General features: G+C 74.8%; 56 protein-coding genes (2 of these 56 cut by a window edge). 5 read left to right on the forward strand and 51 right to left on the reverse strand.

All coding sequences use genetic code 11. The annotated features are described in order from the left end of the window. From flgK to KIT14_24835, 27 genes are all read right to left on the reverse strand, one after another. Nucleotides 1–92, reverse strand: the 5' end (the start) of a protein-coding gene (gene flgK, locus KIT14_24705) for a flagellar hook-associated protein FlgK (GenBank protein MCW5893727.1). 1,315 nt of this gene lie to the left of the window's left edge; only the first 92 of its 1,407 coding nucleotides appear in the window; it begins with the start codon at nucleotides 90–92; the stop codon falls past the left edge of the window. 2 nt (nucleotides 93–94) lie between these two features. Next, nucleotides 95–589: a flagellar export chaperone FlgN gene (gene flgN, locus KIT14_24710; GenBank protein MCW5893728.1), complete on the reverse strand. Its 495-nt coding sequence runs from the start codon at nucleotides 587–589 to the stop codon at nucleotides 95–97. A 17-nt stretch (nucleotides 590–606) separates the two neighbouring features. Further along, nucleotides 607–912: a flagellar biosynthesis anti-sigma factor FlgM gene (gene flgM, locus KIT14_24715; GenBank protein ID MCW5893729.1), complete on the reverse strand. Its 306-nt coding sequence runs from the start codon at nucleotides 910–912 to the stop codon at nucleotides 607–609. Next, nucleotides 909–1,283, reverse strand: a complete 375-nt coding sequence (locus tag KIT14_24720; protein ID MCW5893730.1) for a rod-binding protein — start codon at nucleotides 1,281–1,283, stop codon at nucleotides 909–911. The genes flgM and KIT14_24720 overlap by 4 nt, the downstream gene beginning before the upstream one ends. Continuing rightward, entirely contained in the window at nucleotides 1,280–2,389 is a 1,110-nt protein-coding gene (locus KIT14_24725) for a flagellar basal body P-ring protein FlgI (GenBank protein ID MCW5893731.1), read from the reverse strand. Before KIT14_24725 ends, KIT14_24720 begins: the two co-directional genes overlap by 4 nt. Further along, nucleotides 2,377–3,066 carry a flagellar basal body L-ring protein FlgH gene (locus KIT14_24730; GenBank protein ID MCW5893732.1) on the reverse strand — a complete coding sequence of 230 codons (690 nt, stop codon included), beginning with the start codon at nucleotides 3,064–3,066 and terminating at the stop codon, nucleotides 2,377–2,379. Before KIT14_24730 ends, KIT14_24725 begins: the two co-directional genes overlap by 13 nt. A 2-nt stretch (nucleotides 3,067–3,068) precedes the next feature. After that, nucleotides 3,069–4,022 carry a flagellar basal body P-ring formation protein FlgA gene (gene flgA / locus KIT14_24735; protein MCW5893733.1) on the reverse strand — a complete coding sequence of 318 codons (954 nt, stop codon included), beginning with the start codon at nucleotides 4,020–4,022 and terminating at the stop codon, nucleotides 3,069–3,071. Nucleotides 4,023–4,029: 7 nt separating this feature from the next. Next, nucleotides 4,030–4,818: a flagellar basal-body rod protein FlgG gene (gene flgG, locus KIT14_24740; protein ID MCW5893734.1), complete on the reverse strand. Its 789-nt coding sequence runs from the start codon at nucleotides 4,816–4,818 to the stop codon at nucleotides 4,030–4,032. After that, nucleotides 4,815–5,573 (reverse strand): flagellar hook-basal body protein, encoded by a 759-nt coding sequence (locus tag KIT14_24745; GenBank protein MCW5893735.1) that lies wholly within the window; start codon nucleotides 5,571–5,573, stop codon nucleotides 4,815–4,817. The genes flgG and KIT14_24745 overlap by 4 nt, the downstream gene beginning before the upstream one ends. 84 nt (nucleotides 5,574–5,657) lie before the next feature. Beyond that, on the reverse strand, nucleotides 5,658–6,077 hold the full coding sequence (locus tag KIT14_24750) for a hypothetical protein (protein MCW5893736.1): 420 nt from the start codon (nucleotides 6,075–6,077) through the stop codon (nucleotides 5,658–5,660). Nucleotides 6,078–6,108: 31 nt separating this feature from the next. Next, on the reverse strand, nucleotides 6,109–6,288 hold the full coding sequence (locus tag KIT14_24755) for a hypothetical protein (protein MCW5893737.1): 180 nt from the start codon (nucleotides 6,286–6,288) through the stop codon (nucleotides 6,109–6,111). Next, on the reverse strand, nucleotides 6,288–7,091 hold the full coding sequence (locus KIT14_24760; GenBank protein MCW5893738.1) for a FliA/WhiG family RNA polymerase sigma factor: 804 nt from the start codon (nucleotides 7,089–7,091) through the stop codon (nucleotides 6,288–6,290). Before KIT14_24760 ends, KIT14_24755 begins: the two co-directional genes overlap by 1 nt. 2 nt (nucleotides 7,092–7,093) lie before the next feature. Next, a complete protein-coding gene (locus KIT14_24765; protein MCW5893739.1) occupies nucleotides 7,094–7,957 on the reverse strand; it encodes a MinD/ParA family protein in 864 nt (287 codons plus the stop codon). Then, the gene (locus tag KIT14_24770; GenBank protein ID MCW5893740.1) at nucleotides 7,945–8,964 is read right to left on the reverse strand and encodes a hypothetical protein; all 1,020 of its coding nucleotides are present in this window, start codon (nucleotides 8,962–8,964) and stop codon (nucleotides 7,945–7,947) included. Before KIT14_24770 ends, KIT14_24765 begins: the two co-directional genes overlap by 13 nt. Further along, nucleotides 8,961–11,078: a flagellar biosynthesis protein FlhA gene (gene flhA / locus KIT14_24775; GenBank protein ID MCW5893741.1), complete on the reverse strand. Its 2,118-nt coding sequence runs from the start codon at nucleotides 11,076–11,078 to the stop codon at nucleotides 8,961–8,963. Before flhA ends, KIT14_24770 begins: the two co-directional genes overlap by 4 nt. 3 nt (nucleotides 11,079–11,081) lie before the next feature. Beyond that, entirely contained in the window at nucleotides 11,082–12,158 is a 1,077-nt protein-coding gene (locus tag KIT14_24780) for an EscU/YscU/HrcU family type III secretion system export apparatus switch protein (GenBank protein ID MCW5893742.1), read from the reverse strand. Beyond that, nucleotides 12,151–12,918, reverse strand: coding sequence for a flagellar biosynthetic protein FliR (gene fliR / locus KIT14_24785; GenBank protein ID MCW5893743.1), 768 nt, complete (start codon nucleotides 12,916–12,918; stop codon nucleotides 12,151–12,153). The genes KIT14_24780 and fliR overlap by 8 nt, the downstream gene beginning before the upstream one ends. A gap of 10 nt (nucleotides 12,919–12,928) precedes the next feature. Further along, a complete protein-coding gene (gene fliQ, locus KIT14_24790) occupies nucleotides 12,929–13,198 on the reverse strand; it encodes a flagellar biosynthesis protein FliQ (GenBank protein MCW5893744.1) in 270 nt (89 codons plus the stop codon). Nucleotides 13,199–13,210: 12 nt separating this feature from the next. Continuing rightward, nucleotides 13,211–13,888 carry a flagellar type III secretion system pore protein FliP gene (fliP, locus tag KIT14_24795; GenBank protein MCW5893745.1) on the reverse strand — a complete coding sequence of 226 codons (678 nt, stop codon included), beginning with the start codon at nucleotides 13,886–13,888 and terminating at the stop codon, nucleotides 13,211–13,213. Next, a complete protein-coding gene (locus KIT14_24800; protein ID MCW5893746.1) occupies nucleotides 13,885–14,151 on the reverse strand; it encodes a flagellar biosynthetic protein FliO in 267 nt (88 codons plus the stop codon). The genes fliP and KIT14_24800 overlap by 4 nt, the downstream gene beginning before the upstream one ends. After that, nucleotides 14,151–14,456, reverse strand: a complete 306-nt coding sequence (fliN, locus tag KIT14_24805; protein MCW5893747.1) for a flagellar motor switch protein FliN — start codon at nucleotides 14,454–14,456, stop codon at nucleotides 14,151–14,153. Before fliN ends, KIT14_24800 begins: the two co-directional genes overlap by 1 nt. A gap of 25 nt (nucleotides 14,457–14,481) precedes the next feature. Beyond that, nucleotides 14,482–15,465: a flagellar motor switch protein FliM gene (gene fliM / locus KIT14_24810; protein MCW5893748.1), complete on the reverse strand. Its 984-nt coding sequence runs from the start codon at nucleotides 15,463–15,465 to the stop codon at nucleotides 14,482–14,484. An 8-nt stretch (nucleotides 15,466–15,473) separates the two neighbouring features. Beyond that, on the reverse strand, nucleotides 15,474–16,034 hold the full coding sequence (locus tag KIT14_24815) for a flagellar basal body-associated FliL family protein (GenBank protein MCW5893749.1): 561 nt from the start codon (nucleotides 16,032–16,034) through the stop codon (nucleotides 15,474–15,476). 179 nt (nucleotides 16,035–16,213) lie between these two features. Beyond that, nucleotides 16,214–17,461: a flagellar hook protein FlgE gene (locus KIT14_24820; GenBank protein MCW5893750.1), complete on the reverse strand. Its 1,248-nt coding sequence runs from the start codon at nucleotides 17,459–17,461 to the stop codon at nucleotides 16,214–16,216. Nucleotides 17,462–17,479: 18 nt separating this feature from the next. Next, nucleotides 17,480–18,163, reverse strand: coding sequence for a hypothetical protein (locus KIT14_24825; protein MCW5893751.1), 684 nt, complete (start codon nucleotides 18,161–18,163; stop codon nucleotides 17,480–17,482). Then, on the reverse strand, nucleotides 18,160–19,623 hold the full coding sequence (locus KIT14_24830; GenBank protein MCW5893752.1) for a flagellar hook-length control protein FliK: 1,464 nt from the start codon (nucleotides 19,621–19,623) through the stop codon (nucleotides 18,160–18,162). The genes KIT14_24825 and KIT14_24830 overlap by 4 nt, the downstream gene beginning before the upstream one ends. A gap of 81 nt (nucleotides 19,624–19,704) precedes the next feature. After that, nucleotides 19,705–20,280: a peroxiredoxin family protein gene (locus KIT14_24835; GenBank protein ID MCW5893753.1), complete on the reverse strand. Its 576-nt coding sequence runs from the start codon at nucleotides 20,278–20,280 to the stop codon at nucleotides 19,705–19,707. Nucleotides 20,281–20,587: 307 nt separating this feature from the next. Between KIT14_24835 and KIT14_24840 the strand changes: the two genes are divergently transcribed. Together KIT14_24840 and KIT14_24845 are read left to right on the forward strand one after the other, a co-directional pair. After that, nucleotides 20,588–21,223 (forward strand): TetR/AcrR family transcriptional regulator C-terminal domain-containing protein, encoded by a 636-nt coding sequence (locus KIT14_24840; protein MCW5893754.1) that lies wholly within the window; start codon nucleotides 20,588–20,590, stop codon nucleotides 21,221–21,223. Nucleotides 21,224–21,399: 176 nt separating this feature from the next. Next, the gene (locus KIT14_24845; GenBank protein MCW5893755.1) at nucleotides 21,400–22,824 is read left to right on the forward strand and encodes a hypothetical protein; all 1,425 of its coding nucleotides are present in this window, start codon (nucleotides 21,400–21,402) and stop codon (nucleotides 22,822–22,824) included. A gap of 15 nt (nucleotides 22,825–22,839) precedes the next feature. Here the strand turns inward: KIT14_24845 and KIT14_24850 are convergent, their stop codons facing one another. From KIT14_24850 to KIT14_24935, 18 genes are all read right to left on the reverse strand, one after another. Continuing rightward, a complete protein-coding gene (locus KIT14_24850) occupies nucleotides 22,840–23,886 on the reverse strand; it encodes an AraC family transcriptional regulator ligand-binding domain-containing protein (protein ID MCW5893756.1) in 1,047 nt (348 codons plus the stop codon). A gap of 259 nt (nucleotides 23,887–24,145) precedes the next feature. Next, nucleotides 24,146–24,763 carry a hypothetical protein gene (locus KIT14_24855; protein ID MCW5893757.1) on the reverse strand — a complete coding sequence of 206 codons (618 nt, stop codon included), beginning with the start codon at nucleotides 24,761–24,763 and terminating at the stop codon, nucleotides 24,146–24,148. Nucleotides 24,764–24,765: 2 nt separating this feature from the next. Further along, nucleotides 24,766–25,206, reverse strand: a complete 441-nt coding sequence (fliJ, locus tag KIT14_24860; protein ID MCW5893758.1) for a flagellar export protein FliJ — start codon at nucleotides 25,204–25,206, stop codon at nucleotides 24,766–24,768. Beyond that, nucleotides 25,203–26,522: a FliI/YscN family ATPase gene (locus tag KIT14_24865; protein MCW5893759.1), complete on the reverse strand. Its 1,320-nt coding sequence runs from the start codon at nucleotides 26,520–26,522 to the stop codon at nucleotides 25,203–25,205. The genes fliJ and KIT14_24865 overlap by 4 nt, the downstream gene beginning before the upstream one ends. Nucleotides 26,523–26,525: 3 nt before the next feature. Continuing rightward, nucleotides 26,526–27,194: a hypothetical protein gene (locus tag KIT14_24870; protein ID MCW5893760.1), complete on the reverse strand. Its 669-nt coding sequence runs from the start codon at nucleotides 27,192–27,194 to the stop codon at nucleotides 26,526–26,528. Next, entirely contained in the window at nucleotides 27,181–28,257 is a 1,077-nt protein-coding gene (gene fliG / locus KIT14_24875; protein ID MCW5893761.1) for a flagellar motor switch protein FliG, read from the reverse strand. The genes KIT14_24870 and fliG overlap by 14 nt, the downstream gene beginning before the upstream one ends. Nucleotides 28,258–28,259: 2 nt before the next feature. Then, complete coding sequence (fliF, locus tag KIT14_24880) at nucleotides 28,260–29,816, reverse strand: flagellar M-ring protein FliF (protein ID MCW5893762.1); 1,557 nt, start codon at nucleotides 29,814–29,816, stop codon at nucleotides 28,260–28,262. 3 nt (nucleotides 29,817–29,819) lie between these two features. Beyond that, on the reverse strand, nucleotides 29,820–30,140 hold the full coding sequence (fliE, locus tag KIT14_24885) for a flagellar hook-basal body complex protein FliE (protein MCW5893763.1): 321 nt from the start codon (nucleotides 30,138–30,140) through the stop codon (nucleotides 29,820–29,822). 8 nt (nucleotides 30,141–30,148) lie between these two features. Then, nucleotides 30,149–30,598, reverse strand: coding sequence for a flagellar basal body rod protein FlgC (gene flgC, locus KIT14_24890; protein ID MCW5893764.1), 450 nt, complete (start codon nucleotides 30,596–30,598; stop codon nucleotides 30,149–30,151). Then, the gene (flgB, locus tag KIT14_24895; GenBank protein ID MCW5893765.1) at nucleotides 30,598–30,966 is read right to left on the reverse strand and encodes a flagellar basal body rod protein FlgB; all 369 of its coding nucleotides are present in this window, start codon (nucleotides 30,964–30,966) and stop codon (nucleotides 30,598–30,600) included. Before flgB ends, flgC begins: the two co-directional genes overlap by 1 nt. Before the next feature lies 1 nt (nucleotide 30,967). After that, entirely contained in the window at nucleotides 30,968–32,338 is a 1,371-nt protein-coding gene (locus KIT14_24900) for a sigma-54-dependent Fis family transcriptional regulator (protein MCW5893766.1), read from the reverse strand. Then, nucleotides 32,335–33,276, reverse strand: a complete 942-nt coding sequence (locus tag KIT14_24905) for a hypothetical protein (protein ID MCW5893767.1) — start codon at nucleotides 33,274–33,276, stop codon at nucleotides 32,335–32,337. Before KIT14_24905 ends, KIT14_24900 begins: the two co-directional genes overlap by 4 nt. Further along, the gene (locus tag KIT14_24910) at nucleotides 33,266–39,091 is read right to left on the reverse strand and encodes a PAS domain-containing protein (GenBank protein ID MCW5893768.1); all 5,826 of its coding nucleotides are present in this window, start codon (nucleotides 39,089–39,091) and stop codon (nucleotides 33,266–33,268) included. The genes KIT14_24905 and KIT14_24910 overlap by 11 nt, the downstream gene beginning before the upstream one ends. Then, entirely contained in the window at nucleotides 39,088–40,107 is a 1,020-nt protein-coding gene (locus KIT14_24915) for an ABC transporter substrate-binding protein (protein ID MCW5893769.1), read from the reverse strand. The genes KIT14_24910 and KIT14_24915 overlap by 4 nt, the downstream gene beginning before the upstream one ends. Further along, a complete protein-coding gene (locus KIT14_24920) occupies nucleotides 40,104–40,649 on the reverse strand; it encodes a hypothetical protein (GenBank protein MCW5893770.1) in 546 nt (181 codons plus the stop codon). The genes KIT14_24915 and KIT14_24920 overlap by 4 nt, the downstream gene beginning before the upstream one ends. Continuing rightward, nucleotides 40,633–42,243 (reverse strand): glycosyltransferase family 9 protein, encoded by a 1,611-nt coding sequence (locus KIT14_24925; GenBank protein MCW5893771.1) that lies wholly within the window; start codon nucleotides 42,241–42,243, stop codon nucleotides 40,633–40,635. Before KIT14_24925 ends, KIT14_24920 begins: the two co-directional genes overlap by 17 nt. Further along, on the reverse strand, nucleotides 42,240–44,045 hold the full coding sequence (locus KIT14_24930) for a glycosyltransferase (protein MCW5893772.1): 1,806 nt from the start codon (nucleotides 44,043–44,045) through the stop codon (nucleotides 42,240–42,242). The genes KIT14_24925 and KIT14_24930 overlap by 4 nt, the downstream gene beginning before the upstream one ends. A 127-nt stretch (nucleotides 44,046–44,172) precedes the next feature. After that, nucleotides 44,173–45,522 carry a glycosyltransferase family 1 protein gene (locus KIT14_24935; protein MCW5893773.1) on the reverse strand — a complete coding sequence of 450 codons (1,350 nt, stop codon included), beginning with the start codon at nucleotides 45,520–45,522 and terminating at the stop codon, nucleotides 44,173–44,175. A 253-nt stretch (nucleotides 45,523–45,775) separates the two neighbouring features. Between KIT14_24935 and KIT14_24940 the strand changes: the two genes are divergently transcribed. The 3 genes from KIT14_24940 to KIT14_24950 are packed head-to-tail and all read left to right on the forward strand — an operon-like array spanning nucleotide 45,776 to nucleotide 49,944. Beyond that, nucleotides 45,776–47,227: a radical SAM protein gene (locus tag KIT14_24940; GenBank protein ID MCW5893774.1), complete on the forward strand. Its 1,452-nt coding sequence runs from the start codon at nucleotides 45,776–45,778 to the stop codon at nucleotides 47,225–47,227. A 3-nt stretch (nucleotides 47,228–47,230) separates the two neighbouring features. Next, nucleotides 47,231–48,700 carry a cobalamin-dependent protein gene (locus KIT14_24945; protein MCW5893775.1) on the forward strand — a complete coding sequence of 490 codons (1,470 nt, stop codon included), beginning with the start codon at nucleotides 47,231–47,233 and terminating at the stop codon, nucleotides 48,698–48,700. A gap of 14 nt (nucleotides 48,701–48,714) precedes the next feature. Then, on the forward strand, nucleotides 48,715–49,944 hold the full coding sequence (locus tag KIT14_24950; protein ID MCW5893776.1) for a hypothetical protein: 1,230 nt from the start codon (nucleotides 48,715–48,717) through the stop codon (nucleotides 49,942–49,944). Between the two features lie 16 nt (nucleotides 49,945–49,960). Here the strand turns inward: KIT14_24950 and KIT14_24955 are convergent, their stop codons facing one another. The 6 genes from KIT14_24955 to KIT14_24980 all read right to left on the reverse strand — a co-directional run. Then, nucleotides 49,961–50,473: a Uma2 family endonuclease gene (locus KIT14_24955; GenBank protein ID MCW5893777.1), complete on the reverse strand. Its 513-nt coding sequence runs from the start codon at nucleotides 50,471–50,473 to the stop codon at nucleotides 49,961–49,963. Nucleotides 50,474–50,659: 186 nt separating this feature from the next. Then, entirely contained in the window at nucleotides 50,660–51,433 is a 774-nt protein-coding gene (locus tag KIT14_24960; GenBank protein ID MCW5893778.1) for a class I SAM-dependent methyltransferase, read from the reverse strand. Beyond that, complete coding sequence (locus KIT14_24965; protein ID MCW5893779.1) at nucleotides 51,430–52,005, reverse strand: adenylyl-sulfate kinase; 576 nt, start codon at nucleotides 52,003–52,005, stop codon at nucleotides 51,430–51,432. The genes KIT14_24960 and KIT14_24965 overlap by 4 nt, the downstream gene beginning before the upstream one ends. After that, nucleotides 51,981–52,772 carry a phosphocholine cytidylyltransferase family protein gene (locus KIT14_24970; protein MCW5893780.1) on the reverse strand — a complete coding sequence of 264 codons (792 nt, stop codon included), beginning with the start codon at nucleotides 52,770–52,772 and terminating at the stop codon, nucleotides 51,981–51,983. The genes KIT14_24965 and KIT14_24970 overlap by 25 nt, the downstream gene beginning before the upstream one ends. Then, on the reverse strand, nucleotides 52,751–53,401 hold the full coding sequence (locus KIT14_24975) for a gamma-glutamyl-gamma-aminobutyrate hydrolase family protein (GenBank protein MCW5893781.1): 651 nt from the start codon (nucleotides 53,399–53,401) through the stop codon (nucleotides 52,751–52,753). The genes KIT14_24970 and KIT14_24975 overlap by 22 nt, the downstream gene beginning before the upstream one ends. Next, nucleotides 53,394–55,401, reverse strand: partial view of a pyruvate, phosphate dikinase gene (locus KIT14_24980; protein ID MCW5893782.1) — the 3' portion only. The gene runs 452 nt beyond the window's last position; 2,008 of the gene's 2,460 nt are visible here — the last part of the coding sequence; its start codon lies beyond the right edge, outside the window; its stop codon occupies nucleotides 53,394–53,396. Before KIT14_24980 ends, KIT14_24975 begins: the two co-directional genes overlap by 8 nt.

Below are 55,401 nucleotides of genomic sequence, written 5' to 3' on the forward strand. Positions count from 1 at the left end.
ACGTTCGCGATGTTGTTGCCCGCGACGTTGAGCCCCATCTCGGCCGCGAGCAGGCCGCTGCGTCCGATGTCGAGCGCCGGCAGCAGTCCCATGGTCAGGCCGTCCGGTGCAGCGTGTCGGGCGCGGGCGGCGACGTCAGCGTCGCGTCGGCGCCGTAGGTGGTGCCGGGCATCTGGGCGCGCAGCGCCGCGATCAGCTCGTCGACGCCCGCGAGGCTCTGGCCGGCGAGGTGGGCGTTCTGGCGCTCGAGGCCGCTCGTCTCGAGGAGCGCCCCGCGCAGGCGGCGCAGCCCGCCGCGCAGGCGGTCGCGCGGCGCCGGCGGCAGCAGCGGCAGCAGCTCGATGGCCTGGAGCGTCTCGCCGCCGCGGCGCGCGCTCGCCGTCCGCACGAGCGAGCGGCGCGACGCGGCGAGGTCGCCGAGGGTCCGCTGCAGGGCCTCGCGCCGCCCGAGGCAGTCGACGATGCGGTCGGCCTGGAGCCGCACCACGGCGACCTGCTCCTCACGCAGCACCGCGGACAGCGCCGCGCACACGCGCGTCTCCTCGTCGAGGACCGCGCACAGCTGCTCGAGGTCGTCGGCCCGCTCCATCCCGGCCCTCCGTCCGCTCAGCGGACGAGGTCTCCCAGCACCTCGCGCAGGAAGGCGCGCGCGGTGGCCTCGGCGTCGACCCGGTAGGTGCCGCCGGCGACGGCGGCCTTCAGCGGCTCCACCTTCTCGGGGCGGACCGGCGCGGCGTCGATCTCTCCGCCCTCGACCAGGCGGGCCAGCGCCCGCGCCGCGGGCGAGACCTCCACCGAGTCGCCGGTCGGGTTTTCGACACCCTCCGCGCGCCCGCCGCGTACCCCGTCGGCGACCCCCTGGGGGCCGCCAACCTCCGGATTCCGAATGGCCTTTCGATCGCTTACCTTCATGGCTCCGGCCCTTCCTCCGCGCTCGTCGGCAGAGGTTGCCCACCAGAGCTATCGGCGGAGGGTCCGGAAACCTTTAGCCCGGCCCCCGGCGGCGCCATCGCCTTGACCAGCCCGAAGGGGTCGCCCTCCCCGAGGACCTCCGCCATCGTGCGGTCGAACGCCCCCTCGAAGACGGTGCGGGCCTCCGAGCGGGGGAAGAGCCCGGCGTCGGGGACGGTCTTGCGCAGGGCGCCGATCAGCTGGGTGAGGAACACGGTGCCCAGCTCGCGCGCCGCGGCCTGCGCGTCGCGCGCCCGGCCGGTACCGCCCTGGCCCGGGCCGAGGAGGGCCTCGAGGCGCCCGACCGCGCCCATCCCCGTCGGATCGATCACATGATCTCCAGCTCGGCCTCGAGGGCGCCCGCCTGCTTGATCGCCTGGAGGATCGCGATCAGGTCCTGCGGTGTCACGCCGAGCGCGTTCAGGCCGGAGACGATCTGCCCGAGGCTGACGCCGTTCTTCAGATAGTGGAGGTTGCGCTTGTCGCCCTCCTTCACCTGGATCTCGGTCTCGGGGACGATCGTCGTCACGCCGCCCGAGAACGGCGCCGGCTGCGAGACGCCGTAGTCGGTCTGCACCGTCACCTGGAGGCTGCCGTGGGCGATCGCGACCGGGCGCACGCGCACGTCGTTGCCGATGATGACCGTGCCCGTGCGCTCGTTCAGGACCACGCGGGCGGCGACGTCGGGGCTCACCTCGAGCCGCTCGACGCGGGTCACCGCCTCGATCGCGGCCTCGGGGTCGTTGCTGCGCAGGCCGATGGCGATCGTCCCCGCGTCGACGACGTGCGCCACGCGGCCGAGCTCGCGATTCACCGCCAGGACGACGCGCTCGGCGGTGGTGAAGTCGGGCTGATGCAGGGCGATCGTCACGACGCCGCCGGCGCCGAGGCTCGACGGCACCTCCTTCTCGACGATCGCCCCCTGCGTGAGCCAGGCCGCCGTGGGATGGCCGCTCTGTGCGCTCGCGCCCGGGCCGCGCGCCGAGAAGCCGCCGCCGAGCGACACCGCACCCTGCGCGACCGCGTACACCTGGCCGTCGGCGCCGAAGAGCGGCGTCTGCACGAGCGTGCCGCCCTGCAGGCTCTTCGCGTCGCCCAGCGACGACACCTGCGCCGGCAGCCGCGTGCCCTGCCTCGCGAACGCCTGCAGCGTCGCGGTCACCATCACCGCGGCGACGTTCTTCACCTGCAGCTGCCGCGGGTTCACCGTCAGCGTGATGCCCTTGCGGCGCAGCATGTTGATGATCGACTGCGGCGTGAAGATCGCCTGCTGGCTGTCGCCGGTGCCGTTCAGGCCGACGACGAGGCCGTAGCCCGAGAGCTGGTTGCCGCGCATGCCTTCGACGGCGGCGATGTCCTTGATGCGCGCGGCATGGGCGCTGGCGCACGCCAGCGTCCACGCGGCGAGCACGACGGCGAGTCTCGTCAGAACGGCCATAGCCAGTCGAACAGCCGATGCCCGAGGGGCGTGCCCTGCTTGTCGCCCACCGAGCCGTAGCCGTAGTAGCTGATGCGCGCGTCGGCGACGCGGCTCGAGAGGATCGTGTTGTCGGGGAGGATGTCCTCGGGGCGGACGACGCCGGTCAGCACGATGTGCTGGTCCTCGCTGTTGATGGTGACGATCTTGTCGCCCTGCACGTGCAGGTTGCCGGCGTCGTCGACCTGCACCACGGTGACGGTCACGCTCGCGGTGAGCGTGCCCTCGCGCGTCGTCGTGCCGGCGGCGTCGTGCGAGCGCTTGGTCTGCGCGGTCACGACGGCTTCGGGGTCGTAGCCGCTCGGCAGCAGCTTCAGCGCCGACACCGGCAGCCCGAAGAAGTCCTGCACGCTCGCCGAGATCGACGAGTCGGCCTTGCCGTCGGTGGTGGCGTTCTTGCGGCCCTTGGACGCCTCCGAGACGACGATGGTGAGGAGGTCGCCGGGGAAGCGCGCGCGCACGTCGAAGACGGCGTAGTTCTGCGGCAGCTCGGGATGCCAGAGCGAGCCGTTGGCGGGCGGCGGCGACGGCTGCGGGCCGATGCGTGCCGGCAGCGGCTGGAGCGCCGGCCGGTTGGCGTAGCAGCCGCTGACGACGAGCGCCGCCAGGGCGACGAGGAGGAGGCGACGGCGCCGCACGCCTAGAACTCCACCTGCACGGTGCGCGCGTCGACGACGCGGCCGACGATCTTCTTGCCGCTGAGGCGGTTCAGGACCGGAACCGACTCGCCGCGTCCCGCGTCCGCGCGCACCTCGCCGGGCGTGGTGATGCGCAGCGCACCCTGCGCGGCGACGATCATGACCGCGTCGCCGCGCCGCACGAGGGCGTTGGTGCCCACCTGCTCGCGGCGCACCGGCGTCCAGGGCACGAGCGGCTGGCGGACGGTGAGCCCCACCAGCTCGGCCGGATCGGTGACGATGCCGCGCGGCAGGTCCGACAGATCGAGCCGCTCGACGGTGACGTCCTTCTCGGTCAGCACCTCGCCGCGGCCGACGGCGCGGGTGGCGACCACGACGTCGGCCGGGCGCGCGATGTCCGCCGTCACCCAGACGGTGCGCACGAGGCGGTCGTCCTGACGGAAGTCGACGCCGAAGCGCACGCGGCCGACGAGCGGCGCGCCCGCCGGCGCCGTGACGGTCGCGCTCCACGGCCCGGACGGCACCAGCACCGGACCCGTCGTCTCGACCGAGCGCACGGTGACGTCGGCAGCGCCCGGCCCGAGCTCCTTCGCGAGGTGCGTCTCGACCAGCGCCCGCAGCTCCGCGGGCGGCACGTCCTGGGTCGCGCGGCGCACGCGCAGCAGCGGCGGCAGCGTGTAGGTGACGCGGGCCGGGTCGAGCCCGCCCCGCTTCAGGGTGTCGAGGAGACGCAGCCCGTCGAACGTGCGCGACTCGCCCGCGCCGGGCGCCGGCCCGAGGACGACGTCGCCGAGCGCCTCCGCGGCGCCCTCGAGCGCGGCGACGTCGCGCACGCGGATCGGATCCGCCGACACGACGACCTCGCCCGGAACGACGATGCGGCCGCTCTCCGCCGCCGCCGCCGCACCGAGCAGCAGCCCCAGGATCGATCCCAGGATCCCCCACACCCGCGTCATGCCCGCCTCACGCCACGATCTGGTTCGTCACCCGCAGCATCTCGTCGGCGGTCGTGATCGCCTTCGAGTTGACCTCGTAGGCGCGCTGGCTCGTGATGAGCCCGATCAGCTCCTCGACGATGCTGACGTTGGAGTTCTCGAGGAACCCCTGGAGCAGCGTGCCGCGGTTCTCCTCGCCGGGGTTCCCGAGGCTCGGCGGCCCCGAGCTGTCCGTCTCGGTGAAGAGGTTCTTGCCGATGGCGTTGAGGCCCGGCGGATTGGTGAAGCGCGCGAGCTGCATCTGGCCCAGCTGCGTCGGCGCCGTGGCGCCGGGCAGGATGGCGGTGACGATGCCGTCCTGGCCGATGGTGACGTCCTTGCTGCCGTCGGGGATGGTGATGCCCGGCTCCATCGGCATGCCCTCCGAGGTGACGATGCGCGACTGGTTGTCGAGCTTCCACGAGCCGGCGCGGGTGAACGCCTGGCTGCCGTCGGGCATCGTCACCTGGAACAGGCCCTGCCCCTCGATGGCGACGTCGAGCGGCGCGCCGGTCTGGGTGTAGTCGCCCTGCGTGAAGATGCGCTGCACGGCGGCGGGCTTGGTGCCGAGGCCGACCTGGATGCCGGTCGGCGACTGCGTGTTGTTGGTCGTCGGCGCCCCGGGAGCCCGCAGCGTCTGGTACAGCAGGTCCTCGAAGTCGGCACGGCTGCGCTTGAAGCCGGTCGTGTTCACGTTCGCCAGGTTGTTGGCGATGACGTCCACCGCGAGGGCCTGCGCCTGCATGCCCGTCGCGGCGCTGTACAGCGCACGGATCATCCGACCCTCCCGACCTCGTCGATGGTACGGCGCGCGATCTCGTCGAGCCGCGTGATGGCGCGCATGTAGGATTCGTAGCCGCGGGCGATCTCGACCAGCTGCGTGACGCCCTTCACCGGGTCGACGTTCGAGCGCTCGAGCGCGCCCTGCGTGAGCGACACCGCTTCGGCCTGGAGCTCGGAGCCGAAGACGCCGGGCACCGGCGCGAAGGTCTCCGCGCCCTCGGGGACGAGCCGCGGGCTCGGACCGAAGTCGACGAGGCGCAGCCGGTCGATGCGCACCTGGTCGACCCACAGCGTGCCGTCGTCGGCGATGTCGAGCGCGCCCTCGCGCTGGTCGATCCGGATGTCGCCGCCCTCGCCCTGCACGCGCTGGCCGTTGCCGGCGACGAGGAAGCCCTCGGCGTCGAGGGCGAAGGTGCCCTGACGGGTGTAGCGCTCGCCGCGCGGCGTGGAGACGGCGAAGAACGCCGTCGGGTTGCCGATCGCGACGTCGAGCGGATTGCCGGTCGTGGTGATCGGCCCGGGCGAGAAGTCGCGCCGCTGGAGGCTCTCGACCACCTGCGGGATCAGCTCGAGCAGGACGGGATCGTCGACCGGCGGCAGCGGCCCGTTGAGGAGCGGCGACGACTCGAAGACGAAGCGCTCGGCCTTGTAGCCGGGCGTGTTCGCGTTCGCGACGTTGTTGGCCACCGCGTCGAGCTGCCGCTCCATCGCGAGGCCGCCGGAGGCCAGAGTGTAGAGTCCGCGGTTCATGCGCGTCCGTCAGGCGGAAAATGCAAGGCCGATGCCACGCGCCGGGCCCCGCGCGGGCGGGGCACGGCGCACGGCAGGACCTGCCTACGCCAGGCGACCTCTGCCCAGGCTGAGCTCCAGCTCGCGGCGCAGCCGCACCTCGGCCGGATCCGGCCCGGCGTCGGTCTCGTCGACCACGTCCGCGAAGGGCCGCACGAGCGGACGCCCCTCCGGCGCCGGACGGCCCGCGCGCGCGGCGAGCGAGCCGTCGGCCTCGGCGCGTCCGATCTCGCGGAGCAGGCCGCGCAGGCTGCGCTCGCGCGCGGCCAGCGTCTCCTCCAGCGTGCGCGCGCGCGCCTCGGCCTCGCCGAGGAGATGCGCGAGCTCGCCCTGGAGCCGCGCGAGGACGTCGCGCTGGTCCGCCGAAGCGGCCTCGCGATCGCGCCCGCTGCGCGTGACGAACCACGCGAGCGCCATGACGGCGAGGCAATCGACGATCGTCGTGACGAGCAGGACGGTCTCCATGGGTTCCTCCTTGGGGTGCGGATGCGCGGGATCAGGCGATGACGTCGAGCCGGGAGCGGGGCGCCGGATCGGCGGGGATGACCGCCGGATCGGCGTCGGGACCGGGATCGGACGGCGGCGGCGTGCCGGGACGGCCGGGGCGCGGGTGGCGGTCGCGCGCCGTCCGGCGCGGGTCCCGCTCGCGAAGCCCCTGCACCGCGCCGGCGTCCATCACGAGTCCTCCGCGTCCTCCGGGGCGAGGCTGGTGCGCAGATGGCTCTTCAGCCGCAGCGTCGCCTGGGAATGGAGCTGCGAGACGCGCGACTCGGTCAGCCCGAGCACCGCGCCGACCTCCTTCATGGTCAGCTCGTCGTGGTAGTAGAGCGAGATCACCAGCTTCTCGCGCTCGGGCAGGCGCGCGATCGCGTCGGCGACGAGGTGGACGCGCTCCTGCGACAAGAGCGTGCCGAGCGGATCGACGTCCTGCTCCTCGAAGCTGCGCTCGACGTTGAAGCGCTCCTCGCCGGAGCCGAAGCCGAGATCCTCGAGGCTGAACAGGCTCATCTCGCCCACCTTCGTCAGGAGCTCCTGATACGCCGGCAGCTTCATGCCGAGCTCGGCGGCGATCTCGTCCTCGACCGGCGGACGCCCGAGCCGGCCCTCGAGCTCGTGCGACACCTTCTCGATCAGCGCCGCCTTCTGGCGCACGCTGCGCGGCACCCAGTCGAGCGAGCGCAGGTGGTCGAGGATCGCGCCGCGGATGCGGAACTGCGCGTACGTCGAGAAGAGCGCTTCCTTCTTCGGATCGTACTTGCCGATCGCGTCGAGCAGCCCGACGATGCCCCACGAGACGAGATCGTCGAGGTCGATGTGCGGCGGCTTGCGGACCGCGAGCCGCTGCACCACGCGCCGCACGAGCGGCATGTAGCGGCGCAGGATCTCCTCGCGGTTGCCCTGGAGCGCTTCGTACGCCTGCCCGCGCGCCTTGCCGGCGCGCCGGCCACGAACGAGCTCGCCGTAGCCGGTATCGGCCATGATCATTCCTTCCCCGCCTCGGCGAGCAGACGCCGGAAGAAGAACTGGACCCCGCCCGTCGGTTGCGCAGGGGGACGCGCCGCCAGGCGCTGGGCCAGGCGCGCGATCGCCTGGCTCGCAGGCGAGCCCGGCGCCGTCAGGACGCACGGCTGCTGGCGACGCACCGCGCGCGCGACCGCGTCGTCGAACGGCACGAAGCCGAGGTACTCGAGCCGCACGCGCAGGAAGCGGTCGGTCACCTGCGCGAGACGGCGGAACGCGGCCTCCGCGTCGGCGACGCTCGCCGCCATGTTCACCAGCACGAGGAAGTCGCGCCGGCCGTGGCGCAGCGCGAGCAGCTTCACGAGCGCGTACGCGTCGGTGAGCGCCGTCGGCTCGGGCGTCAGCACGACGAGCGTCTCGGCGGCCGCCGCGGCGAACCACAGCACGCTCGGCGACACGCCGGCGGCGACGTCGACGAGCAGCGCGTCGACCGCGCCGTCGAGGCCGTCGAGCTCGTCGAGCAGCGCGCGCTGCTGCGCCGTCGACAGCGTCGTCAGCTCGGCGACGCCGCTCGCGGCCGGGATCAGGCGCACGCCGCCCGGCCCCTCCACGATCACGTCGTCCAGGCGCGCCTCGTCGCGCAGCACGTGCAGCAGGCTCCGCGTCGGGCTGACGCCGAGCACGACGTCGAGGTTCGCCAGCCCGAGATCCGCGTCCAGCAGCCAGGTCCGCAGCCCGCGGCGCGCCAGCGCCACGGCAAGATTTGCCGCCACGCTGGTCTTGCCCACGCCGCCCTTGCCGCTGGCCACCGCGACGACGCGCAACGGCGCGAGCGCACCCGCTGCGGCCCCGATCGGCGCCGTCTCCACCATCACCTCGTCCATGCCGTCAGGCGACCTCCCCCGCGGCAGCCGTGAGCAGGCACCGTGCCAGGCGCGCCGGGGTCGCGGGCCGCAGGTCGCCCGCCATGCGCCGTCCGTGCGCCAGCAGCGCGATCGGCACCCCGGCCCGCCACAGCGCCGCGACCGAGGGAGCGCCGGAGGCCGCGTCGCATCTGGTCAGAACGGCGGCCGCCGGGCTGAGCGGCGCGAACGCGCCCCAGGCGCTTTTCCACCGCGGCGGCGGCGTTCGTCGCGCTTTCGCGACCAGAAGCCGGCAGGCGTTCCGCCCGCCGCGCCGCCAGCGCGGCCAACTCGGCGAGTTCGTCCTTCTGACCCGGCGCCGCGCCCGGGGTGTCGACCAGGACGACGTCGGCGTCGGCCGCGGCGACGGCGGCCGCCACGGCGTCGGGCGTGGCGGCGCGCACGACCGGCACGTCCAGCACCCGCCCGTAGGCAGAAAGCTCCGCCGCCGCGCCGAGGCGCACCGCGTCCGCACCGACGAGGCAGACGCGCCGGCCCTCGCATCGCGCGCGCGCCGCGAGCTGGACGAGCGTCGTCGTCTTGCCCTCGCCCGGCGGCCCGAAGACGACCTGCACGCGCTCGTCGATCGCCGGCGGCTCGGGGAGCGCACGCACGAGCGCGTCGGCGAGCGGCTCCCCGTTCGCGGCGCGGCGGCGCGCCGCGGCGACGAGCGCCGCGGCGAGCTCGCGCTCCACCCCCTGGCCGACGATCCGGCACAGCAGCGCGCGCGCCTCGTCGTCGTCGCCCGCGGGCAAGGCCAGCTCGCGCACGAGCGCCATGAGCGCGCGCACCTCGCCGAGCAGCTCGGCGTCGCCGCCGCCCGGCGTGAGGCCGGGCAGCACGCCGGGGTCGTCGTCGACGGCGGCGCTCACGCTGACGCCGTCGGCGCCGGTGTGGGTTTCGAGCAGCACGGCGTCGGCGCCGAGCGCCGCCTTCACGAGGCGCAACGCCTCGGCCATGGTGGGAGCGGTGAAGCGTCGGATTCTCATTCGAGGGTCACCGTGCCGAGCGAGCGCACGCGGACGTTGGGCGCGATCTCCGGCGGCGAGAGGACGACGAGCTGCGGCAGGTAGCGCTCGAGCAGGCGGCGCAGATGCGGCCGCAGCGTCGCCGCGCAGAGCAGGACGGGCGAGAGGTGCTGCGCCGAGAAGCGCTCGCCCCACTCCCCCAGCTTGACGACGACCTTCTGGGCCAGCGTCGGATCGGGCGCGAGCGTGGTGCCGTCCTCGCTGCGCTGGAGGGCGTCGATGAGGGCGCGCTCGATCGCCCCCGCCAGCGTCATCAGCGCGAGCGAGCCGTCGGCGCCGACGAGGCGCTGCGTGATGGCGCGGCCGAGGGCCTGGCGGACGTGCTCGGTGAGGACGTCGGGGTCCTTCGTGCGCGGCGCCACGTCGGCGAGCGTCTCCAGGATGGTCGCGAGGTCGCGCACCGAGACGCCCTCGCGCAGGAGGTTCTGGAGGACGCGCTGCACGCCGCCCACGGACAGCACCTGCGGCACCAGCTCCTCGACCACCTTCGGCCGCGACTTCGCGAGCTGGTCGAGGAGCACCTGCACCTCCTGCCGTCCGAGCAGCTCGTGCGCGTGCCGGCGGATCACCTCGGTGAGGTGCGTGATGACGACCGTCCCCGGGTCGACCACCGTGTAGCCGGCGAGCTGCGCGCGCTCGCGATCCGCCGCCGCCACCCACAGCGCGTCGAGGCCGAACGCCGGCTCGCGCGTGGGCACGCCCGGCACCGCCGCCGACGCCGTCCCCGGGTTGATGGCGAGGTGGCAGCCCGTGCGGATCTCGCCGTGCGCGATCTCGACGCCCTTCAGCAGGATCGAGTACGCGTGCGGCTTGATCTGGAGGTTGTCGCGGATGTGGATCGGCGGGACGATGAAGCCCATCTCGAGCGCGAGCTGGCGCCGCAGGGCGCGGATGCGCTCGACGAGGTCGCCGCCCGGCGCGGCTTCGCCGTTGCCGAGCTTGCCGTCGACGAGGGTCACCAGCTCGAAGCCGACCTCCAGCTCCATGAGGTCGAGCGGCAGGAGGCCCTCGGTGCGCTCCTCGCGCCCCTTCGTCGCCGGCACCCCCGCCGTCCCGGCGGCGGCCGCCTCCTCGGGCGGCTTCGGGCGCGCCAGGCCGCCGTTCGCCGCCAGCCCGCCGGCGGCCCCGGCGAGCAGGATGAACGGCAGGAACGGCAGCCCCGGCACGATCGCGAAGGCGCCGAGGATGCCCGAGACGATCCACAGGACGCGCGGGCTCGTCAGGAGCTGGCCGGCGACCTCGGTGCCGAGATCGCTGCCCGAGGTCGCGCGCGTGACGATGATGCCGGCCGCGGTCGAGATGAGCAGCGCCGGCAGCTGCGAGACGAGCCCGTCGCCGATGGTCAGGATGGTGTAGGTCTGCGCCGCGTCCTGCCAGTTCATGCCCTGCTGGACGATGCCGATGAAGAAGCCGCCGACGATGTTGATCGCCGTGATGACGAGGCCGGCGACGGCGTCGCCGCGGACGAACTTCGACGCACCGTCCATCGCGCCGTAGAAGTCTGCCTCCTCCTCGATCGCCTTGCGGCGCGCGCGGGCCTCCTTCTCGGTGGTGAGGCCGCTGTTCAGCTCGGCGTCGATGGCGAGCTGCTTGCCGGGCATCGCGTCGAGGGTGAAGCGCGCCGCCACCTCGGCGATGCGGCCGGCGCCCTTCGTGATCACCGCGAAGTTGATGATGACGAGGATCAGGAAGATGACGAGGCCGACGGCGTAGCTGCCGCCGACGACGAAGCTGCCGAAGGCCTGGATCACGTGGCCGGCGGCGGCCGTGCCCTCGTGGCCGTGCAGGAGGATGAGGCGCGTCGAGGCGACGTTCAGCGCCAGCCGGAACAGCGTCACGACCAGCAGCACCGAGGGGAAGGTCGAGAACTCGAGCGCGTTCTGCGTGTACATCCCGACCATCAGGATGACGAGCGAGAGCGCGATCGAGATCGCCAGCAGCAGGTCGATCAGCGCCGACGGGAGCGGCAGCACCATGATGATGACGACGCCGACGAGCGCGAGCGGGATCGCGAGCTCGCCGGTGGCGGCCCCGGCGACCGGGCGCGGTGCGGCGGCGACGGCGGAGTCGGCCATCGGCTAGCGCCCTCCCCCGAGGGCCGGCGCGCCGCGCAGCGAGTAGATGTAGGCGAGGATCTCGGCGACCGCCTTGTAGAGCGCCGGCGGCACCTCGCCGCCGATCCGGACGCTGCGGAAGAGCGCTCGGGCGAGCGCCCGGCGCTCGACGATCGGCACGCCGGCCGTGCGCGCGGCCGACTTGATGCGCTCGCAGAGCTCGTCCGCCCCCTTGGCGATCACGATCGGCGCCGCGCCCTCGGTCGGCCGGTAGCGGAGCGCCACGGCCACGTGCGTCGGGTTCGTCAGCACGACGTCCGCGGTGGCGACGTCGGCGAGCATGCGCCGCTTCGCCATCTCGCGGTGCGCGCGGCGGAAGCGGCCGCGGATCTGCGGATCGCCTTCCGACTCTTTGTGCTCCTGCTTCACCTCCTGGCGGCTCATCTTGAGCGAGCGCTCGTGCTGGAAGCGCTGCCAGAACCAGTCCGCGAGCCCGAGGGCCGTGAGCGGGAAGATCATCACCAGGAAGAGGCGCCGGAGGCCGTCACCGGTGAGCGCCAGGATGTCCTGGAGCGGCATCCCCGGCGTCGCCACCGCCGCCTCCCCGATCGTGCGCAGCACGCGGTAGGCGACGAGCAGGACGACGGTGATCTTGACGACCGCCTTCACCATGTTGGCGGCGCCCTGCATCGAGAAGACGCGCTTCCAGCCCTGGGTCGGGCTGATCCGCTCCGGCTTCGGCAGGAGCAGCTCGGCGCGCGGCTGGAATCCCACCTGCGCCACCACGGCGCTCACGCCCGCCACGCCGACGAGCACGAAGAACGGCCCGAGCAACGCGCCCAGGTCGAGCGCCGAGCGCCAGGCGAGCGGCATCACCGGGTCGTCCGAGCCGCCGAGCGGCCCCACCGCCGCGAGCCAGGCGCGCATCACCTCGCCCATCCGCGCCGTCAGCAGCGGAGCGCCGATGGTGGCGATCGTCAGCGCGAAGAGCATCACCACCACGGGCGCGATCTCCGGCGAGAGGACGACCTGGCCGTGCTTGCGCGCTTCCTCGCGACGTTTTGGTGTCGCTTCTTCGGTGCGATCGGCGCTGTCAGCCACCGGCGAACCCCCGCAGGAGCCCGCCGATCGTCGGCCCAAGGGCCGCGAAGCGCTCGGCGAGGAAGCGGAAGGTGAACGGCAGCGAGGCGCCGAGCACCATGAGGCCGACGCCGACGTTCACCGGGAAGCCGACCACGAAGACGTTCAGCTGGGGGATCGTGCGCTGCAGCACGCCGAGCGTGGCGTTCGCGAGCAGCAGCACGATCAGCACCGGCGCCGCGATGCGCAGCCCGATCGCGAACACCTGCGCCGCCTGCGACGGCACCGCGAACAGCACCTCGCGGTCGATGGTCCCATGCGCGATGGGCGCGATGCGGAAGCTCTCCACCAGGGCGGCGACGAGCAGGTGGTGGGCGTCGAGCGCCAGGAAGGCGAGCAGCGCCAGCAGCTGCTCCCATTCCGCGATGACCGTCGACTGCGCGTTCGACTGCGGGTCGACGAGGTTCGCGAGCCCGAAGCCGATCTCGATGCCCGCCATCTGGCCGCCGAGCTGCACGCCCGCGAACACGAGCTGCGCGACGAAGCCGATCGTGACCCCGATCACCGTCTCGATCGCCGCCCGGCCCGCCAGCTCGGCGATCGAGCTCGCCGGCGTCATCGCGCCCGCGACCGACGGCGCGAGCGCCAGCGCCAGCACCATGGCGAGGCCGACGCGCGCGCGCCGCGGCACGAGCAGATGCCCGAGCAGCGGCGCCGCCATCACCAGCCCGGCGATGCGCGCCAGCACGAGGACGTACGGCGTGGGATCGGGGATCGGCACGCGGCTCCGCTCAGCGCACGAAGGTGGGCAGGCTCTCGAAGAGCGTCGTCGTGTACGAGACCAGCCTCGTCAGCATCCAGGGCCCGAAGAGCGCCAGCGCGAGCCCGGTCGCGACGATCTTCGGGATGAAGGTGAGCGTGATCTCGTTGATCTGCGTCATCGCCTGGAAGACGCTGACCGCGAGCCCGGCGACCAGGCCGAAGAGCAGCACCGGCCCCGCGAGGGCCAGCGTGATCTCGACGGCACCGTGGCCGATGCCGATGACGGATTCGACTCCCATCCGGCGATCTCCTCAGCGGAAGCTCTGGACGAGGGAGCCCGTGAGGACGTTCCACCCGTCCACGAGGACGAACAGCATGAGCTTGAACGGCAGCGAGATGAGGACCGGCGGCAGCATCATCATGCCCATCGAGGTGAGGACCGAGGCGACCACCATGTCGAGGATCAGAAACGGCACGTAGACGAGGAAGCCCATCTGGAACGCGGTCTTCAGCTCCGAGATGAGGAACGCGGGCATCAGCACCTGCGGCGGCACGTCGGCCGGGCCTTCGGGCCGCGCGCCTCCCGTGGCGCCGACGAACAGCGCCAGATCCTTCTCGCGCGTCTGGCGCAGCATGAACTCGCGCAGCGGCGTCCAGGCGCGTTCGACGGCTTCCTTCCCGTCGATGCGCTCCTCCTGGTACGGCACCATCGCCTCGGCGTGGATCTGGAGGAGCGTCGGCATCATCACGAAGCCGGTGAGGAAGAGCGCCAGCGAGACCAGGACCTGGTTCGGCGGCATGCTCTGCGTGCCCACCGCCTGGCGCAGGAACGAGAGCACGATCACGATGCGGACGAAGCCCGTGAGGGTGACGAGGATCGCCGGCGCCAGCGACAGCAGCGTCAGCAGCGCGACGATCTGGAGCGGCGTCGCGACGGCGCCGTCGCCGCCTCCGATCTGGAGGCTCACCTGGGGCAGGAGCGGCGTCATGCCGGCTCGCCGTCCTCCAGGTCGTCGTCGCGGCGCGCCCCGCCGAGCTTGGTGACCAGCCCGACGCGGTCGCCGGTCACGCCGAGCAGCAGGCGCTCCCCGTCGACCTCGACGATGGTGAGGTAGCGCTTGCCGCCGAGATAGCGGCTGCTGACGAGCCGGATCGCGTCGGGGGCGGCGGCGGCGCGGCGCTGGCGCCACGCGAGCACGAGGCCCACGAGCGCGAGCACGCCGCCGACGAGGGCGACGACGGTCTCCGACATCACTTCAGCCCTTCGAGGCGCTCGCGCGGGCTCACGATGTCCGTCAGGCGCACGCCGAACTTGTCGTTCACGAGCACCGCCTCGCCGCGGGCGATCAGCTTGCCGTTGACGAGCACGTCGAGCGGCTCGCCCGCGAGCTTCGCCAGCTCGACGACGGCGCCCGGCGTCAGCTGCAGCAGCTCGCGCAGCGGCAGCGTCGTGCGGCCGATCTCCGCCGTCACCTCGAGCGGGATGTCGAGCAGCAGGTCGAAGTTGCCGGGCGCCTCGCCCCCGCCGATCGCCCCCGCGCCCACGTCCTCCGTCATGTCCCCTCCGTCCCTCGTCGTCGGCTCAGAGCCGCGCGGTGACCCGCACCGCGTTGTTGCTCGCCGACACCCCCGGCGCGCCGTGGAAGTGCGGCCGCCCGGCGACGCGCACGAGCACCGGGCCCTCGCGTCCCGTCGGCAGCTGCACGACGTCGCCCACCTTCAGCGCGAGCACCTCGGCCATACGCATCGCCGTCGTCCCCAGCTCGGCGCTGAGCTCCACGGGGGCGTCGCCGAGCACGGCCTGGAGGCGCGCCGCCCAGCTGGTGTCCGCGGCCTCGTCGGCCATGTCCGGATCCTGGAGGCGGGCGAGCGCCTGCCGGATCGGATCGAGCGCGCCGTTCGGAATGCAGAACGCCAGCGTCACGTCGTCGCTGCCTTCGATGACGATCTGGAGCTCGACGTGCAGGACGAGCTCGTGCGGCGCGGCGATGGTCGCGAACAGCGGGTTCGTCTCCGTGCGCAGCAGCGTGCACTCGAGCGGCGCGATCGGCCGCCAGGCCTCGCGCAGGTCGGCGAGGACGCGGCCGCCGAGGCGCGCGAGGACGCGCTGCTCGATCGACGAGAACTCGCGTGCCGCCGGCACCGGGTTGCGCCCGGGGACGCCGCCGAAGAGCACCTGCATCACCGACGCGACCAGCGTCGGACGCAGCACCAGCATGCCCTGCCCGCGCAGCGGCGCCAGCTTCCAGAACTGGAGGCCGACGGGCTGCTGGAGGCGCTGCATGTAGCCGCCGAACTTGCGCAGCTCCACCGTCCCCACGGTGACGTTCGGCACCTGCCCGAAGAACGGCGCGAGCGAGCCGCGGAGGTCCCGCACGAGACGTCCGAGCACCACCTCGAGCCCCGGCAGGCGGCCCCGCAGGCTGCGCTCCTGGTTCGTGAGGTCGAGCGTGCGGACGCCGCCGAGGCCGTCCTCGGCGGTCTCGGGAGCCGCCCCTGCGACGGCGCCGTCGCCGACGGCCTTCAGCAGCGCGTCGACTTCGTCCTGCGAAAGGATGTCGCTCACGGAACCCGCTACTGGACGATGAACTCGGTGAAGTAGACGGCCTTCACGGCGTCGGTGCGCAGCGCGTGGTTGAGCCGGGTGACGATCTCGTCGCGCAGCACCGCCTTGCCCTGCGGCGTGCGCACCTCGGCGAAGGTCTTGCTCGAGAAGAGCGTCAGCATGAGGTCGCGCACCTGCGGCAGCCGCTGCGTGAACTCGGGCGGCGCCGCCGGCCGGAAGAACTCGACCGACAGCGTCGCCTTCAGGTAGCGGCGCCCGTCCTCGTCGCTCAGGTTGGCGATGAAGGGGTCGAGCGGCACGAGCGCCCCCATGCCGGCGCCCGCCGCGCCGCTTGCCGCGGCGCCGCCGTGCTCGCCGCCCGCGGCGGCGTTGGCCGGCTCCGCCCCGAGGTCCTTGGCCTCCGCGTGCTTCGCCTTGGCGCCGAGGAACCCGAGCTTCCACGCGACCCCGCCACCGCCGCCGAGCAGCAGGAGCACCGCGGCGACGAGGACGACCAGCTTCTTCCTGCCGCCGCCACCCGCCGCTTCGGCGCCGCCGTCGGCGCGCTCCGCGTGTGCCTCCTCCGCCATCGCCCCTCCTCGCAGCCCGGACGGGCCGCCGGAGGGCTCCAGCAACGGCGGTGCCAAGCAGGGACGGCCATCCGTGCCGGGTGGGGCACGGCGCGCGCGTCAAGAAACCGACCTGCCGCCCGGCCTCGGGCCGGATCCCTGACCGGGGCGGGCGGCAGATTCGGCCGATGCGGCAGGGTCTACCGGACGATGTTGATGAGGTCGCCGAGCAGCTGATCGCTCGCCGTGATGACGCGCGCGTTCGCCTGGAAGGCGCGCTGCGTGCTGATCAGGTCGATGAACTCCTGCGCGATCTGCACGTTCGACTGCTCCAGCGCCGACGCCAGCACCGAGCCGTTGCCCTGCGACTGGGCGGTGGCCACCGCGGGCGGGCCCGAGTCGATCGAGGCGCGGAAGAGCTGGTTGCCGGCGGGGATCAGACCCTCGGGATTGCGGAAGGAGGCGACCGCCAGCTGGAAGAGCGGGCGCGTCTGACCGTTGTCGAAGGTGGCCGACAGGACGCCGACGGAGTTCACGGTCAGGCTGACGAGGCCGCCGGCGCCGAAGCCGTCCTGGCGGACGGCGTTCAGGCCCGAGGGACCGGCGACCTGGGTGAAGTCGTCGAGATCCACCGCGATCGACTGCGCCGCCGCGCCGGAGAAGGTCACGTTGCCCGTGAGGCTGCCCGTCGTGTTGACGGTGCCGTCGGTGTTGAAGGTGATCGTGCCGCCGGCGCCGTTGATCAACTGGATGTTGCCGGCGGTGCCGCCGGTGTCGCCGGCGTCGACGGCCAGGTTCACCTGCCACGAGTTCGCGCCGGTCTTGGTGAAGAAGACGGTCATGTCGTGCGGGCTGCCGAGCGAGTCGAACACCTGGATCGACGTCGAGTAGCTGCTGGTGTTGAACGCCGTCGTGAAGCTCGTGCCGTCGAACGTGCTCGCGCTCGTCGTCGAGTCGAGATTGCCGCTCAGGTTCACGAGCGACGTCGGGTTCGCCTGCGACTGCAGGCCCGAGACGTTGACGTCCTGGAGGCCGCCGATCGGGCGCCCGGTGGCGTCGACCGGCGTACCCTGGAGCACGTGCCCGAGGCTGTTCGTGATCGTGCCGTCGGCGTTCTTCTGGAAGTTGCCGGCGCGGGTGAAGATCTGCGCCTGTCCCTCACGCAGGACGAAGAAGCCCTGGCCCTCGATCGCCAGGTCGAGCGAGCGCCCGGTCGCCTCGATCGCGCCCTGCTCGAAGAGCGTGCGCACCGCGCCGATGCGCGCGCCGAGGCCGATCTTGCCGACCTGCCCGCCGGCCTCCGCCGAGATCAGATCCGCGAACTCGGTCCGGCTGCCCTTGAAGCCCACCGTGCCCACGTTCGCGATGTTGTTGCCGATCACGGACAGCGCCGCGCCGTTCACGATCAGGCCCGAGCGGCCGCTCGAGAGTGCTCCGAAAATCGCCATCGTTCCTCCGTCGTTTCGTCAGGCGTCGTCGTTCGCCGGCGACCGCACCTTGGTCACTGCGTCGTAGGGGATCGACTGCCCGGCGATGGTGAGGGTCGGTGGGTTGGACGAGAGGTCGACGCCCTCGACCGCGCCGCGCGCCAGCGTGATCACGCCGAGCGGCTCGTCGCCCTTCTTGATCTGCGCGGCCACGTCGACCGTGTACTTGCCGTTCGGCAGCGCCGCGCCGTTCGTGGCCTTGCCGTCCCAGGTGAAGGTGTACGACCCCGCGGCCTTCGCGCCGAGGTCGATGACGCGCACGATCGTGCCCTGCGCGTTGCGGATCGTCGCCGCCATGGCCGCGACGTCCCTGCCGATCGTGTAGTGGAGGTCGGTCGCCTTGCCGTCGCTCAGCTGGACCTGATCGCCCTCGAACTCCACGTCCTTGCCGAGCATCGACAGCATCGCCGCGGTGACCTGCTTCTGCGTGGTGTCGGCGAGCCCGGTGAGCTTGTCGTTCACCGCCGTCAGCTGCTCCACGGTCGAGAACTGCGCCAGCTGCGCGGTGAGCTCGTTGGGCTCCATCGGCGCGAGCGGGTCCTGGTTCTTCAGCTGTTCGATGAACAGCAGGAGGAACTCCTGCTTGTCGACGACCTGGTTGGCGGGCAGGTAGCCGGCCTGGGTGGCCGCGCTGCTGCCGGCTGCGCCGAGGGGATCCGTCATGCGCGAAGGCTCAGGGCTCCGGTCGGCGGAACCACGGGTTCGGGCGCGACGAGCGGACTCGTCGCGGCGGTGGTGGGTCGGGCGGCGGCGGGCGCCGGCGGCGCGGGACGCGCGTCGGCCTGCCCCTGGCCGGGCTGGTTGCCGTGTCCCTGTCCGAGATCGACGGTGAAGCCCTCGAGCCGCAGGTTCTGGCGGCCGAGCGCGGCTTCGAGCTGCGGCCGCTGCGCCACCAGCGCGTCGCGCGCGGGGTCGCCGTTGGTCCGCAGCGTGGCGTGCACGGCGTCCTGCTGCACGCGCACGTGCAGCTCGACGCGACCGAGGGCGTCGTGGTTCACCTCGAGCCGCATCTCGCCGCCGTCGGACACGCGCACGCGGCCCAGCTCGGCCAGACGCACGAGCTGCTCGACGTCGCGCGGCGGCGCCGGCGGCGCCGCGCCGCGCGCCGTCGCGTGGGTCGCGCTCGTCTCACGCGGCGGCGGCGGCGCCGCGTCGTGGCGCGCGGCGGCGGGCCGTGGCTCATCGGCGGGGCGTCCGGCGCGAGCGGCGCGGCGTCGTGCCGCGGGCCGGCGTCGCCGCCGCCCGCGTCGGCGGTGTCCGTATCCGCACCGGCGTCGCCCGACGCGGCGCCGCTCGAGGCGCGCGAGCGCGACCTCGGGCGCCGTGGCCGCACGGGCCGGCGCCGGTGGGTTCGGCTCCAGCGGCGCGCCTCGGCCTCTGCGGGGGTCGCGGGCGCCGCCGCCGGCGCCGTCGCGGCGAGGCGCGGCGGCGGCCGGCGGCGGCGGAACGACACCCGACGGCTTCGCCGCCGCCTCGCGCGGCGCGAGCGCGATCCGCGGCGCCGGCGCGGCCGGCGGCGGGACCGGCGGCGTCCGGCGCCGGCGTGGCGGCAGCGTCCGGCGCGCTCGCCGCGGGCGCCGCAGGCGGCGGCGGCGGATCGCACGCGGCGGCGGTGCTGCGCCGCCGTCCGCGGGCAGGTCCGACGCCGGCATGCCGGGGGCCGTGGCCTCCGTCTCGGGCGCCGCCGTTGCGGTCGTGTCGTGCGGCGGCGGTGCGCCCGGCGGCAGCGGCGCCGCGGCGCCGGGCGCCGCCAGCGCCGCCGGCGTCGGCGGCACCGGACGACGGCGGCCGGCCCGCCCGCCGCGGCCGCGTGCTCTCCGCCGCGGCAGCAGGGCACTCGCGACGGCGGGCACCGCCGACGCCGCCGCGACCAGCACCTCCGCCGCCAGCGCGGTCGCGGGATCGCGCTCCGCCTCGGGACGTCCCTCGTCGCCGCCGGCGGCCGCCTGGGCCGCGCCGCCGTCCGGCGCCGGACCGCCGCCAGCGCCGCCGCCGACGAGCAGCGCGAGCAGCGCCCCGAAGTCGACGCCGCCGAGCAGCGCCGTCACGCCGCTCGCGACCCCCGAGGCGACGGAGGCGGGGCTGGACGCGGCAGGAGCGGCGGACACGGGCACGACGGACATCGCGGGGCGGAAGAGCAACCGCGATGCCACCGCGTCGCCCAGCATCCACGGGCGTCACGGCCGCGCCCCGCCCGGCACCATCTACCCGGGGGGTACGAACGAGCCGGTCGAAGCTGCCCGGTGCGCGGCGCGCACGGCCGCGAGCACCCGCTGCGGGTCGGAGCGACGCATGTAGTCGGTGGCCTGGTCGATCCAGCGCACGATGCCGGCGGCGTCGACGAGGATCGTCGTGGGGATCGGCAGCGGAATGACGATCCCGGGGCGAGGCGCGAAGTTGCGCGGGTTGCGCAGGCCGAAGCGGTCCGTGATGGCGAGGTCCGGGTCGGGCAGCATGGTCGCGCGCAGCCCGTGCTTCGCGCGCCCCACGCGGATCTCGGCCGCGTCGTCGGCGCACACGGCCACGATCGCGACCCCCTGCGCGTCGAGCGCCGGCCGCAGCTCCGCCTCCCAGCGCCGCAGCTCCGCCGTGCAGTACGGGCACCAGTGCCCGCGGAAGAACTTCAGCAGGACGGGACGGCCGCGCAGCGCCGCCAGGGCGAACGGGCGCCCCGTGTCGTCGGTCGCCACCAGATCGAGGACGGGCGCGCCGACGGCCACCGCCGACGACGTGCGGCGCTGCCCGCTGGCCGCGAAGAGCGCGAGGAAGGCGAGCCCCACGACCAGCGCCAGCGCCGCCCGACGCCGCCGGCGACGCCGGGCCCGCGCGCCACGGCCGCGGCCCCGAGCAGCACCGCCGCCACGCTCGCGGCGACGTACGCCGTCGCGTTCGCGGGCAGCCGCACCGCCTGCATCCGCTGCCACCAGCGCGCCCCGGCGCCGAGGATGAGCGCCCCTGCCGCCATGCCGAGCACTGCTCCGTCCATGCCTGCCTCCTGTGCGCCGCCGCCGTCGTTGACGGCGCGTTTGGGTACGGTGTACGTAAAAGCCAGCGCCGCTCGGATGGGTCAAGGCGCCGGCACCGAGGATGGGACGCCCTGCGAAGTTCTCGCGCGATCGGCTTCAGGCCGCGGCCCTGCGGCTGGTCGACCGCGACGGCGTCGCCGGCCTGTCGATGCGCACGCTCGCGCGCGAGCTCGGGACCGGCCCGATGACGCTCTACAACCACGTCGCCGATCGAGCCGATCTCGAGGTGCTCGTCGTCGAGGCGGTGCTCGCCGAGGTGAGGTGGGCGCGACGGCGGCACGCCGACTGGCGCGCGGACGCACGCAGCGTCGCCACCGCGATGTGGCGCGCGGTGCGCCGGCACCCGAACGCCATCCCGCTGGTGCTCGTCCGCCGCAGCCGGGCGGCGGCGCTGCTCGCCCCGTCCGAAGCGCTGCTCGCGGCGCTCGCCGGCGGCGGGCTGCGCGGCGCCGCCCTCCTCGTGGCGTTTCGCGCCGTCACCGCCTTCGTGATGGGCTTCGCGCAGGCGGAGCTGGCCGGCCCCCTCGCCACCGCCGCCGACGAGCCGGCCGCGGCGACGATCGCGCGCTTCCGGGCCCTCCCCCGAGCGCGCTATCCGCAGCTCGTCGAGATCGCCGGCGCCGCGGCGCGCAGCACGGCGGCGCGCGAGTTCCGGCAGGGGCTCGACGCGCTGCTGCGCGGTCTCGTCCCCGAGTGATCCCGCCGCGCGTGGCGCGCGGTGGCAAGCGGCGAACGCGGCGACGCGGCACAGTGGCGGTGTGAGACCGCCCCGATCGTCCGGGTGGCGCACCGTCTCTCCCGCCCGTTCCGCGTCACCGACGGCAAGCGCTTCCGGCTGAAGGACGTCGACCGCCGACGCCCGAGGAGACCGCCATGCCGACCACCGAAGTCAGCCAGCTCGCGACCGTCGGCTGCCTCGTCACCGCCGCCGACGCGGACACCGTCCATCGTGACGTCTACCTGCGCCGCGCCGCGGCGCTGCTCGCGCCGCTGGTCACGCCCGAGCACCACCGCGAGGCGCTCGCGAGCCGCGCCCGGCTCGATCGGCTGCTCGCCCGGGCCCACGCCGCCGTGACGCAGCAGGATTGGCCACGCGTGCGCGAGCTCGGCCGGGAGGCGAGCGCCCTCCAGCACACGCTGGCCGCCGAGGCCGAGGCCCTCGCCGCCGCCGACGCGGTGTACGGTGCGCCGCCCGTGGTGCTCGATCCGCTGTCGGCGGGGCTGCCGCCGTCGAAGCGCTGGAGCACCCCGGGCGCCGCCCGCGTCGACGTCCTGGCCGCGCTCGACACGCTCGCCGCGGCCGACCCGCCCCAGCGCGCGCTCTATGCGGCCCGCCGCGCCCGGCTCGAGGCGCTGGCGCTCCCCGGCACCGTCGCCGCGACGCCCACCGAGACGCCGCGCTCCGGTCTCGGCGCGCAGCAGCAGGCTCTGCTGGCCCTCGAGCGGGGCGACGCCGAGGCGCTCGAGCGCCTGGCCGACGGGGTCCTCGGCGCGCCGGCGCTCGCGGCGACGGACACCGCGCCGACCGCCGCGGTCCGCGTGGTCGCGCCCGCGGAGCTCGGCGCACCCCTGCCCGACGGCTGCGCGGCGCGCGCGGGCGCGCTCGGGCTCGAAGCCGCCGAGACGATCCTCGGCCCGGGCCCCATCGCCGACGCGGTCGCGACCTTCGTCGAGCGCTGGGCGCTCGGCGCCTCGCCCGCCGTCCACGATCGCGCCCGCGACGGCGTCGCACGGCTGACGGGCGCCGCGCGCGAGATCGACATCCCGGTCGAGATCGCGGCCGTCTTCGCCGAGACCATCTCGCTCTTCGCGCTCCACCAGTACGTCAACTCGGCGGGCGTGCGCTTCGTGCCGGTGCCGGTGCCGCGCGAGATCCTGCTCGTCGAGGGACACGCCGAGGGCGACGAGACCCCCGGCCCGCTGCTCCGGGCGCTCGGCCTCGAGCGCCGGAGAGGCCTCGCCCGCGACGAGATCGAGGCCGCCCTCCTCACCCGCGGCGCCGACGTCGTCGCCGACCGCCTCGGCCTCGACCCGCTCGCGTTCCGCCTCGTCTGTGTCCCGCCCGACGCGTTCATGCGCCTCGGGCGCACGCGCGGCTGGGGATCGCGACCCGAGTGGACGCACTTCGACGGCTACCAGGTCCTGCGCGGCGGGCGCCTGCGCGCGCTCGTCGGCGGCAACGCCCAGTTCGGCGGCCTGTTCGACCTGTGCAGCATCGCCAGCGACGACGGCCGCGAGAACACGCTCGTGCGCTTCGCCGTGATCCGGCGGGAGCGGCTCGCCGTGCGCCTCGCCTGACACGGCTCCGGCCGCTCACGGACAGGGTACGCGGGCGGTCGACGCGGCGCCGGCCGGTACGTCCGCGAGATGGGTACGGCGATAGTCGCGCGGCGACTGCCCGCACCAGCGCCGGAACGCGCGCGTGAAATGCGCGTGGTCGGAGTACCCGATGTCGAGCGCGACCTCGAGGATGCGCGCGTCGGTCTCGGCGAGCATGCTCGCCGCCGACGCGAGCCGCGCCCGGTCGACGAGCGCCTCGTGCGTGACCCCGTACGAGGCGAGGCGGCGCTGCAACGTCCGCGGCGTCGTGCCGAGCGCGACGGCCGTCTCGCCGACCCGCGGCGGCCGCTCCCAGGTGAGCGTCTCCACCACCTGGGCGACCGCGTCGGCGAAGGTCGCCGCCGGCGCCGTCGCCCGCCAGGCCGCCACCGTCGCCCCGTCGCACGGCATCGTGGCGGCCGCCAGGCGCACGTCGAGCAGCCGGCGCGGGAAGGTGATGGCGGCGACGCGCTGCCCGAAGTCGATGCGAGCCCCGGCGAAGGCGTCGACGGCGCGCGCCGCCGCCCACTCGGGCGTCTGGAACTGCACGCGCGGCGGCCGCCACGTCGGTCCCGCCCCGAGCCGCAGGACGCCGAGCAGCAGGCGCACGACGTAGTGCTCCCCCTGGCGCCAGACCGGATCGCCACCGTGTGGGACGCCGAGGCACAGCTCGAGGTCGGCGCCGCGCTCGTGCAGCCAGATGCGGCCGTGCGAGGCGAAGCGACGGCGCTGCGCAATGCACTCGCGCAGCGCGTCCCGCATCGTCGGCGCGGCGCACACCAGGGCGCCGAACACGCCGAGCGCCTCGACACCGCCCTCGCCGCCCGCGAGCGCGCCGAAGGCGTCGATCCCCTCCCGGCGGGCGGCGTTGCGCAGGAAGCGGGCCGCCGCCTCGCTCGGGATCAGTCCTTCCGGGGTCGCGAGCGTCGACGCCGGCAGGCCGACCCCCACGAGCAACGGCTCCGCCGCGCCGCCGATGCGGCGGAGGAACGCCAGCGCCGGCGACAGCACGCAGGCACGAATGAGCGACAGAGCGGCCATGCCCCGCTAACAAACCTCGTGCCCCGCGCCGCCGCAGGCCCGCGCGGCCCGGCCGGTGGCGCTCCTTCCGAGCCACGGGAATGGGCGTCGAGCCGGCGACGCGCCTTCCGGAATGGCCGGCGGCGATTGCCGATCGCCGCCGCGGATGTGCCTCCCGTCTCCGGCTCCCCGCGTGCGCCCTGCGCCTCGCCGCGGTGCCGCCGCCGAGCAGTGCCCCGCATGGAGGGCGCGAGCCGGTGAGCCCCGCCGCGGCGGCGCTCTACGGCGCCGCGGCCTCGCTGCGCGTGCCGGCGAGGAGCTTCGTCAGCGCGACCGCGCGCTCGCGGCTCATCGCCGCGAGGATGGCGCCGATCTGCCGCTCCTTCATGCGGCCGAGCACGGCCCGCAGGGTGTCGTCGTCGACCTTGTCGAGGATGCCCGCCGCCTCCTCGGCCTTCATGGTCTCGAAGATGCGCGTGATCTCGACGACCCGCTCCTCGGCCGCCGGGCTCGCGGCGGAGGTCGTCGTGCCCGCCGGCTTCGCGCCGGGCTTCGGCCGCGCGCCCGCCGGCGCCGCGGCGTCGGCCGGGGACGGCGCGCCGGTGAGCGACTCCAGGCGGGCGACCTCCTGGCTCACGGTCTGCTCGAGCGACGCCAGCCCGGCCTCGCGCGCCGCGAGCTTCTGCTCGCGCTCGTCGAGCTGGCGATTGCGCTCCGCCACCGCGCTCAGCATCTCGCGGAAGCCGGCGCTCTGCTCGAGGAGCTCCTTCGGCAGGCCGGCCTCGGCCTTCTGTCGGGCAGGCGCCTCGGCCTGCACGACCGACGCGGCCCACCACGTCCCCAGGACGACGAGCTTCGCCGTCAGGCTCACCGCCACGATCAGCCGGATGATCCGCATGCCTACTCCCGCTCTCCCCTGCCGCGCAGCGCCAGCTCGTCGAGCAGCCGCGCGTCCTCGCGGGCCGCGTCGGCGTCGAACCGGTCGCGTGCCCGCTCTTCCAGGCGCTCGAGCTTGCGCTCCTCCTGCCGCTCGGCGAGCAGCGCCTCGCGCTCGCGCTCGAGCTGCACGAGGAGCTGCTCGCGATCGCGCCGCAGGACGCGCTCGCGCGCCGCGGCGGCCGCCTCGAACGACCGCCACCGCGCCAGATCCGCGCCGGAGCAGCCGGCGGCGCTCGCCGCCTCCTCCGCCGCGCGCGCCTCGGCCTGGCTCGCCGCCGCCGCGGCGATCCGCTGCTCGAGCGCCGCCAGCGCGGCGCGCGTGCGGGCGACGTGCTCCTGCGCCTGCTGGCGCAGCTGGGTGCGGACGCGCAGCACGCGGCCGAGCCGGAACCGGAACGTCATCGGACCACGCCTCCCACCAGCGAGGTCAGCGCCGCCGTCGCCTCGTCGAGCGACGCGGGCTCGGCGATCGCCTGGCGCAGGAAGCCCTGGATCTCGGGCAGCCGGGTGATGGCCTCGTCGATCGCGGCGCTGGCGCCGCGGGTGTACGCGCCGATCTGGATCAGGTCCTCCGCGTCGCGATACGTCGACAGCAGCGCGCGGACGCGCTGCGCGTGCGCGAGCTGCGCCGCCGGCACGACGTCGAGCATGACGCGCGAGATGCTCGACAGCACGTCGATCGCCGGATAGTGCCCCTCGCTCGCGAGGCGGCGCGACAGCACGACGTGGCCGTCGAGGATCGAGCGCGCCGTGTCGGCGATGGGCTCGTTCATGTCGTCGCCTTCGACCAGCACCGTGTAGAGCCCCGTGATGCTGCCGCGCGGCGCCCGGCCCGCGCGCTCGAGGAGCTTCGGCAGGAGCGCGAACACCGACGGCGTGTAGCCGCGCGACGCCGGCGGCTCGCCGACCGACAGCCCGACCTCGCGCTGCGCCATCGCGACCCGCGTGAGCGAGTCCATCATGAGCAGCACGTCGCGCCCCTGGTCGCGGAAGTACTCGGCGATCGCGCTCGCGAGGAAGGCGCCGCGGATGCGCACCAGCGGCGGCTGGTCGGACGTCGCCGCCACCACGATCGAGCGCCCGAGGGCGTCGCCGAGGTCGCGCTCGATGAACTCGCGCACCTCGCGACCGCGCTCGCCGACCAGGGCGATGACGTTCACCTCCGCCTTGGTGTAGCGCGCCATCATGCCGAGGAGCGCGCTCTTGCCGACGCCGGAGCCCGCGAAGATGCCGAGACGCTGGCCGCGGCCGCAGGTGAGCAGCGCGTTGACGGCGCGGATGCCGAGGTCGAGCGGCTCGCGGATCGGCGAGCGGTCGAGCGGGTTGAGCGGCGCGCCGTAGAGCGGGTACTCGACGCCGCTGGCGAGCGCCGGCCCGCGGTCGAGCGGCTCGCCGAGCCCGTCGACGATGCGCCCGAGGAGGTCGTCGCCGACGTGGACGACGGGCCGCTCGCGCACCAGCGTCACCCGGCTGCCGGGTGCGACGCCGGCGAGGTCGCCGAGCGGCATCAAGAGCACGCGCCCCGAGCGGAAGCCGACCACCTCGGCCGGGATCGGCCGCGCGCCGTCGCCGCCGATCTCGCACAGCGACCCCACGGGCGCGCCCGGCCCGGTGGCCTCGACGACGAGCCCGATGACGTCGGTGACGCGGCCGGAGACGCGCACGGGGTTCAGGATCGCCAGCTCGCGCTGGGCGCGGGAGAAGTCGAGCTCGACCACGGCTCAGCCCCCCATCCGCACGAGCGCGCGCTCCGCCACCGCGAGCTGCGTCTCGACGCCGATGTCGACCTCGCCGTAGCGGCTCTCGACGATGCAGCCGCCGGGTGGGAGGGCGGGGTCGTCGACGATCTGCATCTCCTTCACGTCCTCGAGCTGCGCCTTCAGCTCGGGCGCGTGCTCGAGCAGCCAGGCCGCGAGCGCCGGGGGCACCCGGATCAGGATGCGCTCGCGGTCGACCGCCTGGCGCACCGCCGCGCGCAGCATCGCCATCCAGATCTCCGGCCGCTCCTGGAGCTCCTGCTGCACGACCTTGCGCGCCACGCCGAGGGCGACCAGCAGGAGCTCGCGCTCGTAGCGGCTGCGCAGCTGTGCCTGGAAGCGTGCGAGGCTTTCGAGCGACTCGGCGAGCGTGCGGTGCCCGGCGTCGATCTCGGCTGCGAGCTCCGCACGGGCTTGCGCGAAGCCGGCCTGCCACGCGGGATGGTCCTCCACGCGGTCGATCGGCGCGGACTCGGCGTCGCCCGGCTCGGCGCCCGCCGCCGCACCCTCCGGCGCCGCCGGCGGCCGCTCGGGCGCCGGCGCGGGTCCGCCGCCCACGAACGGCCGGAAGCCGCCTGCGTCCCCGCCGCCGCCGACCAGCGGCGCGAAGCCGGGCGGCTCAGACGAGGGCATCGTCCCCTCCGCCGCCGAGCTGGATCTTCTGCTCCTCGGCCAGCCGGCGCGCGACGGTGATGATGTTGGCCTGCGCCTTCTCGACGTCCTTCAGGCGCACCGGGCCCATCGTGCCCATGTCCTCCTGGAGGATCTCGGCGGCGCGCGCGGAGATGTTGCGGAAGATCTTCTCCTGCATGGTCGGGCTCGCGGTCTTCAGCGCCAGCATGAGGTCCTCGCGCGCGACCTCCTTCAGCAGCGTCTGCATGCCGCGGTTGTCGAGCCGGGCCAGGTCCTCGAAGGTCAGCATGAGGTTGCGGATCTGCTCCGCGACGTCGGGGACGGAGTCGTCGAGCTCGCTGAAGACGCGCGACTCCACCGCCTTGTCGACCAGGTTCATGATGTCGGCTGCGAGCTTCGTGCCGCCCAGCCCGCCCCCGCTCTTGCCGCTCGACGTCGCCGCCGCGCCGCCGAGGCTCTGCACCTGGCCCAGGATCACCGCGCCCACCTCGGCCAGCAGCTCGGGCTCGACGCTCTTCAGCTCCGAGATGCGGCGCACCACGTCCGCGTGCAGCTCCTCCCCGAGCAGGTTAAGGACGTCCGCCGCCTGGCGCGGCACGAGGTGGCCGAGCACCATCGCGATCACCTGCGGGTGCTCGGTCCCGAGCACCTTCGCGATGACCGCGGGCGACACGCCCTCGAGCTTCGCGCCGAGCGAGGGGCTGCCCTCGCCCTCCTTCGCGCGCGCGAGCTCGCGCATCGCCTCCTCCTGCGCCCCGCGGCTGGTGGGAGCGAGCGCCTGGATCAGCTGGCGCACGAAGGTCTCGCCGTCGACGAGGAAGCCGGAGCGGCTGGTGAGCCAGCGCCACGCCTCCTCGTGCACGGCCGCGGCCTCGGGCCGCGGGATGGAGCGCGTGCGCGCCATCGCCGCCGACAGCGCCCGCACCTCGCCTTCGCCGAGGTGCTTCATGACCTCGCGCGCGGCGTCGGGGCCGAGCGTCAAGAGGAGGATGGCGGCCTTTTCGATGCCGACGGCGGGTCCGGGGAGCCGCGGCGGGCGTGGCGTGAGGGCGGTCTCGCTCATGGTCAGGCGGTCCGGGTCTCCTGGTCTTCCTGGAGCCATTCGCGCACGAGCTGCGCCGCGCGCTCGGGATGCTGCTGGGTGAGCATCAGGTTCTCCTGCGTGAGGGCCGTCATCGCCGCGGTGACGTCGCCGCCGCGCAGCGCCTGCACGGCCGGGCTGTCGCGCCGCACGGCCAGCGCCAGCAGCAGCGGCCGCACGACGTAGAGCAGCGCGAAGGCCACGAAGGCGACGCCGAGGAGCCGCGTCAGCACGGCGGGCATCCAGCGTCCGACCGCCGACAAGACGCCGCTGCCCGTGGCCTCCGGCGCCTCCTGGAACGGGGCGCTCATCACCTGGATCTGGTCGCCGCGCTCCTCGTTGAAGCCGACGGCGCTCTTCACCAGCTCGGTGTAGCGGTCGAGCTCCTCCTGCGGCCGCGGCTGGAAGGTCCGCGTGCCGTTCTCCTCGGTGTAGGTGCCGTCGACCACCACCGCGACCGACAGGCGCTCGAGCGCGCCGACCGGGGCGATCGTCCGCGACACCATCTTCGAGATCTCGTAGGTGACCGACTGCTCGCGGCGCTCCGTGGTCGGGCCCGACGGCACGTTGGTCTCGACGACCTCGTTCGTCAGGTTCGACTGCGTGCCCGGCACGCCGCCCGTCGGCGGCGCGCCGACGGTCTCCTCGCGGCGCTGCTGCTCCGTCTTGAGGACCGCGCCGTCGGGGTCGAAGCGCTCCTCGGTGCGCTCGGCGCGCGCGAAGTCGAGCTTCGCCGCTACCCGCGCGACCACGGCGCCCCGGCCGACGATGGCGCCGAGCAGGCTCTCGACGCGCTCCTCGGTGCCACGCTCCATGGCGCGCTGGTAGTCGAGCGCGGTGCCCGACGCCGCGCCGTCGTCGAGCCCGGCGCCGCGGTCCGGCGTCAGCATGCGGCCCGCCTCGTCGACGACGGTGACGCCGTCCGGGTCCATCCCCTCGACGCTCGCCGCGACCAGGTTCACGATGCCGTCGATCTGCGCCCGCGACAGCGCGCGCCCGGGCGCGAGCTTCACGACCACCGACGCCGACGGCCGCCGGTCCTGGGAGACGAACAGCGAGCGCTCCGGCAGTGCCAGGTGCACGCGCGCCGAGTCGACGCCGCCCAGCTCCGAGATGGTCCGCGCGAGCTCGCCCTGGAGCGCACGCTGGTAGTTGAGGTGCTGGAGGAAGTCCGTCTGCCCGAGCGTCTGGCGGTCGAAGAGCTCGAAGCCGACGCCGCCGCCCTCGGGCAGCCCGCGGCTGGCGAGCGCCAGGCGCAGCTCGTAGAGGCGCTCGCCCGGGACGAGGATCGCGCGGCCGCCGTCGTCGAGCTGGTAGTCGACCTTCTCGTCGCGCAGCGCCTGGACGATGCGGCCCGCGTCGTCCTGCGACAGGTTGGTGAACAGCGGCCGGTAGAGCGGCCGCTGCACCCACCAGGCGAGGCCGAGCACGAGGAGCACCGACGCCACGCCGACGCCGACGATGGCGATACGGCGTGCGGGCGGGAGCGCGACGAAGAAGTCGCGGACGTTCTCGAGGAGCTGCTGGACGCGTGCGTTCATCGCTTACACCTGCATGCGCACGATCTCCTGGTAGGCCTCCACGATCTTGTTGCGGACCTGCATCATGAGGCGGAAGGAGAGATCGGCCTTCTCGAGGGCGATCATGGTGTCGTGCAGCGTCGTGGGGCCGCCGCTCGCGAGATCGGTGATCGCGACGTCGGCCTGCTGCTGGAGCGAGTTGACCTGGGTGAGCGAATCCTCGAGCAGCTGCCCGAAGGTCTGCCCTCCCGCCTCGGCGAGCCCGAGGCCCTTCCCGAGGTTCTTCTTGTAGTCCGGCCCCTCGATGGTCGGGGGAAGGCCCGGAACGAGACGGGTGGGCTCCATCGTGCCTCCTAGCCGGCGATCGACAGCGCGGCCTCACCGAGCCGCTTGGTCGCCGTCACCACCTGGATGTTGGCCTCGTAGGCGCGCGTCGCGGCCTGGAGGTCCACCATCTCGAGCAGCGGGTTCACGTTCGGATAGGTCACGTAGCCGTCGCCGTCGGCGTCGGGGTGCCCGGGATCGAAGACCATGCGTCCCGGCGTCGGATCGTCGACGACGCCGACGACGGACACGCCCGGCCGGCGCCCGCCGAGGCCGAACTCGGCCAACGTGTTCGCGAAGTCGCCGTCGAGCTCCTGGCCCATGAAGACGACGCTCTGGCGCACGTACGGGCCGCCCCCGACGGTGCGCGTGGTGTTGGCGTTGGCGAGGTTCGTCGCGATGACGTCGAGGCGCATGCGCTCGGCGCGCAGGCCGCTCGCGGCGATCGCGAAGGTGGGATTCAGGACGTCGACGTTCATCAGCGGGTCCCTTCGATGGCCGAGCGCAGGAGGCCGAGACGCTTCGAGAGGATGCGCGTCAGCGCCACGTAGCGGCCGGCGTTGTCCGAGAGCTCGGCCATCTGCATGTCGAGATCGACGGTGTTGCCGTCGGCGCGTGGCGCGACGTCGTCGTCGTCGATCACGCGGGGATCGACCTTCGCCGTGCCGCCGACCTCCGGCGCCTGGAACGCGCGGCGCAGCTCGGTGCGGAAGTCGACGTCCTGGGCGCGGTAGCCCGGCGTCTCGACGTTGGCGAGGTTCGTCGCCAGCACGGTGTGGCGCCGGTTGTGCACCGTGAGGGCGTTGGCGAGCCCCTGGAGGGTCGGATCGAGCAGCGGTGTGCGCATGTCAGGATGCCTCCGCTCCGGCCGCCTCGGGCCCGAGCTCGCCGTGCCGGCGGTACTCCGCCAGCTTGTTGCGCAGCGTGCGGATGCTGATGCCGAGCAGCCGTGCCGCGTGCGTGCGGTTCTGGTTGGTGCGCTGGAGCGTCTCCAGGATGAGACGCCGCTCCATCTCGCGCACGGTGAGGCCGGCCAGCATGCCGGCGCCCATGCGCTGCGGCGCGGGCTCGCGGTCGAGCAGCTCCTCCGCCGTCACCTCGGTGCCCGCGCAGAGCAGGACGGCACGCTCGATAGCGTGCTCCAGCTCGCGGACGTTGCCCGGCCAGGCGCGCTCGCGCAGGACGGCGCGGGCGGCGTCCGAGAGCGTCCTCGGACGGCCCGACGCGAAGCGCTTCACGAAGTGCTCCGCGAGGAGGTCGATGTCGCCCTTGCGATCGCGCAGCGACGGCATGGTGAGCGGGATCACCGCCAGGCGGTAGAAGAGATCCTCGCGGAACGTGCCGCGGTCGACCATGTCGCGCAGGCGGCGGTTCGTGGTCGCGACGACGCGCACGTCGATCGGCACCGGGGCCGTGCCGCCGACGCGGTCGACCTCGTACTCCTGCAGGACGCGCAGCAGCTTCGCCTGCAGCGCCGGCTCCATCTCGCCGATCTCGTCGAGCAGGATCGTGCCGCCGTTGGCCAGCTCGAACTTGCCGGTCTTGCGGGTGAGCGCGCCGGTGAAGGCGCCGCGCTCGTGGCCGAACAGCTCGCTCTCGAGGAGATCGCGCGGCAGCGCGGCGCAGTTGACCGCGACGAACGGGCGGCCGCGGCGGCTGCCGGCGTCGTGGATGTAGCGCGCGAGCAGCTCCTTGCCGGTGCCGCTCTCGCCCTGGATCAGGACGGGCGCGCGGCTCGACGCCACGTTCTCCGCGACCTCCAGGAGCTTCATGACCGCCGGGTCGTGGCTCACGATCGGCCGGCGCACCCCTTCGCCGCGCCCGCGCCGCGGCGCCGGCGCAGGTCCGCTGCGCTCCGCGAGCGCGCGCGTCGCCAGGTGCAGGAGGTCGCCCGGTGAGAACGGCTTCTGCAGGAAGTCGATGGCGCCGAGCTTCATCGCCGCCACCGCGTCCTCGATCGTGCCGTGCGCCGTGATGACGATCGCCGGCACCTCGAGCTCGGCCCGCCGCGTCTCGCGCAGCAGCTCCAGGCCCGAGCGACCGGGCAGGCGCAGGTCGGTCACGAGCAGCTCGATGCCGCCGCGCTCGAGGCGCTCCAGCGCCTCCTCCGCGCTCGCCGCCGCCTCCACCAGCCCGCCGCCGCGGGTCAGCACCTCGACGAGGCCGGCACGCATGCCGCTCTCGTCGTCCACCACCAGGATCCGCCGTCCGTCCATCATGCCTCCGCCGCGCGCAGCCGTGGCGCGTCGGCCTCTTCGCTCCGGCGCGCCGCGGCGCGCGGAATGCTCACCGTGAACTCGGCGCCGCGCCCGGGCTCGCTGCGCAGCGCGAGCGTGCCGTCCATGGCGAGCACCAGCTCGCGCGCGACGGCCAGCCCGAGCCCCGTGCCCTTCGCCCGCGTGGTGTAGAACGGGCGGAACACCAGCTCCTGCTCCGCCGCACCGATGCCGGGACCGGTGTCGGCGACGACGACGCGCACGCGGTCCGCGTCGAGACCGACGGCGACGCGCAGCGTGCCGCCGTCGCCCATCGCCTGCACGGCGTTGCGCACCAGGTTCAGCAGCACCGGGCGCAGGAGATGCGGGTCCGCCTCCGCCGTCACCACCGGCGCCGCATAGGCACGCTCGACGACGATCGCGTTCGCGGCCCGCAGCTCGCCGGTGTAGCGCAGCGCGTCCTCGACCAGCGCGCAGCAGTCGACCGCCGCCCGGGCGGCCACGCGCGTGCGCGTGAACTCGAGCAGGTTGGTGACGAGATGGTTCAGATCGGCGATGCCCGACGCCACCTGCCGCGCGAGCCGCACCGTGTCCGGCTGATCGGCGAGGTCCTGGAGGAGGAGGCCGGTGAACAGCTCCATCGCCCCGAGCGGGTTGCGCACCTCGTGGGCGAGCATCGCCGCCATCTCGCCCATGGCGGCGAGGCGGCTCTGGCGCAGCGCCTCGGCCTCGAGGCGGCGCTCGCGCTCGAGGCTCTCGGCGAGCAGCCGGTTCTTCTCCTCGAGCTCGGTGGTGAGGTCCTGCACGCGGATGCGGAGCGCGCCGTACTCGTGCTCGAGCCGCGCGGTCGCGTCGCTGAAGTGCGCGAACGCGCGCGCCAGGCCGTGCAGCTCCGGCGGCGCCGCGGCGGCGCCGTCCAGCGCCAGCATCTCAATGGGCATGGCGTTCCTCCAGCGAGGCGGGCTCGACCGGCGTCAGCGGGACGCCGTCGGCCGCAGGCCCGGCGGGCAGCTCCACGCGCCCCAGCGCGACCGCGGCGCGACGCACGAGCGGATCGCCGCTCTCGGTCGCGGCGGCGAGCGCGAGCCGCGCCTTCGCCCCCGTCGCGGCGCGTGAAGGCGATGCGCACGAGACCGGCGGCGGCGCCCGCCCGGGCCCGCACGCCGGGCCGAAGGCGGCTGCGCCTCGTAACGCGCCGTCGCGGCGTTCACCCAGTCGCCCACCGGCGAGCGCGGCGTCGCCCGCCGACGACGAAGGCGGCGGCGATCTCGCCGTCGAGGGCGTCGTCCAGGAGCGCTCCGCCGCGAGGCCCGCGGCGGTTCGGGTCGCCGTCGGCGAGCGCGATCCGGGTCCGCACGCGGGCGAGCCGCGGGACGAGCGCGGATTCCATGGTGCGCGGCTCGATCCGCGCCACCGCGCCGCGCGCCCGGCGACGGCGCCGGCCACGAGCGCCGCCTCGGCGTAGGCGATGCGGCCCCCCGGGTCGCGGCCGGTGGCGTCGAACGCGAGCAGGCGTGCGGCCTCGCCCGGCAGACCGAGGCGGGCGAGCGCGTCGGCGATCACCGCGCGGTCGCGCGGGTCGAGCACCTGGCGCACCGTGGTCGTGTGCGCGGCGTAGAGCGTCGCCAGCCCCGGCCAGTCCTCGGCGGCGCGCAGCGAGCGGACCAGATCGCCGAGAAGCCCGGCGCGGCGAGCGTCGGCCTCGCGCTGCCCCTGCGGGCCGAGCTGCGCGGCGCGATCGAGGATGTCGAGCGCGTCGCCGAAGCGACCGCTGCGCGCGGTGGCGTCGGCGGCCTCGCCGAGCAGCTCGGCGCGCGGCGCGGCCGGGCCGTCGCCGGCGGCGAGCTCGGTGAGGCGCGCGGCGGCACGGCCGGCGTCGCCGCGGACGTCGAGCCGGGCGAGGCCGATCTCGGCCTCGAGCACGGTCGCGCGCGCGACGCGCCGTCCGAGCACGCGCTCGAAGGCGACCCGCGCGGTGTTCAGATCCTCGTCCTCGAGCGCGAGCCGTCCCTGGAGCAGGTCCAGCTTGGCGTCCTCCTCCGGCGTGGTGCGCTCGCGCGGCGCATCGAGCAGCGCCCGGGCCTCGGCCCGACCGCCGGCGGCGGCGATCGCCTCGGCGCGATCGTGCAGCGCGCTCGGCGTCGTCGCCACCGTCTCCGGGCACTCGGCGGCGACGCGGCGGAAGAGCGTCGCCGCGGCGTCGGCGCGGCCGACGGCGCGCTCCTGCCGCGCCTCTTCGACGCGACACTCGCAGGCGAGCTCCGCTCCGCCCGAGACGCGCGCCTCGCGCAGGCGCTTGCGCGCGTCGTCGAGCCGACCCCGCGCGCGCAGCGCGGCGGCGAGCCCGAGGCGCGCGTACGGTGCGAGCGCATCCGACGGGAAGCGGTCGAGGAAGATCGCATAGGCGGAGCTGGCCTCCGGCTGGAAGCCGAGCCATGCCGCCGCGAGTCCCACCATCAGCTGCGCGCGCGGCGCCTCCGCGAAGTCGGGGGCGTTGCGCACGGCGCGCTCGTAGGCCGCGATCGCCTCCAGCGTGTCGTCCTGGCCGACCAGCGCGCGCGCCAGGAGCACGTCGCCGGCGAGGAACAGCGCGGCCGTCGACGCGGGCTGCGCCGGCGGCGGCGGCGGCACGGTGCCGTCGCTGCGCCACCGGCGGAGCGTCGCGCAGCGGCACGCCGCCGGTCGCCGTACTCGGCGCGCTCGAGGGCCGGCAGCACGAGGCGCATGCCCTGCACCAGCGTGTACGGCGTGCCGGCGATCAGCGCCGGACGGCGGCGTCGGCACCGGCGCCGCGGCCTCGAGCGGCAGGGACGGCAGGTACGGGCACCGGCGCCGACGGGCCCGGGCTGCGTCGTCCGACGGCCGGCTCGCCCGGCGGCAGCCGCCGGCCTGCCGGGCGCCGCGGCGGCGGGCGGGGCGGCCGGCCGGCGGCGGCGCAGCCAGGCGGCGCGCGGCGACCGTCGCCACCGCGAGGCGCCCGGCGGGACGCGCGGGCGCGGCCGCGTCGCGCACCGGCACGCGCGGCGCCGGCGTGGCGAGCGGGCGCGGCGCCGGCGCCGCGGCGACCGGCTCCGGCGCGAGCCGCAGGCGCAGCTCACGCCCGCGCGCGCCGAGCGTGAAGCCCGTCGGCCGCTCGAGCTCGATCACCACGCGCGCGGTCGACGGATCGTGCTGTCCCGTGCGCACCGCCCGCACCTGCCCGCGGCCGGCAAAGGCGCGCGCCAGGCGCGGATCGAGCTGCGTCCCGGCCACGTCGACGTAGACGCGCTCCGGCGCGCCGTCGCTCGCGGGCAGACGCCGGGCCAGCCCCTCCGCCCGAGCGCTCAGGAGGATGCGGACCTCGCGCTCGCCGACCTCGATGCGTTCGATGCGGGGGGACGGGGCCACCAGGCTCCGTCCCCCCTGTGCACCGTGTGGGGGCAGATCCACACCACGGGCGCCGGCCGTTCCACCGATCACCACCGCACCCACCATCAGCCGGCCGCACCACCTCAGCAGCCCCCGCGCCTGCCCCACGGAGCGGCGGAGGGAGCAAGCCCGGTGCCACCGGGCAAACCCTTCCGCTTCCGGTGCTTCCTGCCTGCCGCCGGCCCGCCCGCGCGGCGGGGGCTGACACTCCGGCCAGAGCCTTGACGGTCCGCGGCCGGCAGGAGCTGCCGCCCCGGTCAGTCGCTGCCGGGAGCGACGGGCGGCGCCAGCGCGGCGACGACGCGGCCGAGCTCGGTCTCGAGCGCGCCGACGTCGGGACCGAGCTCGGCGAGCCGGCCCGCGACCGCGAGGTCCTCGAGGCGCCGGGCGAGCGCGGCCATCGGGCTGGCGCCCATGCTCGCCGCCCCGCCCCGCAGGCGGTGGGCCGTGCGCGCGATCGCCGTGGCGTCGCCGGCGGCGAACGCCTCCTGGAGCGCCGCACAGCTCTCGCGCGCGCCGGCGAGGAAGGTCCCGACGAGCACGTCGTAGGCAGCGGGGTCCCCGGCCTCCTCCCCCAGCTCGCGCAGCGAGGCCAGCACCTCCGGGTCCACCGCCGGGCTCGCGTCCCGCGTCCCGCCCTGGTCGCACGTCGTCGCGTCCTCGCACCGTCCCTGCCCCGCGATCCGCGCCAGCGCGTCGCGCAGCAGCTCCGGGCGCACCGGCTTCGCCACGTAGTCGTCCATGCCCGCCGCCAGGCAGCGCTCGCGGTCGCCGGGCATCGCGTTGGCCGTCATCGCCACGATCGGGATGCGCCGGCCGTTCGGCTCGCGCGCGCGGATCGCCGCCGTCGCCTCGAAGCCGTCGACCTCGGGCATCTGGCAGTCCATCAGCACGACGTCGTACGGCCGCGCCGCCCATGCGGCCACGGCCTCGCGCCCGTTGCCGACCGCGTCCGCGGTGCAGCCGAGCTTCGCGAGCAGCGCCAGCGCCAGGCGCTGGTTCACCGGATTGTCCTCCGCCACCAGCACGCGCAGGCCGAGGGCCGCACGCAGCGTCCCGTGGCGCACGCTCGGCGCGGGCGCGGGTGCGGGAGCGGCGCCGAGCGCGGCGACGAGCGCACCCTGCAGCGGCGGCCAGCCGGACGGGCGCGTCACGACGCCGGCGACGCCGGCGACCGCGGTCGCCGCGGGCTCGGGCGCGAGCCCGCGGCCCCACGAGCAGGACGACGGGCACCGGCGCCGCCGCGCGCAGCGTGCGCACCGCGGCCAGCGGGTCGGCCGGCGTCAGGCCGGCGTCGACCACGAGCGCCGCCCAGCGTCCGTTTCCGGCAAGACGCGTCTCTGCGGCGGCCACGCCCCCGGCCGTGTGCACGTCGGCGCCCATCGCGTCGAGCTGCTCGGCCAGGTGCATGCGCGCCGGCGGATCGTCGTCGACGATGAGGACGCGCGCGCCCCGCAGCGGCGCCAGCACCGCGCTCGCCGGCGCCGCCCGGCGCACGACGCGCACCGTGCACCAGAAGGTGCTGCCCTCGCCCGGCATGCTGTCGACGCCGATGCGACCGCCCATCAGCTCGGCCAGCCGCCGGCAGATCGCCAGCCCGAGTCCCGTGCCGCCGTAGCGCCGCGTCGTCGAGCCGTCCGCCTGCACGAACGGTGCGAAGAGGCGCGCCTGCATGGCCGGAGCGATCCCGATGCCGGTATCGGTCACCGCCGTGCGGAGCACGACGGCGGCGTCCGTCGCCTCGGCCACGGTGACGCCCACGACGATGCGCCCGCGCTCCGTGAACTTCATCGCGTTGCCGACCAGGTTCACGAGGATCTGGCGCAGCCGCCCGACGTCGCCGCCGACCAGCGCGGGGACGTCCGCGTCGATCGCCGCGAGCAGCTCGAGCCCGCGTGCCTGCGCGGCGTCGGCGAACAGCTCGAGCACCTCCTCGACCGCGAGACGCGGCTCGAAGTCGACCTCCTCGAGCCTCAGGCGGCCCGCCTCGATCTTCGAGAAGTCGAGGATGTCGTTGATGATCGCGAGCAGGGCCTCGGCCGAGTGGCGGATCGTCTCGGTGTGGTCGCGCTGCTCGGGGGTGAGCGGCGTGTCGAGGAGGAGCCCGGTCATGCCGATCACGCCGTTCATGGGCGTGCGGATCTCGTGGCTCATCATGGCCAGGAACTCCGCCTTGGCCTGCGCCGCCGACTCCGCCCGCGCCCGCGCCGCCTCCAGCTCCGCGGCCGCCTCGTGGCGTGCGGTGACGTCGCTCTCGACGCCGACGACGCGCAGGAGCCGGCCCGCGTCGTCGCGGATCGGGAACGCACGCGTCCGCACCCAGCGCACGGCGCCGTCGCCGCGCACGATGCGGTGCTCGTCCTCGTAGGCGGTGCCCATCTCCGCCTGCCAGCGCGCGACGGTCCGCGCGCGATCGTCCGGATGGACGGCGGCGACCGCCCGCCGCCCGTCCGCCAGCACGGCCTCGCGCGGAAAGCCGTAGATGCGCGTGAACCCCGGGCTGACGTAGACTGGCCGCATCGGCTGGGCCGGGTCCCAGATCCAGAAGGCGTCCTCGATGGTCTCGGCCAGCTCGCGCAGCCGCGCCTCGCCGGCGGCGATGGCGTCGACGAGGCCGTTCAGCGTCGTCGCCAGCGTACCGATCTCGTCCGCGGCGCAGACGGGGACGTGCGCCGCGAGGTCGCCGGCGGCGCGCCGGTCCATCGCCGCCACCATCTGCTCGAGCGGCCGCGACACGTGACGGCGCACCAGCACCCAGGCGAGCGCCACGACGGCCAGCACCGTGAGCCCGAGGCCGAGCGCCACCCAGCGGGCGACCGTCACCAGCTCGCGCCGGACGTCGCGCGTCGAGAGGCGCACGAGCACCGCGCCGTGCGACAGCACGGGCGCGCCGAGGCGGTCGTTGCCGAACACGAGCCCGCCCACCACGTCGGCCGCGTCGGCACCGCCGATCCACGCCCGCGGCACCCGGCCGTCGAGCGCTGCGGTGAGCGAGCGCGCCGGGCCGGCCGGCAGGCGCTCGAGCGGCACCCCCACCCACGCGCCGCGCGTGGCGGCCATGACCCGCGCCGGCCGCCCGCCGGCGACCACCACGAGATCCACGTCGCGCTCGGCGCCGAGCGCGGCGACGACGCGCTGGAGGACCGTGCGCTCGTCGACCACCTCCACCGCCGACACCACCGCGTCCACGATGGTGCTGCCGCGCCGCACGACCTGCGCCTCGAGCCGCGCGGCGACGGCGCAGTAGGTAGCATAGCCGATGACGAGCGCCGCCAGCAGGGCCACCGCCAGCACCGGGGCGAGCAACGTGCGCTGGAGGGGACGGAACGTCCCGCGCGGCGGCGTCACGGCGGCCCGCTCCCCGGGTCGAGCCGCGCGACCGCGCCCGGCACCCGCGACGGACCGCCCAGATGGCCGATGCGCCGCATGACTGCGTCGACCCGCGGCAGCGTCAGCTCGAGGAGCCCGCCCGGCGCGAGGTAGCGGGCCTGCTCGTGCGCCGGCACGAGGCGGATGCCGCGCCCCAGCACGGCGCGGAACTCGCGCGGCTCGATGCCCTCGCGCGCCGCCATCGTCGCGTGCGCCTCGTCGGGGTGCGCCTCGGCGAAGCGCCGCGCGGCCTCGAAGGCGCGCGCGATGGCCCGGGCGTGGTGCGGGCGCTCGGCGACGAGCGCGGCGTCGAGCGCGACCACGTCGACGATCTCGCCCGGCAGCGCGCGGCTGCTGAACACGGGCACCGCCCCCAACCGCTCCAGCCCCGCCGCGAACGGCGGATACGTCACCGCCGCGTCGACCTCGCCGGCGGCGAACGCCTCGGCGATGTGCGTCTGGTCGATGAACACCGGCGCGACGTCCGCGAGCGTCAGACCGTGCGCCACGAGCGCGCGCGCGAGCAGGTAGACGCCGCTCGACGCCGGCTCGGCCGCGACGCGCCGGCCGCGGAGCGCCGCCACGTCGCCCAGGCCCGGCCGCGCGAGCACCACGTCGGCCCCGTCGGAGGTGTCGACCACGAGGATCGCCTGGGGATCGCGGCCGGCTACGCTGCGTGCGCCGAGCAGCTCGACGACGGTGCAGGCGAGCCCGTCGGTCTGGCCGCGCTCGTAGGCGCGGCGCGCGTCCGCGAGCGAGCTCAGCTCGACGAGGTGCACCGGCACGCCGGCCTCGGCGAAGAGCCCCTGCTCCTGCGCCAGGTAGAGGAGGTCGAACGGCGGCCAGGGGTGCACCGCGATGCGGATGGGCGCCGGCGACTCGGCGCGGCAGCCCGCGAGGACGAGCGCCAGCACGCCGGCGCACAGCCAGCGGTTGCCGCGTCGCCGCCCGCCCGGCCCGCGCACGCCGGCCCGCCGCCCGCCCGACGGCGTCACGCCGTGCCGAGCAGCGCGGGCACGAGCTCGACGATCAGGATCTGCGCCACCTCGTCCCAGCGCCCGGCGCGCTCGGCGTCGGTGAGCCGGCCGCCCACGCGCTCCAGCACCGCGACGATGCCCGCACAGCGCGGCGCCCCGCCCTCGATGACGGCGAGGTGCTGGTCGAGCTCGAGGACGAGCCCCAGATCGCGCGACGCCGTGGCGAGGAGAGCGTTCGCCGCCTGGACCTCGCCGTGCGCGAAGCCGTCCGCCGCCCGCGCCAGGCGATCGGCGATGTGGCGCAGGTGGTCGCCGATCTGCCCGCGGCGCTCGGCCGCGAACTCCACCGGCGTCAGCGTCGTCACGGCGACGGTCTCCGAGCCGGCGAGGCGCCACGCCGCCAGAGCGACGCTGTCGGTGAAGTCGGCGGCGCGGCCGTCGACCTCGACGTCGGTGATGGTGCGATCGGGGTCCACGTGCGGCACGAGGGCCTCGAGCAGCTCGCCCAGGCTCCCCGGCCGCGGCAGCGCGACGGCCGCGCCGTCAAGCGTGATGTGCATCGGTTCGTCCTCCCTGGAGCAACGTCGCGAGACGCTCGGCGCGCTCGGCGAGCCGGTCGTGCAGGCCACGGGTGGCGGCGGCGAGAGCCGGCACGTCGTCGCCGTCGAGGTTCTCCTTGTCGAAGCGCAGCACCTGGCAGAGCAGGCTCGCGGGCTCGTGCATGGCGCCGAAGCGCAGCAGCGCGGCGTCGAGCTCCTCGAGCCGGCGGGCCGCGGTCTCCAGACCCGCGAGGTCGGCCGCGTCGCGGGCCAGGGCCTCGACGCGCGCCGCCTGCGCCCGCCCTTCGCTCGCCAGCTCGGCGAGCCGCGCGAGCGTGCGCGCCTCGGCCGGCAGCGCGGCGCCGAGCGGCGCCGGCGGCGTGCCGTCGAGCTCGGCCTTCCAGAACAGCCGATAGGCGCGGCGCAGCGTCTCGGCGCGGCTCGCCGCCGCCGGCCCGAGGCGCACGGCCTCGAAGAGGCCCTCGGCGTCGAAGCCGGTGCGATACCAGGCCACGTCCGGCCAGCGCACCGAGGCCGCCGCGAGCGCCGTCCAGTCGCCAGCGCGCCGCGCCACCACCGCCTCGGCGACCGCCTCGGGCGCGAACGTGTCGCGGCAGAACGGCTCGAGGCAGGTGACGTTGTGGTCGCACGGCGCGCACGCGACCTCGGCGTGCAGGCAGACGTGATCCGGCGCGTACGGCCCGGTGTCGAACGGCAGCGCCGGGCCGAAGAACAGCGCCACCACCGGCGTGCCGACCGCGACCGCCATGTGCATCGGCCCGGTGTCGCCCGTCACCAGCACGTCGCAGCGTGCGAGCAGCGCCCCCAGCTCGTCCACCGACGTCCGCCCGCAGCAGTCGATCGCCAGCGGCCCGAGCGCCGCCGCGATCTCCTCGGCGACCGGCCGGTCGCCGCCGCCGCCGCAGAGGACGACGCGCGCGCCGATGCGCTCCGCGAGCAGCCGCGCCACGGCGACGAAGCGCGCCGCGGGCCAGCGGCGCACGGCGCGGCTGGCGCCGAGCTGGAAGCCGACCAGCGGCACGCCGGGCGCCGCGCCCGCGGCGGCGAGCCGCTCCGCGACGGCGGCGTGCGCGGCGGCGGGCACCCGATAGGCCAGCGCCTGCGGCCCGCGGCGCACGCCGGCGACGCGCTTGTAGTAGTCGACGAGGTTGAACGGCGCCTGCCGGCGCTGCAGGCAGCTCGCCGAGAAGAGCCGCGACCACGGATGCGAGATCAGGCGGTGGCCGTCGCTGGTCATCGTCCAGCCGCGCGTATCGGCGACGCCGATCAGGCGCAGCAGCACGGCGCTCATCTTGGAGCTCGAGTAGTTGAGCGCGAGATCGAAGCGCTCGGCGCGCAGCGCCGTCACCAGCGCCTCGACCGTGCGGTAGGCGCCGAGGAGGTCGTCCCGCAGCATGGTGCGGCCGAGCGCGTCGAGGTCGATCGGCCAGACGCGGTCGATGCCGGGCAGGCCGTCGCAGACGGCGGCGAAGTTGCGCTCGACCACCACCGTCACGTGCGCGTCCGGGTGCTCCTCGCGCAGCCCGGCGATCGTCGGCCCGGTCTGGAGGAGATCCCCGAAGCGGGTGAGGTTCACGACCAGGACGCGCCTCATGCCCGCGCCTCGCGCACGTAGAGCTCGTCGAACTGGTGGAGGAAGAGGAGGATCTGCTCGGGCTCCGAGAGGCCGCCCTCGCGGCGCAGGAGGCGCTGCACCAGGCCATCGAGCGTGAACGGCGTCGCGGCGGGCACGGTGCCGAGGAAGGCGCCCAGGGGCGAGCCGGCCTCGGCGCGCGCCACGTCGCCGGCGGTCGCGCGGCGCGGCCGCGCGCGCAGGCGCTCGGCGTCGAGCCCGCAGACGGTCTCCAGCAGGCTCGCCATGCGGTGGCGGTAGGTGTGCTCGGCGAGCACGCGGCGGCGTGCCGCCGCCGCCGTCGTCATGCGGGCGGCGGGCCGCGCGAGCCAGTCGCGCACCAGCTCCGGCAGCGCGCCGGCGTCGGCGAAGGTGACGATCTCGCGCTCGGCCGCGAACAGCGGCGGCAGCAGCGCGCGCGCGTCCGTCAGCTGGAAGGCGCCGCAGGCGGCGAGCTCGAAGGTGCGCGGGTTCACGAAGTCGCCGCGTGGATCGACGCCGTCGACCCAGGTCGACGAGTGCAGATTCAGGTTGACGGTGGTGGCGTTGAAGATGCGCACCGAATCGTCGGTGCCGATGCGCGCCCCGTCCCGCTGCACGGCCGCCTCGACGATCCCCGCCCCGCCCCACTCCGTGCCCCAGATGCGCAGCCCCTGCTCGAGCAGCGGCCGGAACGCCAGCCGGCGGTTGCGGTAGCCGGCGCCGACGAAGCCGACCGGCGCACCCAGCGCGGCGCGCTCGTCGGCCGACAGCGCCAGCGGCCGGTGCACGGACGGATCCGCCGCCAGGGGCAGGTAGTGCGCGCGCCCGCCGGTGGCGGCGCGCAGGTCGTCCAGAAACGTCCCCTGCTGGATGACGAAGAAGTGGTCGCAGGCCGGCGCCAGATCGCGCCAGTACGGGAACAGCCGGTGGTCCTCGACGAACCAGAACGCGCGCAGCGCGCCGCGCTGGCCGATCTCGTGCAGCACGGCGGCGTCGACCGGCGCCTGCGCCATGCACAGCACGAGGTCCGGCTGCGCCGCCTCGACGGCGGCGAGGATGCCGGTCGCGAGGAAGCGCCCGAAGGCGCTCCGCACCACCCGGCGCGCGCCGGCGCTGGCCGTGAAGCGCGGGATGGCGTCCATCCCTGCCGCGTACGGCGCGAGGTCGAGCACGACGACGTCGTGGCCGAGCTCGCCGAGCGCGCGCGCACAGTAGAACGTGATCGGGTGCGAGCCGCCGCCGACGGGCGAGACGACCAGCACCCGCAGGCGCAGCCCGGCGAGCAGCGCGCGGGCCCCGAGCCGCTCGCGCGCGCCCTGGAGCGCGGCGCCGCCGCGCAGCAGCGCCGGCGCGTACGGGCAGAGCGCGAAGGCTCCCCAGGCGTCGAGCACCTCCGCCGCCGGCGCCTCGCGCAGCAGCATCGTGCGCGCCAGCACCGCGGTGAGATCGCGCGCGGCGAGCGCCGTGCGCACGAGCCGCAGGTCGGGCTCGACGACCACCACCGGCCCGTCCCATGCCGCACCCAGCGCCTCGACGTGCCAGCCGAGCCCGAAGCCGAGCACCACGGCCGTCGCACGCGGGCCGAGCGGCTCCAGGCGCGCCCGTTGGCCCTGCGCCCAGCGCACGCCGTCGCGGCGCGGGTCGCGGGCGTTGTGGAGCAGCACGCCGCCCGCGGTGAGCGTCGCATCCCCGCTCGGGGCGAGCACCGGCGCCTCGGGCAGCGGCGCCGCGGCGCGCACCAGCTCGGCCAGCGCCGCGTCGCGCGCGAGCGCGCGCAGGTTGGCTTCGAGGAACGCGCTCACGCGCGGCCCCCGCCCGGCGCCGCGGGGGCGGTCGATCGACGGACGTCCACGCGGGCGTCAGCATGCGGCGTGCCATGTACCCGGCGCGCGGTCGGGCGCACGCGCGCCGCCGGACGGTGGTCCGGGGTCAGGACGTTGACGCTGCCGCGCCGCCGCCCTGACGGTCGTCGTCCGCCGCCGGCGGCGGCGCCGCCTGGAGCTCGCGCAAGCCGTCGCGCACGCCGCTACCCGCGGGATGCCCGGGATGCGCGGCGCACAGCGCCTCGGCCGCGTCGTAGGCGCGGGCGAGCGCCCCGCACTGCACCAGCGTGTCGATGTAGGCGAGATGGTCGGCGACGCCGCCGCCGTTGGCGACGACCCAGCCGAGCTGCGCCTCGGCGCGCGCCACCTCGCCGCGCTCGAGCGCGACCAGCCCGAGCACCGCGCTGCGGTCCGGCTCGTCCATCGGCCGGCGCAGCGCCAGCGTCTCGGCCTCGGCGAGATACGCGCCGCGGAGCGCGCGCGCGAGCGCGAGCGCCGCCGCCTGCGGCACCTTCGCCGCGTAGCGCGTGCACCAGTCGGCGAGCGCGCAGTAGGCCCGCGCCAGCCCGGCGTGGCGGATCGGCGCCGGCCGCCGCGGCGGCGCGCTCGCCGCCATCGCGAGCACCGTGGCCGCCCGGTGCGACTCGAGATGCCGCGCCCGCACCGCCTCGCAGCCGCGCGCCGCGATGCGGGCGCGCGCCGGCTCGTCGGCGAGGAAGCGCTCGGCCAGCGCGACGAGGCCGCCGACGTCGCCGCGCTCGTAGGTGACGAGGTGCTCGCCGTCGCCGAACAGCTCCGGCAGCCCGTTGCCGGTGCGCTCGGTCAAAAGGAGCGCGCCGCTCGCCATGGCCTCGAAGACGCGCGCGTTGAGATCGCCGCGCACGGTCTGGTTCAGCACGATGCGGCTGCGCGCGAAGATCTCGGCGTACGGCCCCTGGGCCACGTGCAGCGGCAGGCGGGTGCGCAGCGCGTCCAGCAGGGCCACCCGCTCGGGGTGGAAGCGCGCGTCGAGCGAGCCCACGAAGGCGATCTCGTGTGCGAGCGTGCCGCCGGCGCGCGGCAGGTCGTCGGGCGCCCACAGCGGCAGCCACGCGGTGCCGCTCGCGCCCGCCTCGGCGAACATCGGCAGCCAGTCGCGCTGCGCGACCAGCGCGACGTCGGCGGCGCACGCGAGCGGCGCCTGCCAGAGGCCGTGGTGGTGCGCATCGACGGAGAGGAAGACGAGCGGGCACGGTGCGTCCTCGAGCCCGAGCACGGCGAGCGGCCGGCTGTCGTCGCCGAGCACGATGAGGTCCGGGGTCCATCCCGCCGGCAGCGCCGCGAGGACGTCGCGCAGCGGCGCCGCCGCCTGCGCCTGGCGGAGATCGTGGTGGGCGTGCGGTCCCCACGCCAGCACCTCGTGCTCGCGACGCCAGCGTTCCCGGAAGTAGGGCGCGTGCAGCTCGAGGATTCGCATGTGACCTCCACCGGCGAATGCAGCGGCCATGCCACGACGCGACGCCAGGCGCCGCGGGCACCCGGCAAGCGCTGCCCACGCGCAACGCTCAGGGACCCGTCACGCGCCGTCAGCGCGTTGACCCCGCCTCGCGCGCCTGCGGCGCCGCGCCGCCGTTTCGCACCGTGCGCAGGCACGGCGCGACGCGCGCCGCACCACGCCGGGCGGCATGTCGCTTGCTCGCACAGGCCCGCATGACCGCCGGAGGGCCGCGATGAAGATCCTGCTGATGGACCCGCCCTGGTATCGCTTCCAGCAGAACGCGAACCAGCCGTATGCGAGCCTCGGGCTCACCTACTGCGCGGCGATGGTGCGCGAGCAGCACGACGTCGTGGTCTACAACCCCGACCTCACGCCCGCCGGCGAGCTGAACCAGTACGACGTCGAGATGGACGGCTACCAGGACTACCTGGCGGCCTCGAAGGACCCGGGCCACGAGGTGTGGGAGGAGGTCCGCGACGTCATCGCCGACTTCGCGCCCGACGTCGTCGGCATCCAGGCCCGCACGGCGTCGTTCCCCGCCGCGGTGCAGGCGGCGAGCGTCGCCAAGGCGATCCGGCCCGACGTCCTCACGGTCGTCGGCGGCCCGCACCCGACGCTGGTCCCGAGCGATCTCGGGCACCCCGGCATCGACGTCTTCGTGCACGGCGAGGGCGAGATCACCTTCCAGGAGCTGGTCGCCGCGCACGCCGCCGGCGCACCGCTGCGCGACGTCCCCGGTCTCGCCTGGAAGGCGCCCGACGGCTCGATCCACACCGGTCCGCCGCGCGCCAACTACCCGACGCTCGACGCCCTGCCCTTCCCCGCCAAGGACCGGATCCTGTTCGACGAGCTGATGGAGTCGGACGGCTACTGCACGCTGATGTTCTCGCGCGGCTGCCCGTACCGCTGCACCTTCTGCTCGTCGCCGCAGGTGTGGTCGCGCAAGGTGCGCTGGCGCTCGCCGGAGAACATGGTCGCCGAGATGGTCCACACGCAGCGGACGTGGGGCACCGAGTTCTTCAGCTTCCAGGACGACACCTTCACGACCAACCGCAAGCTCGTCCACGCCCTCTGCGACCAGATCATGGCGCGGAGCTGGGACGGCGCCTTCCGCTGGGTCTGCAACACCCGTCCCGAGCTGCTCGACGACGAGCTGGTCGGCCACATGAAGGCCGCCGGCTGCCGCGCCATCGCCATCGGCGTCGAGAGCGGCAACGACGAGGTGCTGAAGCAGATGAAGAAGGGCTTCACCGCCGACGACGTCCGCCGCGCCGCCGACATCCTGCGCCGCCACGACGTCGTGCTGTCGTCGCAGTTCATGATCGGGCTCCCCTACGAGTCGCCCGAGCAGATGTGGGACACGGTGAAGCTGATGGAGGAGATCTCGCCCGTCAGCGTCATGCTGTCGGTGGCGACGCCCCTCCCCGGCACCGAGCTGCACGCGCAGGCGAAGGCGCTCGGCTACATCGGCGACGATCCCGACTGGACCACCGTCACCACCAAGAACGACGGCATGCTCTTCCGGCGCGACATCCCGCCGGACGAGGTGACGCGCACCATCCAGGAGATCCGTGCCCGCTTCGACGCCCAGCAGCGCGCCAAGGCGGAGGAGAAGTACCGCTACAGGAAGCTGAAGCCCGGCTACGGCTTCGGCAACGACCGCCCGCCGGCGGAGGAGCAGTAGGCGATGCGCGTCCTCCTCGTCTTCCCGCCCAGCGTGGCGACGGAGACCACCGCCGGCTTCATCAGCGTCGGCCAGCCGCTCGGCGTCTCGTACCTCGCCGCGGCCGCACGCGAGGCCGGCCACGAGGTGGCGATCCTCGACGCGCTGGAAGAAGGGTTCGTGGAGGGTGTCGAGCGCCCGACGCGCGAGCCCTATCCCGTGCAGCGCGTGTCGGCGGGCTTCGCGCAGCGCGTGCCGCTCGGGCCGCCCTACCCCGAGGGCAGCTTCACGGTCGGGCTCACCGTCGACCAGGTGATCCGCCGCGTGCAGGATTTCCGGCCCGACGTGGTCGGCGTGTCGTGCATCTTCACCAGCGTCGCGCTCATCAGCCACGAGATCTGCCGCCGCGTGAAGGCCCTCGACCCGCGCATCGTGACCGTCATGGGCGGCACGCACCCGTCGGGCCAGCAGAAGGAGACGCTCACCCGCGACGGCGGCGTCGACTACGTCTGCTGGGGCGAGGGCGAGGCGGCGTTCGTGGCGCTGCTCGCCGCGCTCGAGCGCGGCGAGCAGCGCCCGGCGATCCCGGGCATCTGCTTCCGCGACGACGCCGGCCAGCCCGTGCTGAACCCGCCGAGCTTCACCACCGAGCTCGACGCCATCCCCTTCCCCGCCTTCGACCTCCTGCCGATGGAGCGCTACTTCAACACCGCGGCCGAGGGACGCATCGTCAAGATGATCACGTCGCGGGGCTGCACCTACAACTGCAGCTTCTGCTCCGTGCCCTACATGAGCCAGCGGACGTTCCGCGTGCGCTCGCCCGAGAACGTGCTCGCCGAGATCGACCGCTGGGTGGGCAGCTACGGCATCCAGGGCATCATGTTCGAGGACGACAACCTCACGCTGAACGTGAAGCGCGCCCACGCGCTCTTCGAGGGCCTCGCCGAGCGCGACTACGGCCTCAAGCTCTACGCGCGCAACTTCCGCGCCGACCTCTTCGACCTGCACATGCTGAAGACCATGCGGCGCGCGGGCTTCGACGTCATCTGGATCACGCCGGAGAGCGGCAACCAGCAGATCCTCGACGAGGTCATCGACAAGAAGTTCGATCTGCGCGACGTCGACGACAGCGTCGTCCTCATGAAGGAGGCGGGGCTGCGCGTCGGCGCGGCGTTCGTGCTCGGGCTACCCGAGGAGTCGCGCAGCGACATCAACGACACCGTGGCCTACGCCCGCAAGCTGAAGGGGCTCGGCGTCGACCATTTCTGGTTCTCGATCGCGACCCCGATCGCGGGCACACGTCTCTACGACACGGCGATGGACCTCGGCCTGATCCAGGGCGTCGACCTCGAGCACTTCAGCTACTACGAGGGCCAGCTCTCGACCGCCGAGTGGAACGCGCAGGAGCTGGTCCGCCTGCGCAACGACCTGATGGACGAGCTGAACGGCTACCACCGGCACGTGCTCCCGGGCGCGCAGTCGGCGGGGCTCTGAGGGGGGACGGCGCCGTGCCGGATCTCGCGCAGCCCACGTCCGACGCGTCCGCGGGCGCCCTCGTCGAGGCCGGCTGCGCGCTGCTGAAGACGTATCGGCTGGACGACGCGATCGCATGCTTCGAGCGGGCGCTATCCGCGCCCGAGCAGCGCGTGCTCGCCTGCTCCGGGCTGGTCTCGGCGCTGATCGCAGCGCGCCGGCTCGAGGCCGCGACCGACGTCGTGAGCCGCCAGCTCGCCCTCCACGGGCAGTTCCAGGCTCCGTCGGTCGACGACCTGTGCAACCGGTTGCTGTGGGCGGGCCGACACGCCGAGGTGGCGCAGTTCCTCACGGACAACCCGTCGATCTTCGGCTACCTCGCTTCGCACGAACCCGACGGCTACCACGTCGACGCGCTCCTCACCTATGCGAGCGAGATCGACCCGGCGCTCGGACACGTGTTCGGCGACCTCTACGCCCAGATCGCCGGCCGTCCGTTCGCCTACCCGGAGCAGCTGCTCGCCGAGCCGGTGGACGGCCGGACCGAGCTGCTCTTCGCCGCCCATCCGTACGCGGGCGGCTCGGCGTTCGTGAATCTCCTCCTGCTGCTCGGCGTACGGGTGGACGAGTGCGGTCGCCGCCATCGCCTCCTGGGCGCCCTCGACGACGGCCACGACGTCTGGACGCTGCGCGACGCGCCCGACGTGCTCCCCGCGCGACTCCTCCAGCGCGTCACGATCTTCCGCCGGGACGTGCGCTGCTACAGCTTCTCGCATCGCCTCCCCGCTCCGAGCGCTCTGGTGGGGCGGCGTGCGGTGTTCGTGGTGCGCGACCCGCGTACGGCGCTCGCGGCCCGCGCGAAGCCGACCCGCGACCTGGTGGAGAGCGGGACCTTCGCCCGCATGGCCCAGCACCAGGCCCAGGACTGGTGCGACTTCGTCGACGGCATCGCGCACGTTCCCGGCGCGCTGGTGATCCGCTTCGAGGACTGGAAGGCCGATCCGACGGCCACGGCACGGCGCGTCCTGGCCTTTGCCGACCTGGACCTACGGCCGTCGCTCCTGGCGGAAGCGGTGCACTGGTCGGGGACCGAGGTGGCACGCCGGCTGCGCGCCGCCGTGCGCCCGGTCACGGCCGACGCGGCTCCCGTCACGACCGAGCCGCCCGCGACCGACCTCGACCGCGAGTATGCGCTGGTCGAGGCGGTGTGCGGCCCACGGCTCGGCCGCTACGGCTACGATTCGCGCCCGGCGCCCGCGCCGTAGCGCCGCGGCGCAGGCGTCATCGCGCCCCGGGCGCCGGGGGCGTGAGCCACCAGCGCCCGGGCTCGAGCGCGATCGCCGCGAACGGCTCGGCCCGCACGGCCATGCTGCCGCCGTGCACGGCGGCGGCGATCCACCGGCCCGCATCGAGCCGAAGGACCTCGAGCGTGCGGGCCAGCGGATCGATCAGCCAGAGGTGTGAGACGCCCTCGCCGGCATAGATGGGCAGCTTGCGGGTTCGGTCGATGGTGGCCGTGGCGGGAGAGAGCACCTCGCAGAGCCAGTCGGGCGGCAACGTGAACGCCGCCACGTCCGGCACCTCGGGCATGCGCTCGATGCGCCATGCGGCGAGATCCGGGACCAGCACGTCCTCTCCGAGGTGCAGCTCCGGCTCGTCGAGGAACCACCAGCCGCCGAGCGGACCGTCGAAGCGCCCGCCGAGGTCGACCCCGAGCCGGGTCGCGACCCGGGCGTGCGGGGCCGCGGGGCGCGCAGACGTGAGCAGCTCGCCGCCCAGGAGCTCGGCCACCATGTGATCCGGGACCGCGAGCAGATCCCGATACGTCGCGTGGGGGCGTGGCGCTCATCTCCATGTTGGACATAGCACGCGCCGGGCCACGCCGGGGACCGCCCGCCCCGGGGGCCGGCGTGTTTCGGGGCGCACCGGAACGCTTCGCGCCGCGTTGCAGGCCGCGGTCCGGAGGGGCGCCGCCGGACGCTAGTGCAACGTGCCCCGCCGCCGCACCGTCCACGCCCGCGTACGGTACGGAACCAGGATGCGCTCCATCCCCGCGATCTCCTCGGCGACGGCGGCGAGGACGCGCGTGAAGCGCTCCGGGCCCGCCTGGGCCTGGACGTCGTTCACCGAGCGCCACGCACCGAGGTACCGCTCGGGCGTCATCTCGACGGCGTGCGGCGCCTCTACGAAGAGCGGCGCCTCGAACCGTCCGCTCGCGACCAGGCGCTCCTCCAGGCCGACCGTGTAGCGACTCGCGCCCGACGAGACGCGCGACAGCTCGGGGACGATCGCCCGAATGCGCGCTTCGATGGCGGCGTGCAGCGGGCTGGCGTCGAGGTCGCGCGGGTTCCAGAGCGCGGTGAAGAAGCCCCCGGGACGCAGGATGCGATGGAACTCGGCGAGCGCGCGCGGCGCGTCGGTCCAATGGAAGGACGACCCCATGAGCACCCAGTCGACGCTCGCCGCCGGCAGCCCGGTCTCCTCCGCGGACCCCGCGCACCAACGGAACGCCCCACGATCGCCGAGCAGGCGCAGGCCTTCGGCCCGCATGGCGGCGTTCGGCTCGATCGCGAAGCCGCCGAGGCCCAGATCGAGCAGGTTCTCCGTGAGCTTTCCGGTCCCGGCGCCCACGTCGGCGACCACCCGCGCTCCGGCGTGGGCGACGAGCAGCCGCAGAACGCGGTCGGAGTAGCCCGTGCGATGGACGTAGCTCTTCGCGAGCGCGGTGAAGTCCCCGGGCGTGACGGTACTCATGGCGATGCCTCCCCGGCGGCGCCGACGAGGCCCAGCCCCGCCGCCCGCTGCATGATGACGTCCACGGCCGTGCCCACCTCGAGCGGCGCCGCCCCCTGGTCGAGCACGAGGTCCGGCTCCGCGGGCTCGTCGTAGGGGAGATCGACCCCGACCACGCCGCGGACGCGGCCGGCCAGCGCCGCCCGGTACAATCCCTTCGCGTCCCGGCGCACCAGCACCTCGAGCGGCGCCCGCAGGTAGACCTCCAGGTAGCGGGCGACGTGGCGCCGGTTCCAACGCCGGATCTCGTGGAACAGCGACATGGTCGCGCAGACGACGAGCGACCCTTCGTCCGCGCGCGCCGCACAGTACGCAGCGATGCGGCGCGCGTTCAGGAGCCGTCCCTCCAGATCGTGCCCGACGTCGGCGCCGGTGAGCGCGCGGAACACGTCGCCGTCGACGAGTGCCGCACGCGCGTGCCCGTGGGCGCAGAGCCGCTCGTACACCGCCCGCGCGATGGTCGACTTGCCGGCGCCGGAGAGGCCGGTGATCCAGACGACACCGCCCATCACGGCCGCCAGTCGTGGCTCCATGCCTCGCCCGCGCGGCGCTCGTAGAGCCGGACGTCGGACTCCCGGTCGACCTCGCACCAGCGACCGTCGACCGGCACGGCGAGCACCGGCTGGCCCGCGGCGATGAGCGCGCGCAGGAGCGACGTCATGTCGAGGCGGTCGCCGGCCGGACCGTCCAGCGCCGCCACCAGCCGTGCGATGTGCGCGAACGCCGCCGGCGCGATGCGGAGCAGGCCCATGTACTGCCCGTCGGTCGCGTCGAGGCGCGGACGCGGGCGGCCGATGTCGACGACCCGACCCTGCGCGTCGACGCGAAAGCTCTCCGCGTCGCCGGCCGGATCGTCGAACCGCTCGCGCCACAGCGCCCGCCAGAGGCGATCGTAGGCGATGGCCAGGTCCGCGTCGGCCGCGGCGAGGGCGGCGACGGTGTCGGGATGGTAGACGATGTCTCCATAGGCGACGATGCACGTCTCGCGCGCCAGCCACGGCGCCGCGCAGAGGAGCGAGCGCACCATGTTGGTCGTCGCCCAGCGCGGATTCTCGAAGCTCGCGAGCCCCGGCCGGGCGAGCTGCTCGCCGCGGTAGCCGCGCACCACGGCGATCTCGATCACCCCGGCGGCCCGGAGCGCGTCGCATTGCCAGTCGAGGAGCGCGCGCCCGGCGAGCGGCGTGAGGCACTTCGGACGCGCGTCCGACAGCTCCCCCATGCGCGCCCCTCGCCCCGCGGCCAGGATGACCGCCCGGCGTACGCCGCCGCCCGTTCCGGTCACGCCGGAAGTCCCAGCCATCGCCGCACGAGGCGACGATCGGCGTCGCGGACGGCGCCGCGCTCCGGATGCCACTGCAAGGCCACGATGGGCGCGTCGCGGTGGTACACGCCCTCGACGATGCCGTCGTCCGCCACGGCGAACTCGCGCAGCCCGTCTGCCGCCGTGCCCTGCGCGACGGCGAAGCGATGGTAGGAGTTGACCTCCAGCCGCGCCCCGCTGGGCCGCCCGTACGGGGCGCCGTCCGTGATCGTGACCGCGTGCGTGCGGGCCAGATGGCCGTCCCCGGCGCATGCCGTCAGCGGACCACCGAGCCAGTGCTGAACGACCTGGAGGCCGCGGCAGACGCCGATCACTGGAACCCCGCGGGCACAGGCGTCCTCGAGCAGGCACGTCTCGGTGCGGTCGCGAACCGGCTCGGTTGCGAGATCGTTCCCGCCGCTCAGCAGGTAGGCGTCGAGCTGCCAGCGCCGCACGAGGTCCACGACGCCCTCGCCCACGTTCGCGATCGGCATCCAGGCGACCTCGGGCAGCACCGCGGCCAGGAAGCGCGACCAGTCGTGCGCCAGCGCGTCGCGCCGCTCGCCGTGGCCGGCGGCATGCTCCACGCGCATGGTGACACCGATGCGGCGCACCCGCGGCTCAGCCACGCAGCGGCCTCACGACCCGAGCGCCGCAGTCGAGCTCCACGCGCCCGGCCGCCACCACCCGCTCGAAGAGCTGCTCGCCGACGCCGATCGCCGCCGGCAGGCCGATCTCCGCGCAGCGAATCGCCATGTGCGAGTTCGTGCCGCCGAACCGTGTGACGAGCCCTGCGATGTCCCGGGTGAAGATCCAGTCGAACCCCGGATCCGCGTTCTCGATGCACACCACCGCGCGCGCCAGCCCGTCGCTGCGGAGCGAGCGGCTGTCCAGCCGGACGACGGCCGCCTCCACGGCCCGCGCGGTCACGAAGTTCGGCTGACTGCGGTGCGCCGGCACGACGTAGAGGTCGTGCGCGTCGCGCACGAGATGTCCGAGCCGCACGGCATGGCCCACCTCGGCGCTTCGGCGCCGCAGGGCGATCAGCTCCCGCAGGTACTCGTCGCGATCGCTCACGGAGGGGCTCGTCACCTGATCGGCGATCTCCTCGACGCACAGCCAGGACAGCTCCTCGCGCGACAGGTCGAGCCCTGCCCCCCAGCGCGCGATCTCTTCGAGGGCGTCAGACAGGTGGCGCGTGAAGACGAACTTCGCGTGCTCGCGGCCGGTGACCGCCTGGCGCGCGTAGCGCAGCAGCGTGCGGGCGTCGACGCCGTCGAGCCCGGCCTCCTGGAGCAGGGCATCGAGCGCCGCGACCTCCGCGGGCCCGAGGACGAACGGCGGGCGTGCGAGCTCGCGGGCCCGCGTCCCCGCAGCGGCGAAGAGATCCGGGCGCTGATCGTAGCGCAGCGACGCCAGATCGTACGTACCGGGCCGCAGATGGCCGTAGCGCCGGAGAAAGACGTCGGGCGCGAGGGTGCCGCCCAGCACGGCGTCGAAGTCGGCCGTGAGCCGACTCGTCACCGTCTCGAGCGACGCCTTGAAGGCCGCGAGCCGCTCGGGCGCCAGGGCCTCCCGCTCGACGGCGGAGCGCAGGAGCGCCTCGGCGACGAAGGCGTGGCGCGCGATCACCGCGAAGGGATGGGTCCCGAGCCGGCGGCATTCCCGCAGGAGAGCCGTGAGGCGCCACGGGCCGGGCTCGCCCGCACCCGCCGCACGCTGGCGGTACGCCAGGCGCTCGATGCACGCCGTCGCGCGGGCCAGCGTGCCGTCGGGCCCGAGCGACACGCAGCGCCGCGTGAGCGCGGTCAGGCGCGCCGCATAGTCCACGAGCTCGCCGGCGCGCAGCACACCGGGGTAACGCTCCCGAACCGCGGCGTCGAACCCGAAGTCGCGCACGGTGGTGGCGACGGCGAACTCGACCTTGTCGTGCAGCTCCGGGTTGGCGGCGAGGCGATCGAGCCAGGCGTCGACGAGACGATCCTCCACCGTACGCTCGAGGCCGCGGGGCAGGAACGAGTTGAAGCTGTTGCGCACGTCGACGTACGGACGTCCCGCGAGCGAGACCATGAGGCATTCCCCGGGAACCGCACGGTAGCCCATGGCGACGCGGGCCGCGCGCCAGGTGCGATCGGTCACCAGCCGCCGATAGAGCGAGGTCGCCAGCGGCCGCGGGTGCGTGCCGAGGATCTCCGCGGGATTCCAATCGGGCATCTGCCCGAGGATCGTGCGGGAACCGGCGATGGCGGCGCGCGGCGCCGAGCGCTCGGCGACGAAGCGCTCGATGCGGCGCAGGGACTCGGAGACGCGGACCGCGATGAAGCGATCCCAGGACGCGCAGGCGGCGATGCGACGCACCTGGAGCACGAACACCCGGCCGTCGCGCGTACGCGCGAACTCGATGTCGAGGGGCAAGCGGCGCCCGCACAGATCCTCGACCTCACGCGCCGTTTCGACCAGCGCGGCGACCCGCTCGGACTCGATGTAGCCGGGGAGCGACTCGTGGTGCACGGACAGGGTCTTGTTGACGCCCACTCCGCCCGTCACGCGGTCGGTCCGCCCCGATTCGTCGTCGTAGTTGATGACGTAGTACGGGGCGCCGGTGTCGAGCGCGTGGGTCATGAGAACG

The sequence above is a fragment of the bacterium genome (assembly GCA_026129405.1).
Classification (GTDB): Bacteria; Desulfobacterota; Binatia; order DP-6; family DP-6; genus JAHCID01.

Coding starts and splice junctions, on each gene's coding strand:
- flgN (MCW5893728.1), bottom strand. CDS start 589: ATGGAGCGGGCCGACGACCTCGAGCAGCTGTGCGCGGTCCTCGACGAG.
- flgM (MCW5893729.1), bottom strand. CDS start 912: ATGAAGGTAAGCGATCGAAAGGCCATTCGGAATCCGGAGGTTGGCGGC.
- KIT14_24725 (MCW5893731.1), bottom strand. CDS start 2,389: ATGGCCGTTCTGACGAGACTCGCCGTCGTGCTCGCCGCGTGGACGCTG.
- flgA (MCW5893733.1), bottom strand. CDS start 4,022: ATGACGCGGGTGTGGGGGATCCTGGGATCGATCCTGGGGCTGCTGCTC.
- flgG (MCW5893734.1), bottom strand. CDS start 4,818: ATGATCCGTGCGCTGTACAGCGCCGCGACGGGCATGCAGGCGCAGGCC.
- KIT14_24745 (MCW5893735.1), bottom strand. CDS start 5,573: ATGAACCGCGGACTCTACACTCTGGCCTCCGGCGGCCTCGCGATGGAG.
- KIT14_24750 (MCW5893736.1), bottom strand. CDS start 6,077: ATGGAGACCGTCCTGCTCGTCACGACGATCGTCGATTGCCTCGCCGTC.
- KIT14_24755 (MCW5893737.1), bottom strand. CDS start 6,288: ATGGACGCCGGCGCGGTGCAGGGGCTTCGCGAGCGGGACCCGCGCCGG.
- KIT14_24760 (MCW5893738.1), bottom strand. CDS start 7,091: ATGGCCGATACCGGCTACGGCGAGCTCGTTCGTGGCCGGCGCGCCGGC.
- KIT14_24765 (MCW5893739.1), bottom strand. CDS start 7,957: ATGGACGAGGTGATGGTGGAGACGGCGCCGATCGGGGCCGCAGCGGGT.
- KIT14_24770 (MCW5893740.1), bottom strand. CDS start 8,964: ATGAGAATCCGACGCTTCACCGCTCCCACCATGGCCGAGGCGTTGCGC.
- flhA (MCW5893741.1), bottom strand. CDS start 11,078: ATGGCCGACTCCGCCGTCGCCGCCGCACCGCGCCCGGTCGCCGGGGCC.
- fliQ (MCW5893744.1), bottom strand. CDS start 13,198: ATGGGAGTCGAATCCGTCATCGGCATCGGCCACGGTGCCGTCGAGATC.
- fliP (MCW5893745.1), bottom strand. CDS start 13,888: ATGACGCCGCTCCTGCCCCAGGTGAGCCTCCAGATCGGAGGCGGCGAC.
- KIT14_24800 (MCW5893746.1), bottom strand. CDS start 14,151: ATGTCGGAGACCGTCGTCGCCCTCGTCGGCGGCGTGCTCGCGCTCGTG.
- fliN (MCW5893747.1), bottom strand. CDS start 14,456: ATGACGGAGGACGTGGGCGCGGGGGCGATCGGCGGGGGCGAGGCGCCC.
- KIT14_24815 (MCW5893749.1), bottom strand. CDS start 16,034: ATGGCGGAGGAGGCACACGCGGAGCGCGCCGACGGCGGCGCCGAAGCG.
- KIT14_24820 (MCW5893750.1), bottom strand. CDS start 17,461: ATGGCGATTTTCGGAGCACTCTCGAGCGGCCGCTCGGGCCTGATCGTG.
- KIT14_24825 (MCW5893751.1), bottom strand. CDS start 18,163: ATGACGGATCCCCTCGGCGCAGCCGGCAGCAGCGCGGCCACCCAGGCC.
- KIT14_24830 (MCW5893752.1), bottom strand. CDS start 19,623: ATGTCCGTCGTGCCCGTGTCCGCCGCTCCTGCCGCGTCCAGCCCCGCC.
- KIT14_24840 (MCW5893754.1), top strand. CDS start 20,588: ATGGGACGCCCTGCGAAGTTCTCGCGCGATCGGCTTCAGGCCGCGGCC.
- KIT14_24845 (MCW5893755.1), top strand. CDS start 21,400: ATGCCGACCACCGAAGTCAGCCAGCTCGCGACCGTCGGCTGCCTCGTC.
- KIT14_24850 (MCW5893756.1), bottom strand. CDS start 23,886: ATGGCCGCTCTGTCGCTCATTCGTGCCTGCGTGCTGTCGCCGGCGCTG.
- KIT14_24855 (MCW5893757.1), bottom strand. CDS start 24,763: ATGCGGATCATCCGGCTGATCGTGGCGGTGAGCCTGACGGCGAAGCTC.
- fliJ (MCW5893758.1), bottom strand. CDS start 25,206: ATGACGTTCCGGTTCCGGCTCGGCCGCGTGCTGCGCGTCCGCACCCAG.
- KIT14_24870 (MCW5893760.1), bottom strand. CDS start 27,194: ATGCCCTCGTCTGAGCCGCCCGGCTTCGCGCCGCTGGTCGGCGGCGGC.
- fliG (MCW5893761.1), bottom strand. CDS start 28,257: ATGAGCGAGACCGCCCTCACGCCACGCCCGCCGCGGCTCCCCGGACCC.
- fliF (MCW5893762.1), bottom strand. CDS start 29,816: ATGAACGCACGCGTCCAGCAGCTCCTCGAGAACGTCCGCGACTTCTTC.
- fliE (MCW5893763.1), bottom strand. CDS start 30,140: ATGGAGCCCACCCGTCTCGTTCCGGGCCTTCCCCCGACCATCGAGGGG.
- flgC (MCW5893764.1), bottom strand. CDS start 30,598: ATGAACGTCGACGTCCTGAATCCCACCTTCGCGATCGCCGCGAGCGGC.
- flgB (MCW5893765.1), bottom strand. CDS start 30,966: ATGCGCACACCGCTGCTCGATCCGACCCTCCAGGGGCTCGCCAACGCC.
- KIT14_24900 (MCW5893766.1), bottom strand. CDS start 32,338: ATGATGGACGGACGGCGGATCCTGGTGGTGGACGACGAGAGCGGCATG.
- KIT14_24905 (MCW5893767.1), bottom strand. CDS start 33,276: ATGCCCATTGAGATGCTGGCGCTGGACGGCGCCGCCGCGGCGCCGCCG.
- KIT14_24920 (MCW5893770.1), bottom strand. CDS start 40,649: ATGCACATCACGCTTGACGGCGCGGCCGTCGCGCTGCCGCGGCCGGGG.
- KIT14_24925 (MCW5893771.1), bottom strand. CDS start 42,243: ATGAGGCGCGTCCTGGTCGTGAACCTCACCCGCTTCGGGGATCTCCTC.
- KIT14_24935 (MCW5893773.1), bottom strand. CDS start 45,522: ATGCGAATCCTCGAGCTGCACGCGCCCTACTTCCGGGAACGCTGGCGT.
- KIT14_24940 (MCW5893774.1), top strand. CDS start 45,776: ATGAAGATCCTGCTGATGGACCCGCCCTGGTATCGCTTCCAGCAGAAC.
- KIT14_24945 (MCW5893775.1), top strand. CDS start 47,231: ATGCGCGTCCTCCTCGTCTTCCCGCCCAGCGTGGCGACGGAGACCACC.
- KIT14_24955 (MCW5893777.1), bottom strand. CDS start 50,473: ATGGTGGCCGAGCTCCTGGGCGGCGAGCTGCTCACGTCTGCGCGCCCC.
- KIT14_24960 (MCW5893778.1), bottom strand. CDS start 51,433: ATGAGTACCGTCACGCCCGGGGACTTCACCGCGCTCGCGAAGAGCTAC.
- KIT14_24965 (MCW5893779.1), bottom strand. CDS start 52,005: ATGGAGCCACGACTGGCGGCCGTGATGGGCGGTGTCGTCTGGATCACC.
- KIT14_24970 (MCW5893780.1), bottom strand. CDS start 52,772: ATGGCTGGGACTTCCGGCGTGACCGGAACGGGCGGCGGCGTACGCCGG.